The organism is Deltaproteobacteria bacterium (assembly GCA_026712905.1).
Classification (GTDB): domain Bacteria; phylum Desulfobacterota; class Binatia; order UBA9968; family JAJDTQ01; genus JAJDTQ01.
On sequence record JAPOPM010000248.1, the window covers coordinates 1 to 46116 of the forward strand.

Annotated in this window: 38 protein-coding genes; 9 read left to right on the forward strand and 29 right to left on the reverse strand. The window is 64.3% G+C overall.

Going from position 1 to position 46116, the window contains the following annotated elements:
• From OXF11_21015 to OXF11_21025, 3 genes are all read right to left on the reverse strand, one after another.
• Nucleotides 1–801 (reverse strand): branched-chain amino acid ABC transporter permease (locus OXF11_21015; GenBank protein ID MCY4489570.1); only part of this gene is annotated, 801 nt, incomplete at its 3' end.
• Nucleotides 798–1700 (reverse strand): branched-chain amino acid ABC transporter permease, encoded by a 903-nt coding sequence (locus OXF11_21020; GenBank protein MCY4489571.1) that lies wholly within the window; start codon nt 1698–1700, stop codon nt 798–800. The genes OXF11_21015 and OXF11_21020, both read right to left, overlap by 4 nt.
• A 113-nt stretch (nt 1701–1813) precedes the next feature.
• A complete protein-coding gene (locus OXF11_21025) occupies nt 1814–3100 on the reverse strand; it encodes an ABC transporter substrate-binding protein (GenBank protein ID MCY4489572.1) in 1287 nt (428 codons plus the stop codon).
• 249 nt (nt 3101–3349) lie between these two features.
• Here OXF11_21025 and OXF11_21030 point away from each other — a divergent pair, with 249 nt between their 5' ends.
• Entirely contained in the window at nt 3350–3970 is a 621-nt protein-coding gene (locus OXF11_21030; protein MCY4489573.1) for a VOC family protein, read from the forward strand.
• 44 nt (nt 3971–4014) lie between these two features.
• Here OXF11_21030 and OXF11_21035 read toward each other — a convergent pair whose 3' ends face one another.
• Both OXF11_21035 and OXF11_21040 read right to left on the reverse strand, forming a co-directional pair.
• Complete coding sequence (locus tag OXF11_21035) at nt 4015–6594, reverse strand: autotransporter domain-containing protein (GenBank protein ID MCY4489574.1); 2580 nt, start codon at nt 6592–6594, stop codon at nt 4015–4017.
• 32 nt (nt 6595–6626) lie between these two features.
• On the reverse strand, nt 6627–6902 hold the full coding sequence (locus OXF11_21040; GenBank protein MCY4489575.1) for an alpha/beta hydrolase: 276 nt from the start codon (nt 6900–6902) through the stop codon (nt 6627–6629).
• Between the two features lie 305 nt (nt 6903–7207).
• Between OXF11_21040 and OXF11_21045 the strand changes: the two genes are divergently transcribed.
• A complete protein-coding gene (locus OXF11_21045; protein MCY4489576.1) occupies nt 7208–8560 on the forward strand; it encodes an ATP-binding protein in 1353 nt (450 codons plus the stop codon).
• A gap of 16 nt (nt 8561–8576) precedes the next feature.
• On the opposite strand, the gene serS is transcribed toward OXF11_21045, so the two are convergent.
• From serS to OXF11_21060, 3 genes are read right to left on the reverse strand one after another with little or no spacing between them, the layout of a single operon-like run.
• Complete coding sequence (gene serS, locus OXF11_21050; GenBank protein ID MCY4489577.1) at nt 8577–9848, reverse strand: serine--tRNA ligase; 1272 nt, start codon at nt 9846–9848, stop codon at nt 8577–8579.
• 39 nt (nt 9849–9887) lie between these two features.
• The gene (locus tag OXF11_21055) at nt 9888–10259 is read right to left on the reverse strand and encodes a YraN family protein (GenBank protein MCY4489578.1); all 372 of its coding nucleotides are present in this window, start codon (nt 10257–10259) and stop codon (nt 9888–9890) included.
• 3 nt (nt 10260–10262) lie between these two features.
• Complete coding sequence (locus OXF11_21060) at nt 10263–11036, reverse strand: ribonuclease HII (protein MCY4489579.1); 774 nt, start codon at nt 11034–11036, stop codon at nt 10263–10265.
• Between the two features lie 25 nt (nt 11037–11061).
• On the opposite strand from OXF11_21060, the gene gatC reads away from it, so the two are divergent.
• Together gatC and gatA are read left to right on the forward strand one after the other, a co-directional pair.
• Nucleotides 11062–11349 (forward strand): Asp-tRNA(Asn)/Glu-tRNA(Gln) amidotransferase subunit GatC, encoded by a 288-nt coding sequence (gene gatC / locus OXF11_21065; protein MCY4489580.1) that lies wholly within the window; start codon nt 11062–11064, stop codon nt 11347–11349.
• Nucleotides 11350–11539: 190 nt separating this feature from the next.
• On the forward strand, nt 11540–13003 hold the full coding sequence (gene gatA / locus OXF11_21070; protein MCY4489581.1) for an Asp-tRNA(Asn)/Glu-tRNA(Gln) amidotransferase subunit GatA: 1464 nt from the start codon (nt 11540–11542) through the stop codon (nt 13001–13003).
• Between the two features lie 8 nt (nt 13004–13011).
• Here the strand turns inward: gatA and OXF11_21075 are convergent, their stop codons facing one another.
• Nucleotides 13012–14739, reverse strand: a complete 1728-nt coding sequence (locus OXF11_21075; protein MCY4489582.1) for a DUF262 domain-containing protein — start codon at nt 14737–14739, stop codon at nt 13012–13014.
• Nucleotides 14740–14800: 61 nt separating this feature from the next.
• On the reverse strand, nt 14801–15955 hold the full coding sequence (locus OXF11_21080; GenBank protein ID MCY4489583.1) for a thiolase family protein: 1155 nt from the start codon (nt 15953–15955) through the stop codon (nt 14801–14803).
• Between the two features lie 122 nt (nt 15956–16077).
• Here OXF11_21080 and gatB point away from each other — a divergent pair, with 122 nt between their 5' ends.
• Entirely contained in the window at nt 16078–17520 is a 1443-nt protein-coding gene (gatB, locus tag OXF11_21085; protein MCY4489584.1) for an Asp-tRNA(Asn)/Glu-tRNA(Gln) amidotransferase subunit GatB, read from the forward strand.
• Nucleotides 17521–17639: 119 nt separating this feature from the next.
• On the opposite strand, the gene argJ is transcribed toward gatB, so the two are convergent.
• The 17 genes from argJ to OXF11_21170 form a co-directional block, all read right to left on the reverse strand.
• Nucleotides 17640–18842 (reverse strand): bifunctional glutamate N-acetyltransferase/amino-acid acetyltransferase ArgJ, encoded by a 1203-nt coding sequence (gene argJ, locus OXF11_21090; GenBank protein MCY4489585.1) that lies wholly within the window; start codon nt 18840–18842, stop codon nt 17640–17642.
• The gene (gene secA / locus OXF11_21095; GenBank protein ID MCY4489586.1) at nt 18827–22306 is read right to left on the reverse strand and encodes a preprotein translocase subunit SecA; all 3480 of its coding nucleotides are present in this window, start codon (nt 22304–22306) and stop codon (nt 18827–18829) included. Before secA ends, argJ begins: the two co-directional genes overlap by 16 nt.
• Nucleotides 22307–22411: 105 nt before the next feature.
• A complete protein-coding gene (locus OXF11_21100; GenBank protein MCY4489587.1) occupies nt 22412–23887 on the reverse strand; it encodes an ATP-binding protein in 1476 nt (491 codons plus the stop codon).
• 37 nt (nt 23888–23924) lie between these two features.
• Nucleotides 23925–25538: a radical SAM protein gene (locus OXF11_21105; GenBank protein ID MCY4489588.1), complete on the reverse strand. Its 1614-nt coding sequence runs from the start codon at nt 25536–25538 to the stop codon at nt 23925–23927.
• Nucleotides 25510–25983: a hypothetical protein gene (locus OXF11_21110; protein MCY4489589.1), complete on the reverse strand. Its 474-nt coding sequence runs from the start codon at nt 25981–25983 to the stop codon at nt 25510–25512. The genes OXF11_21105 and OXF11_21110 overlap by 29 nt, the downstream gene beginning before the upstream one ends.
• 126 nt (nt 25984–26109) lie before the next feature.
• A complete protein-coding gene (locus OXF11_21115; GenBank protein MCY4489590.1) occupies nt 26110–26544 on the reverse strand; it encodes a hypothetical protein in 435 nt (144 codons plus the stop codon).
• A 1-nt stretch (nt 26545) separates the two neighbouring features.
• Entirely contained in the window at nt 26546–28000 is a 1455-nt protein-coding gene (locus tag OXF11_21120; GenBank protein ID MCY4489591.1) for a DEAD/DEAH box helicase, read from the reverse strand.
• 495 nt (nt 28001–28495) lie between these two features.
• Nucleotides 28496–29530: a hypothetical protein gene (locus OXF11_21125; GenBank protein MCY4489592.1), complete on the reverse strand. Its 1035-nt coding sequence runs from the start codon at nt 29528–29530 to the stop codon at nt 28496–28498.
• 78 nt (nt 29531–29608) lie between these two features.
• Nucleotides 29609–30727 carry a radical SAM protein gene (locus tag OXF11_21130; GenBank protein MCY4489593.1) on the reverse strand — a complete coding sequence of 373 codons (1119 nt, stop codon included), beginning with the start codon at nt 30725–30727 and terminating at the stop codon, nt 29609–29611.
• Nucleotides 30708–31259, reverse strand: a complete 552-nt coding sequence (locus OXF11_21135) for a hypothetical protein (GenBank protein ID MCY4489594.1) — start codon at nt 31257–31259, stop codon at nt 30708–30710. Before OXF11_21135 ends, OXF11_21130 begins: the two co-directional genes overlap by 20 nt.
• A 206-nt stretch (nt 31260–31465) precedes the next feature.
• Complete coding sequence (locus OXF11_21140) at nt 31466–32323, reverse strand: glycosyltransferase family A protein (protein MCY4489595.1); 858 nt, start codon at nt 32321–32323, stop codon at nt 31466–31468.
• 15 nt (nt 32324–32338) lie between these two features.
• Nucleotides 32339–33613 (reverse strand): TRAP transporter large permease, encoded by a 1275-nt coding sequence (locus OXF11_21145; protein MCY4489596.1) that lies wholly within the window; start codon nt 33611–33613, stop codon nt 32339–32341.
• Nucleotides 33614–33730: 117 nt separating this feature from the next.
• Nucleotides 33731–34273 (reverse strand): TRAP transporter small permease, encoded by a 543-nt coding sequence (locus tag OXF11_21150; GenBank protein ID MCY4489597.1) that lies wholly within the window; start codon nt 34271–34273, stop codon nt 33731–33733.
• The gene (locus OXF11_21155) at nt 34263–35282 is read right to left on the reverse strand and encodes a TRAP transporter substrate-binding protein (protein MCY4489598.1); all 1020 of its coding nucleotides are present in this window, start codon (nt 35280–35282) and stop codon (nt 34263–34265) included. The genes OXF11_21150 and OXF11_21155 overlap by 11 nt, the downstream gene beginning before the upstream one ends.
• A gap of 75 nt (nt 35283–35357) precedes the next feature.
• Nucleotides 35358–35792, reverse strand: coding sequence for a carbon monoxide dehydrogenase subunit G (locus OXF11_21160; protein ID MCY4489599.1), 435 nt, complete (start codon nt 35790–35792; stop codon nt 35358–35360).
• Nucleotides 35793–35956: 164 nt separating this feature from the next.
• On the reverse strand, nt 35957–36934 hold the full coding sequence (locus OXF11_21165) for a tripartite tricarboxylate transporter substrate binding protein (protein ID MCY4489600.1): 978 nt from the start codon (nt 36932–36934) through the stop codon (nt 35957–35959).
• 44 nt (nt 36935–36978) lie between these two features.
• Nucleotides 36979–37953 (reverse strand): tripartite tricarboxylate transporter substrate binding protein, encoded by a 975-nt coding sequence (locus tag OXF11_21170; protein ID MCY4489601.1) that lies wholly within the window; start codon nt 37951–37953, stop codon nt 36979–36981.
• 216 nt (nt 37954–38169) lie between these two features.
• Here OXF11_21170 and OXF11_21175 point away from each other — a divergent pair, with 216 nt between their 5' ends.
• The 4 genes from OXF11_21175 to OXF11_21190 all read left to right on the forward strand — a co-directional run bounded on the left by OXF11_21175 (nt 38170) and on the right by OXF11_21190 (nt 44474).
• Nucleotides 38170–39159 (forward strand): lysophospholipid acyltransferase family protein, encoded by a 990-nt coding sequence (locus OXF11_21175; protein ID MCY4489602.1) that lies wholly within the window; start codon nt 38170–38172, stop codon nt 39157–39159.
• 131 nt (nt 39160–39290) lie between these two features.
• On the forward strand, nt 39291–40328 hold the full coding sequence (gene hflK, locus OXF11_21180; GenBank protein ID MCY4489603.1) for an FtsH protease activity modulator HflK: 1038 nt from the start codon (nt 39291–39293) through the stop codon (nt 40326–40328).
• Entirely contained in the window at nt 40325–41329 is a 1005-nt protein-coding gene (gene hflC, locus OXF11_21185; protein ID MCY4489604.1) for a protease modulator HflC, read from the forward strand. The genes hflK and hflC overlap by 4 nt, the downstream gene beginning before the upstream one ends.
• Nucleotides 41330–41495: 166 nt before the next feature.
• A complete protein-coding gene (locus tag OXF11_21190) occupies nt 41496–44474 on the forward strand; it encodes a glycosyltransferase (protein ID MCY4489605.1) in 2979 nt (992 codons plus the stop codon).
• Between the two features lie 112 nt (nt 44475–44586).
• Here OXF11_21190 and OXF11_21195 read toward each other — a convergent pair whose 3' ends face one another.
• The gene (locus OXF11_21195) at nt 44587–45531 is read right to left on the reverse strand and encodes a sulfotransferase family 2 domain-containing protein (protein ID MCY4489606.1); all 945 of its coding nucleotides are present in this window, start codon (nt 45529–45531) and stop codon (nt 44587–44589) included.
• Nucleotides 45528–45845 (reverse strand): hypothetical protein, encoded by a 318-nt coding sequence (locus OXF11_21200; GenBank protein MCY4489607.1) that lies wholly within the window; start codon nt 45843–45845, stop codon nt 45528–45530. Before OXF11_21200 ends, OXF11_21195 begins: the two co-directional genes overlap by 4 nt.
• Nucleotides 45846–46116: the final 271 nt, after the last annotated feature.

Here is a 46116-nt window from a genome sequence, read left to right on the forward strand (position 1 = left end):
CGCGCCGATGAAGGGCGCGACGACGTTGCCGGTGCCGCTCAGGATGGCGATGAAGACGAAGTCCCCGGACACCGGCCAGTACACCATGGAGTCCGGGTCCACGTGGCCGATGGTGAGCACGGCGATGGCGCCGCCGAAACCGCCAAGCAGTCCGGAGATCACGTATTTCGCATGGACCGCCCGCTCCCCGGAGTAGCCCAGGTAACCCAGCCGGATCTCGTTCTCCCGCACCGCGGTGGTCATGTGGCCCAGGGTGGAGCGCAGGTAGAGGTGCACCAGCACCGCCACGCCCCAGGTCAGGATAGCCGCGAAAACGAACAGCGCGGTCTTGTTCTCGGCGCCCAGGGGCGCGTACCAGAGGTAGGTCGTCGCCTCCAGGCTGATGCCGTCGGTGGACCCCAGCTCCTCCAGCTTGGCCAGGACGCCGTAGAGGATCATGGAGAACGCCATGTTGAGCAACGCGAAGAAGATGCCCCGGTACTGCCGCAGCAGGAACCCCAGGCCGTATGCCAGCAGGCCCGCGGTCACCACCCCGCAGGCGATGGTCAGGAAGGCGTCGGTGATGCCCAGGTACCGGCTCATGAGCCCCACGGTGTAGGCGCCGAAGCCGAAGTAGAGCGCGTGGCCGAAGGAGATCAGCCCGCAGCGCCAGAGCACCAGCAGACCCAACGCCACCGACCCCCGGGCCAGTGAGAGCGTCAGGATGTTGCGGAACCAGTCGGCCACCACGAAGTTGAGGAGCAACAGCGCGGCGAGGCCGAGGGTCAGGCCCCAGAGGGTCTTGTCCTGGCGCCAGCTCATATGGTCCTCGGCTTGGCGGGCGCGAACAGGCCCTGCGGCCGGACGATGAGCACCGCGGCCATGATCAGGTAGATGACGAACAACTCCAGGGCCGGTTCCTGGTGCACCGCGAACGCCCGGGCCACGCCCACGATAACCGAGCCGATGAGGGCGCCGGGAATGCTGCCCATGCCGCCGATGACCACCACGGCGAAGGCCAGGACGATCACCTCCACGCCGATGCCGGGCTGCACCGAGATCGCCGGCGCCTGGTAGGCGCCGCCCAGGGCCCCCAGGAACGAGCCCAGCATGAAGGTCAGCAGAAAGATCCGGTTGACGTTGATCCCCATGGCCTGGGCCAGCTCCCGGTCATAGATCACCGCCAGCAGAAGCTTGCCGAACTGGGTCCGGTTGAGCCCGTACCAGAGCACCGAGGCCACCACGGCCGACAGCAGCACCATGGACAGGCTGTAGTTGTCGAAGGGAAGCCCGGCGATCTCCGTCGAGCCCAGCAGCCCGAGGGGCTCCGGTGCAAGATAGGGGTCGGTGCCCCAGATCAGCAACAGGACGTCCTCGAGCACCAGGAAAGCCGCGAAGGTCGCCAGCACGATGATGTGCTCGTCCTCGTGATAGAGATGGCGCAGCAGGCCGCGCTCGATGATGAGGCCGAAGACCACGCCGAGGAAGAGCGCCGCCAACAGCATGACCACGAAGGCGCCGTACTCGGGCCAGTCCACCCGGAAATAGAGGATCAGCAGCGTTGCCGCGAGATAGGCGCCGAACGCGTAGAGCGCCCCGTGGGTAACGTTGAGGAGCTTCTGGACGCCGCAGATGACCGTCAGGCCCACCGCCACCATGAACAGATAGGAACCGTAGACGAGTCCGTCGACGAGGATGATGAGTAGCAGCTCGGGATCCAACGGTTCCCCCGTGCGCGGGAATGAAAGAAAATGGCGTCCTTCGACAAGCTCAGGACAGGCGAAGTCGAAGGACGCCGTCTAGTAGCCCATGTCGGCCTAGGCCGGGACGCCGATCAGTCGCACTTGGCGCCCTTCATGCCGCCCTTGACCCAGTCCGCCGCATTGACCCCTTCCGGCGGGTTCACGCACTCGGCCTTGAACTCCACCACGTCCTTGACGACGATCTCGCCCTTGGCATCGTCCCACTCGGCATAGCCCCAGCGGTCCGAGGTGACCGCCTGATGCCCCTTGCCGAGGGACATCTTGACCTTGGCGGCGATGATGTCGAAGGTGGCGTGCTCAAGCGCCTTGATCACCTGGTCCGTGGACGGGAACTTGCCGCCGTTGGCCTTCATGGCCGTGTCATAGGCGTACTTGGCCGCCACAATACCGTCGGCGTAGTGATAGGCCGGCGACGAGGGCGGCTGCTTGTACGCCTTCCGGTATTCGCTCCGGAACCACTTGTTGATCGGGGTGTCGATACCCGCCGCGTACAATCCATAGGGACCGCGCGCGAGCTGTCCCGGCGGGAACTTCTTGCCGATCCGGTGGGCCGTTATCTCGCCCACCGTGAAAACGAACGTCTTGCGCTTGAACAGTCCCCTGGCTTTGCCCTGGGCGATCAAGGCCTCGATGTCGCCGCCCCAGAAGCTCGAGTGCACCACCTTCTGCTTGGCCCTGAGCAGAACCGAGATCTCGGTGCCGTACTGGCCGGAGAACAGCTTGGGGAACTGCTGCTTCTTGGCCGGCTTGAGCTCCGGCGCCAGGGTCTGCACGCCCAGGTTGAAGTCGCGCCAGGCATCCTGGCCCCAGGCGTAGTTCTGGTTGATGCCCATGTAGCCGTCCTTGGCCTCGTTCCGGAGCTTCTTGACGACGTAGTGCGCGGCACCCACGTTGCCGGCGGTGCTGTGGTTGATGATGCGGAAGAGGTACTTCGGCTCCTTCACCAGTTCCTCGAAGATGCGCGGCGTGCCGCATACCGTCAGCAGGGTCAGGACCCGAAGCTCCTCGGCCACCCGGGCGATGGCCGCGCAGCTCCCGGAGGAGACGTAGCCGACCACGACGTCCACGCCCTCCTTCTGCACCTTGTTGCGCAACTCCGTGACCTGCTTGGTGCCGCCGCCCGACTCGTCGTAGACCACGAGATCGATCTTGCGGCCGGCAAGCCCGACGCTGTTGTAGGGTGCCGGCAGGGCGCCCTCGTTGATGGCGCGGACCACCAGCTCCACGCCGTTCTTGGACGCGGTGCCGTAAGTTGGCGCTCCGCCCCCGGTAAGGAACGTCGGAACCGCCAGCTTGAGGGTCTGCGCCGAAGCGGCGCCCGCCGCCAGCAACACCGCCAAAGCCGCGGTCAACGCCATGAATCTCGTACGAGGAATTGGGGTCATATCAGCCTCCCATGTTTCTCGATCGCCGCCACCCATGCGGCCGCGGCACGCCGAACACGAAGTATAGCCGAATCGTCTCACAATCGCGTCGGCCGGGCAACCAGACTACCCGTTCCGCGTCACGTGTTCGCCCGTGGCGGGCTCATTAGGCTATAGTTATGGCGCAGATCAAGCCCAAGGCACCGGCGTGGAACGCGGTTGCCGTCACGGAGGGAATCGCACATGGCCAAAAACATGACCCAACGAGGCAAGGTCGACCTGGAGGGGCTCCGCGGCCCCGACGTCCAGGCGATGAAAGACCTTCAGCCGCCGGCCGACATGCCCTTCCGCATCGGCAACATGGGACACGCGGTGCTGGTGGTGCGGGACATCGACGCGTCGGTCCGGTTCTACACCCAGGTGCTCGGCTTCAAGGTCTCCGACGTCTATCCGGAGAGCATGGTGCCGGGCCGGATGGTCTTCATGCGCTTCAATGAGGACCACCACGGCCTCGGCCTCATCGGCCAGGCCAAGGAGGCTTCCGCGGGCCGGGAACTGCATCACCTGGCCTTCGAGGTGCCCACGCTGGACGATGTCTTCCGCGCCCGGGACCACCTCGAGAAGCACGATGTGCCCATCGACTTCCACGGCCGCAGGCGCGCCGGCTGCCAGGTGTCGGTGGAGTTCCGGGATCCGGACGGCCACAGCCTGGAGATCTTCTGGGGACTCGACCAGGTGGACTGGAACGGTGAAGCGCGGCCGCCCGAGGAGTGGGCGCCGAGACCGGCCCTCGAAGAGGCGCTGGACGAGGCCCCGCCGGGACAGGACACCACCCTCGCGGATCCGGGTCTGCGGCGGAAGTAGTCGGTGGCCGGCGGCGATGGGAGAAAGGCGGAATACCGGGACGACTACCAGATCATGTTGGCGCTCAGCATGACACCCTGGCTGTCCGCGCCGTGGGGCTGATCGTTGTGCACGCCTTCCAGGCTCAACGTGACCCACGACCCTGCCTTGAACTGCCCGCCCAGGCTCAGCCGCCGCGACCCCGCCCCGGAAAGCGACACGTCCGTGTAGGGCGTCAGCACCCCCCGGCCGCCCCACGTGGTGCCGAACCCATACGCGACCCGCGCATGGACACGCCCCGTTTGGTCGTCCGCCACCGGGCCGGCGACCCCGGTGTTCCACAACCGCTTCACACCCCCGCCCGTCCGACCCCAGGCCGGCCGCAGGCTCGCCGCGAACCCCAGGCCCGCCTCGCCCGGATCGAGCCGCAACAGCCCGCTCACGCCCCACTCCTCGTAATCCTCGCTGTGGGCGAACAGCGTCCGCGCCCGGCCTTCCACCGTCAGTCCCGACGCCGCGTCCGTAAAGCGCAGCCCGCCCCCCGTCTCCACACTGCTGCCCGTGTCCCCGTCCCCGCCGTCGTAGCGCATACCCACCTCGATGGACGGCGTGAACGTCGCCCCGGAGGCCAGTTTGCGCTCGTGCACCCCTTCCAGCATCAGCCGCTGCCGGCTGGCGCTCAACGTCGTTTGCTCAAGACTCCCCGAGCCTTCGATATCGGCCCACGAAAACATCGTTTCGCCTTTCAGTCGCAGGCTCGTGGTCCCGCCGCCGATCAACTCATCGCTCGACACCAGAGGCCCGCTCACCCCCGCCGCCACCATCCGCTGCGTCAGGTCGCTCGCCTGCGTGTCCCCCGACTCGTCGATCTCCACCTCGCCCCAGCCATAGCCCCCCGTGGCCCACAGGTTCATGCCTGCCGAGGACTGCCAGCCCACGTACGGGTTGACGCTCGTCAACGTCGTCTCGGAATCGCCCGTCACCCCGGAGGCCGTGTATTCCACGGCTCCCCGCGCCCACGCCAACGACACCCCCGCCAGAAAGTCCTCGCTCAACCTCGTGTCCACCCCGAGGTTGGCGCTCGCCACGTTGCCGTCGTAGTCCACGGTCGCCGCGCTGCCGCCGGAGAAGTTGCGGTAGTCGCCGCCTCCCCAGAACGTCAGGTTCCCGAACAAACCACCCCTGCCCGTGCCCGCCGCGTAGAGCGGCACGGTAAAGGACGAGCCCGCGAGCAGCCGGCCGAGGTTGAACGTGCCGCCTTCCAGCGCCCGCGCGTTCGTCAGAAGAACATCGGAGAACTTCGACGCGCCGCCGAGACGGAACCCCTTGGCGGGCGGGATGTCGGAGGTGGCCCGCCGGATGCGCCCGGAGACGGCATCGACGGTGCTGGCGGTCATGGCCCGCATGACCTGCGGCACCACCGACTTGACGGCCGTGTTCCGGCGCGCGGCCACCACGTTGGGTGAGCTCTGATAAAAACCCGACCCGACGATGATGTTGATCGGGCGTCTTCCCCGCGCCGTCACCACTTCATCGTTGAACGCGCGGGCGTAGCCCACCTTGGGGGTATCGGCGCTGTCGGTGTCGTCCGAGGGATCGTCGAAGTAATACTCGACGAAGCCGCCTTCCGGGTTGTTCTTCGCCGCGTCGAAAACCTGCGGCAGAATCAACTCTCCGGTCACGGCGTCCCGGACGGTCGGGGTCAAGGGTCGAAGCTCGAATCGGTTCGGAAACGCTCCGTGAAACAGAATCGCGTCGATGGTGCGATCCAGGATGTAGAGGTACACCGAACCGTGTCTCCAGGGCCCGTTCGGATCCCGCAAGGCGATGAATGCTTTCGCACTGGCGGACGGATCTCCACTCTTCAGGTGCCCCGTAACATAATTCCCCGCTTCCGTGACGAAGGCTTTCAATGTTTCCCGGTCCACCACGTCCCTGGCGGTAACGGCCGGGTCGCCATAATCGATTTGTTCCACGGCCAAGGGAGCCAGGTGAGACGAGTCGAGTTCGAATCCGGCAAGGGCCACGAACGGCAAACCCCCATAGGGGGCCGACACATAGGCGCTGGCATGACCGGAGGCGCCCGGCACCACGGAGGTCGCGTCGAACGGGGCCTCCGGTCCTCGCGACAGTATGCCGACCAGGACGGCTCGAGCGCGGACGGCCATCACAAGATCGGCGGAAGCCAAGTCCGCCAGGACTTCTTGCGGGACCCCCAACGCGGAAAGAATCGCGCCATAAATCAAGGGGTTGAGTTGCCGGCCCGTGAGGGCCGTGTCTTTCGCGTGCAAGAACAGCCTGCCGTCCAGCGACAGTGTCACGACGTAGGTGGAACCCGAACGCCAAGGACCCCCTTCTTGCCTCATGAGACACGCAAAGTGCAGGAATCGTCCCAGATCCGCCGAATCATTCTGGTTCCCTAATTCCGCGGTCACGGCCAGCGCGAACTCCATCAGACCACCGCTGCCGTCTTCCACCTGTTGTGCCGTCACGGGCGGGTCCGCGGGAGCAGTCACACCGGCGGGAAGCGGACACGCCTCACGCGTCTGCGCCAGGGCGGGGTTTATATCGGAAAAGACCGCGAGCACGAACAGGCCGGCACAAGAAACCATTATAGTCGCGGCGGACAGTGTCCCGGTTTTCATGCGAATGGTTCTCCTGCTCGGACCGTTGGCCATCACGCGGGAGGTTGGCGCGACGCCGCCGTCACGCCCGCTCGTTCATCCCCTGGATTGACGATGAAGGCTTCGCCGCGCGTGAAGAAGTCACGCACCAGGGCGACGAACCGCTCGGGCTGGTCCACCTCGACGTTGTGACCCGCGTCGTAGACGTAGAGCAGCTTGGCATGGGGAATCTCCCGCGCCAGGAGCTGGCCGCTCTCGGGCGGCATCATGCCGTCCTTGGTGCCCTGCAGCACGAGGGTCTGTTGCTCGATCTCGGGCAACAGGGCCACGAGCGCCTCATCGAGTCCGATGGAGTCGTGGTAGTAGTTGGCCCATCCCCGGAAGCCCCGACATGGTGTCGAGCCCCTCGTGGGGCGGAGTCCCGTCGAAACCGGGCGCGCACGCGCACTGCGCCGGCTCTTTGGATGTGCGAGTATATCCTTGCCCGTGTTGCATCGTCAACTACGAACCGTCGGGGTTGATGTACGAAAGTTTCAGCCCCGCCGAGCCCTTGCCGGCTCTACCGACGGCACTGTTGTTCCCACGCGGTTCGGGCTTTTCGTGACCGGGGCCGACCCATGACATTCCCATTCGGATGGTGTTCTATTCCGATTTGGACGGTGGTATATTCCGAAATGGACGCAACTTGATTCCGAATTGGACGGAAGGGATTCCACTTCGCGAGGCCATCATGCCAAATCCGACCACACGCGGGAAGTATGTGCCACGGCATTCGGAGGCACGAGTCCGCGAGGCGCTTACGGACACCCGCATCGTCGCCATCGTGGGTCCGCGGCAATCCGGCAAGACGACCCTCGCCCGGCGTATCGCCGCTGACGACGGCCGCCCCTTCATCTCCCTGGACGACGATCAAAACCGACGTTTCGCCGCGGACGATCCCATAGGCTTCGTCCGTGGCAACCCGACGGCGGTTATCGACGAGATTCAGCGTGCGCCGGCGCTGATCCTGGCCATCAAGCAGGCCGTCGACGAAGATGCGCGGCCCGGGCGCTATCTGATTACCGGATCGGTGGACCTCTTCAGGGCCGCCATCTCCCCCGATTCGCTTGCAGGCCGCATCGAAACCATCGAACTGCTCCCCTTTTCCCAAGCCGAAATAACCCGGAGCGGCGTGCCGGGTTTCCTGGATCGGGCATTCTCCGGAGACTTCCCGAACCTCGCGGCAGCGGACGCCACGACGGATCTGACTCAGTGCGTCCTTGCCGGCGGCTTCCCCGAAGCCCTTTCACGGCCGCTGCCGTCACGCCGCGCGAACTGGCTGCGAGCCTACGCGGGTTCGCTGGCCGAGCGCGACGTCTCGGATATCGCAAGCGTTGGGAACCGCGACGCAATGGCCCGGCTGCTCGATCACGCGGCAGCCGCGGCCGGTCAGTTACTCAACATGAGTGGGATAGGGGCACGCCTGGGAGTGGACGGAAAGACCGTCGACCGCTGGCTGGCCCTGTTCGAGCACATGTTCCTTGTCCGACGGGTCTACGCCTGGCATCGCAACGACCTGAAGCGCTTGGTCAAGCGGCCCAAGCTCCAGTTCCTCGACTCGGGCCTGCTTGCCGCGCTTCGGCGGATCGACAGCGCCGCCATCGCCGCAGACCGGCAGCAACTCGGTCCGTTGCTGGAATGCTTCGTGTACTCCGAGCTTGCGAAAGCCGCTACCCTGGTGGATCATCCGACATTCTTCTCCCACTACCGGGACAAGGACCGGGTCGAGGTGGATCTGGTGCTGGAGCGGTTGCCGAACGCCATTGTCGGCATCGAGGTCAAGGCAGGCGCCACCGCCCACCCCGGCGATTTCAAGGGTTTGGCCCGCCTCCGGGAAGCGACGGGCTCGCGCTTTGCCTGCGGCATCGTCCTCCACGACGGGGACCGTATTCAGCAGGCGGGGCCGAAGCTGTTCGCCATGCCGGTGAGCGCGCTGTGGAAGGCGTGACGGCGATCAGAGTCCTCTATCCGATCCTCTCCAACCCGCCCATGTACGGCCGTAGCGCCTCGGGAACGATGACGCTGCCGTCCTCCTGCTGACAGTTCTCCAGGATGGCCACCAAGGTGCGGCCGACGGCGAGGCCCGAGCCGTTGAGGGTGTGGACGAACTGGGGGCGTTGCTTGGGGGCGGGGCGGTAGCGGATGGCGGCGCGGCGGGCCTGGAAGTCGGTACAGTTGGAGCAGGAGCTGATCTCGCGGTAGGTGCCCTGGCCGGGCAGCCACACCTCGATGTCGTAGGTCTTGGCCGCGGAGAAGCCCAGGTCCGCGGTGCACAGTTCCACCACGCGGTAGTGCAGGCCCAGGCGCTGAAGCACGGTCTCGGCGTCGCGGGTGAGCTTTTCCAACTCGTCGAATGAGCCTTCCGGCTCGACGATCTTCACCAGCTCCACCTTGTTGAACTGGTGCTGCCGGATCAGCCCGCGCATGTCCTTGCCGTAGGAGCCCGCCTCCCGGCGGAAACAGGGGGTGTAGGCGCAGTAGTAGCGGGGCAGGTCGGACGCGTCGAGGACCTCTTCCCGGTGGATGTTGGTGAGCGGCACCTCGGCGGTGGGGATGAGGAAGTAGTCCGGATCCGCCGTGCGGAACATGTCCTCCTCGAACTTGGGAAGCTGGCCGGTGCCGGTCATGGTGTCGCGGTTCACCAGGAACGGGGGCAGGATCTCCTCGTAGCCGTGCTCCCGGGTCTGGAGGTCGAGCATGAAGGCGATGAGAGCCCGTTCCAGCAGCGCGCCCTGCCCCCGGTAGAGGGTGAAGCGCGCGCCCGCGAGCTTGGCGCCGCGGGCGAAGTCGAGGATGCCCAGGGTCTCGCCGACTTCCCAGTGGTTCCTGGGAGTGAAGCCGAATTCCGGCGCCTCGCCCCACTGCCGCAGCACCGGATTGTCGGCCTCGGATTCGCCCACGGGCACGCCGCGATCCGGCAGGTTCGGAATGTCGAGCATGGACGCGCTGAAGCGCTGCTCGGTCTCGCTCAGCGGCCCGTCCAGCGCGTCGAGCTCCTTGCTGACGGTACCGATCTCTTCCATGAGCGCCGAGGCGTCATCCCCCGACTTCTTGAGGCGGCCGATCTCGCCCGAGAGCTTGTTCTTCTGCTCCTTGAGCCGCTCCCAGCGGGCGAGGGTCTCCCGCCGCTCCCGGTCCGCGGCCAGCACCGCCTCCCAGTCGATGTCCCCGCCTCTGGCCGCCATGCGCTCGCGCACCCCGTCCGGGTCCTCGCGCAAGATCCTGACGTCAATCATCCTTCGTCCCTTCCGATGGCGTGTTCGCCGCCGACACCCCTATGGCTCCGAGAAATCGAACGCACGCCGGACGTGGCGCACCGCCGGCGGGTCCGAACGCAACGAAATGCCGACCACGTCGAACTGCACGTCCCGGTCATGCAAGTGATGTCTGTTGAGATAGTGCATCGCGGCGCGCTTCAAGCGCTGCTGCTTGGCGCCGTTGACCGATTCCAGCGGCGCGCCCGCCGTGTCCACCCTGCGAGTCTTCACCTCGACGAACACCACGGCGCGTTTGTCGAGTGCGATCAGATCGATCTCGCCCAACGGGCACCGGTAGTTGCGTTCGACGATGGCGTAGCCCTGGCGCTTGAGGTAGCGTTCGGCGAGTTCTTCGCCCGCCTTGCCCAGGGACTGCCGCGGATCACTCATTCCTCATTTTGTGGCACCTGAGAGCGGCACCGGCAAGCCTTCCCGCAACAGCGACGTTGGAGCGCGTTGTTCCACCCAATCCCGCACGGGCTTGAAGCTCCGCCGGTGGACGGGACAGGGACCGTAGCGGTCCAAAGCCTCGGAGTGGCGGCGGCTGCGGTAGCCCTTGTGGCTGGCGAACCCGTACTCCGGATACGCGGCGTCCAACTCCACCATCATGCGGTCCCGGGCCACCTTGGCGATGATCGATGCGGCCGCGATGGAGAAGCACACCCGGTCCCCGCCCTTGATCGTGCGCTGCGCCGGCGGCGCGGTAGGGTAACCGTCATCCTCCAGCAGGCTGGCGGTGGGAATGCCGTAGGGACCGTCGATCATGAGGAAGTCCGGCGCGACTTCCAGGCCCCGGACCGCCCGCGCCATGGCCAGCAGGCTCGCGCGCAGGATGTTGAGGCGGTCGATCTCGCCTGGATCGGCAACCCCCACGGCCCAGGCAACCGCGTGGCCCTGTATCCACCCGACAAGACGCTCGCGCTTCTTGGGCGTCAGCAGCTTGGAATCCTTGACGTCGGGATTGAAGACGCCGGACTCGAACACCACCGCCGCGGCCACCACCGGCCCCGCCAGGGGACCGCGCCCGACCTCGTCCACCCCGGCGATGCGCCGGAAGCCGCGCGCGAGCGCATCCATTTCAAAGACGGTGCCGTCGGGTCCGCGGCGCTCCGGAGCGAGCAACCGGCCGGGACGGGAGGGTTCGGGGAGGGTTCGTTTGCCGGGCATTCGACCCGCATGATAAGAAATCGGCGTGAAAATCACCAGCGAAGAGGTCCGGCACGTCGCCACCCTCGCGCGCCTGGATCTCGCTCAGGACGAGCAGGAAAGGCTTGCCGGCGAACTCGACCGCATCCTCGAATACATGGACAAGCTGAGCGAGCTCGACACCGACGGCGTCGAGCCCCAGTCCCACGCGGTGGACGTGGTCAACGTCCTGCGCCCGGACCGGGTCGTCAACCAGCCGCGGACCGAGGACATGCTGCGCAACGCCCCCGCACGGGACGACGACTTCCTGAGCGTCCCGAAAATCATTGAATGACGGTTCACGACCTCAGCGTTCCTTTGACCGGTCGCCTTGGTGCGGGATGGCGTTTCTCTTCGTGCGGAATGGCATCCTTGAAGATGGCGTCCTTCGACTTCGCTACGCTACGCTCAGGACGAACGGTTGGTGTATCCTCCGTTCGTCCTGAGCGTAGCGCAACGCGGGCGGAGCGAAGTCGAAGGGCGCCATGACCACCGATCCGTGTCTTCTCAGCATCCATGAACTGCATGACCGCCTGCGCCGCCGGGAGTTGAGCGCCGTCGAGTTGGCGGAAGCGCTGTTCGCGCGCATCGACGCCACGGACCACGCCATCGGCGCCTATCTCACGGTGTGCCGCGAGCAAGGCATGGAAGCCGCGCGCCAGGCGGACGCACGCTTCGCCGCGGGCGACACGCCGTCGAAGCTGCTCGGCATCCCCGTGGCCCTCAAGGACGTCCTCCTCACCGACGGTGTGGCCACCACCTGCGCGTCCAGGATCCTGGACGGGTTCACGCCGCCCTACGACGGCACCGCGGTGCGCCGCCTCAAGGACGCGGGGGCGGTGCCCGTGGGCAAGACCAACATGGACGAGTTCGCCATGGGCTCCTCCACCGAGAACTCCGGCTACGCCGTCACGCGCAACCCCTGGAACCTCGACCACGTGCCGGGCGGCTCCTCCGGCGGTTCCGCCGCCGCCGTGGCCGCCGGCCAGTGCATTGCCGCGCTGGGAACGGACACCGGCGGCTCCATCCGCCAGCCGGCGGCCTTCTGCGGCATCGTCGGCCTCAAGCCCACCTACGGACGGGTGAGCCGGTACGGCGTGGTGGCTTATGCGTCGTCGCTCGACCAGGTGGGGCCGATGACGCGTGACGTCACCGACTGCGCGCTGGTGCTCCAGGCCATCGCCGGCCACGACCCCGCCGACTCGACCTCGGTGGACGTGCCGGTGCCCGACTACACCGCCGCGCTGACCGGCGACGTCAAGGGGATGCGTATCGGCGTTCCCAAGGAATTCTTCGCGGCGGGGCTACAGCCCGAGGTGGAGCAGGCGGTGCGGCAGGGCATCCTGGAACTGGAGAAGGCCGGCGCCGTGGTGACCGAGGTATCGCTCCCGCGGAACGACTACGCCGTGGCCGCCTACTACGTCATCGCCGCCGCCGAGGCCAGCTCCAACCTGGCGCGCTACGACGGCATGCGCTACGGCCCCCGGGCCGAAGCCGCGGACCTCACCGCCACCTACATGAAGAGCCGCGCCCAGGGGTTCGGGAAGGAAGTGAAACGGCGCATCATGCTCGGCACCTACGTGCTGTCCGCCGGCTACTACGACGCCTACTACATCAAGGCACAGAAGGTACGAACGCTGCTGAAGCAGGACATGGAATCGGCCCTGAGCCGCTGCGACGCCATCGTCGCCCCCACCTGCCCCACCACCGCCTTCAAGCTCGACGAGATGACCCACGACCCCCTGCAAATGTACCTCTCGGACATCCTCACCATCTCGGTAAACCTGGCGGGGCTCCCCGCGCTGTCAGTGCCGTGCGGTTTCGACGACAACGGCCTCCCCATAGGCCTGCAGATCATAGGGAAGCACTTCGACGAGGCCACGCTGCTACGGCTGGGGTACGCCTACGAGCAGGCGACGGAGTGGCACACGTTACGACCCAACCTATAGGGGCAGCCCTACCGTTGCCAGATCAGCGCAGCTTCCGCCGCAAGTCCTTCGCCCCTACGCTGAATTTCTACTTCACCCCAAGCTCGTTGATCGCGCATGGCCGTGTTCAGCGCGAAATGAGAATCTGCAAGAATAAGCTGTTTCTCCGCGAATGGTTTGTTACTCAGAGTTGGATTGTACCCGGAGAGAGTAAGATTCCCAATCGTATCAAGCCACTGCTCGTGAACCTCCGCTGCACTTGCACCAAGGTCACGCTCCCATTCTGCTGACAGAGTTTGAGGCATGACATGCTCTATGGTTATGTCGTCAGTCAACGCCGGGGTTTCATTATGGCCACGGCAACACTCTATTGTCCATAGCACTAGTCGCGTCCGGCTCAGACGCTGCTTATTGTAAAGCCTGTACTGCCGCATCCTCGAGCGGAACTCTTCGTCCGTCGGCCAACTATTATTTAACAGATGTCCCCTCACGCTCCCAACGACATCCTCCCAGTCAATTTGCTCGATCATCTGTGCAAATATCCGCCGCACCGAGTTCGTAGGGACGCCGCAAATGGTTCGCCGCACCACAAATGATTCGATCAACTTCACTACTTCGACCACATCGCGGAGTACGATTTCTCCTTTTGCCGCTCGGTCCATAGCCCTCATTAGAAAAGGGTCCGCTACGACAACGTCCCATTGCTTCAACCGCCAGTACCGCATCGCCAGTCCTAGTTCGGCGTCCAACGACCCCGGCGTCAAGAGTAGCTTCTGTATTGCCTTCGGATCCGCGGAGTCATGCGACTTTGTTTCTGAGATCTTCGCGTAATGGCGCGCAAATTGATAGAAATCTCTCAACCTTTCGACCGACGCGTCTGGGGTCAGCGACTGAAACCTATCCTTTATCTCGTCATAAGTGTCATCTTGGCGTGGCAAGCTGCCATCCATCATCAAATAGTTCCAAAAGAAAGCTGTCGGAATCTGCTCACCCGGAAACAACTGCTCCATGGGTCGCCAACAATTCTCGTATTCTCTTTGTTGAGTATCCACGTCAGAAATACTCATCAGGAGGTAATTGCGGATCAGATCGGCGACGCTGAGAGGTAGACCTGTATTGTTCAAACTCTCGAAGATCCTGTTGGGGCTGTCTTGCGCATCTAGGTGGATACTTACCATGTCAAGATGGGTTACTATACAGCGGTACAAGTTCCGCAAATCGAAAGCGCCTCCGCCGTTTCGTTCGCCGAACACCTGGTCACTGAAGTACTTACGAGCGTCGTCTATTGCGGTTCGGCGAACACAACCGGCAGGTTCCCTATTGGGCTCTGTTTCTACTATCAGTGCCTGAAAAGCGTCCCGATCTCCTTGTGTAGGGACAAATTTCGTGTGGTCAGGCCCCGTAGCGTACTGGTTAACCAAGCAACTGTTGTGTATCTCCGCCGCCAAACTGGGGTAATCTTCTTGTCCGGCATGGTCACGAATGATACTGAGCAAGATGAATAGAGTAGTCATGCGTTGCTGGCCGTCAATCAGCAAGTACTTGGATGCGCCCTCAGGTGATGTCGTAACCTGTTGTGTGACGACGGAGCCGATAAAATGGTTTCGCGGTTCTTGTAATCGGTAGATTTCGACAATGTCGCTCCAGAGCTGTTCCCATTGTTTTTCGCCCCAACTGTAGGGACGTTGGTACAACGGGACCACATACTGAATCTTACCATCGAGCAACCTCTGAAAAACCACTTCGCCAGCTTTCACCTGTGACCTCCTATACGATTGGATATGTTGGGCGTCGCTTGTGCGTCGCAGGCGCCGCGCCTTACGCCGTCCCGAGTATCAACGACGCATGCATGGCCAGGCTGCCGCCGTGTCCGCTGATGATGCCGACCTTGGCGTCGGCCACTTGCCGCTCGGGCTCGACGTCGTTGCCGCGGAGCTGGCGGGCGCCTTCGGTGAGGTGGAGCATTCCCTCCAGGTGGGCCTGGGACAGGAGGCCGCCGTGGGTGTTGAGGGGGATCTCGCCGCCGAGGCCGATGCGGCCGTCCTTGACGAAGTCCTTGCCCTCGCCCTTCTCGCAGAAGCCGTAGTCCTCCAGGGTGATCATCGCGGTGATGGTGAAGCAGTCGTAGAGCTCGGCGAAGTCCATGTCCCTGGGCTCCAGGCCGGCCATGTCGTAGGCCATGCGCGAGGACTTGCGGCCGCCCAGGGTGGTGAGGGTGGGCGCGTCCAGCAGGCTGAAATGGGGGTGGTGCTGGCCCATGCCGAGGATCACCACCGGCGGCCTGGGGAAGTCCTTGGCGCGTTCCAGGCTGGTGACCAGCACGGCGCCGCCGCCGTCGGACTCCAGCGAGCAGTCCAGCAGGTGCAGCGGTTCGACGATCATGCGGGACTGCTGGTGGTCCTCCAGCGTGATGGGTTTCCGCATGGTGGCGTTGGCGTTCAGCGACGCGTGCCGGCGCGTAGAGATGGCGATCTCCGCCAGGTCCTCGCTGCGGGTGCCGAACTCGTACATGTGGCGCTGGGCCGCCAGGGCGTGCCCGGCCGCCGCGGCGAAGTGCCCCCAGGGCCGCTCCCAGTGCTCGTCTCCCCGGCGGATGGGGTAGCCGGGAGTGGCGTCGCCGGTGGAGCGCTTGCGCGCGTGCACGCACACCACCGTGTGGCACATGCCCGCGTCGATGGCCATGACCGCGTGCTGCACCATGGCGATGGGCGTGGCGCCGCCCAGGGCCAGGTCGGTGGCGTACACCGGGGTGATGCCGGCCATGTGCGCCAGCCGCACGGCGTAGCTCCGGTGAGCGTCGTTGAGCGGCTGGTTGGTGACGAAACCGTCCACCGCGTCGCCGCGGATGCCCGCGTCGTCGAGACACGCACGGATCGCTTCCAGATGCAGCGAGTGCGTGGTTCCGTCCGGACGCTTGCCTACTTGCGTTTCGCCCACGCCGACGATGGCGTATTTTCCCCCGAGATTGGCCATGCTTCCTCCTTGGCGGGGCCGTGCCCCTACGCGGCAGAAATGACTGAGAGATCCGTAACAGCAAAGGGTTGAAGGCGTCAAGAATTGCGACGTCCCGGCCTTTCTGTTACCCCAGCGGAACCATGAGCTACGAAACGGTCATCGGTCTGGAGGTGCACGCGCAGATCCTGACCGAATCGAAGATCTTCTGTGGTTGCTCCACCCGCTTCGGCGAGGGGCCGAACCGGAATACCTGCCCGGTGTGCATGGGCTTTCCGGGGGTGTTGCCGGTGCTGAACCGAAAGGTGGTGGAGCACACCATCCGCACCGGGCTGGCCACCCACTGTGCCATCGCCCGGCACAGCCGCTGGGCGCGCAAGAACTACTTCTACCCGGACCTGCCCAAGGGCTACCAGATCAGCCAGTACGAGCTGCCGTTGTGCACGGGCGGCCACGTGGACGTGAGCGTGGACGGCGCCGCGAAGCGGGTGCGGCTCACCCGCATCCACATGGAGGAGGACGCGGGCAAGAACATTCACGACGCCCGCGGCGACCACAGCCTGGTGGACCTCAACCGCGCGGGGGTGCCGCTCATGGAGATCGTGAGCGAACCCGATATGCGCAACCCCGGCGAGGCCGGCGAGTACCTGAGGACCCTGCGCTCGATCCTGGAGTACCTCGAGGTGTGCGACGGCAACATGGAGGAAGGGAGCTTTCGCTGCGACGCCAATGTGTCACTGCGAGAGGCGGGGGACGAGGAGCTGGGCGTCAAGGTGGAAATCAAGAACCTCAACTCCTTCAAGGCGGTGGAGAAGGCGCTGGAACACGAGATCCGGCGCCAGGGACAGGTGCTTTCCGACGGCGGCACGGTGGTGCAGGAGACGCGGCTGTGGGACCCGGATGCGGAAGTCACCCGGTCCATGCGCTCCAAGGAGCACGCCCACGACTACCGCTACTTCCCCGATCCGGACCTGCTGCCGCTGGAGATCGACGAGGCCTGGATCGACGAGATCCGCGCCACCCTGCCCGAATTGGCGCAGGAGCGGCAGAGCCGTTTCGTGGAGCAGTACGGCCTGCCTGCCTACGACGCGGACATCCTCACGCAGCGGCGCGACGTGGCCGACTACTTCGAGTCCGCGGTCAAGGCCCACGCCAATCCCAAGGCCATCGCCAACTGGCTCATGGGCGACCTCTTCCGGGTGCTCAAGGAGCGCAAGCTGGACGCCGCGCTGCGCATCGAGAGCTGGCCCGTGGAGGCTGACGATCTGGCGCGGATGGTGCGGTTGGTGGACGAGGGCACGATCAGCGGAAAGCTCGCCAAGACCGTCTTCAACGACATGCTGGAGACCGGCAAGGGGCCGGACGCCATCGTCAAGGAGAAGGGCCTGGAGCAGGTGTCCGACACCGGCGCCCTGGACGCGGCGGTGGACGAGGTGCTGGCGGCGTGCGCGGCGCAGGTGGAGGAGTTCCGCGCCGGCAAGGAGAAGGTCTTCGGCTTCCTGGTGGGTCAGGTGATGAAGGCGACGCGGGGGAAGGCGAATCCGCAGATGGTGAACGAGATTCTGCGGGGCAAACTTCAGGGCTGACGGCCTCGTCGGCCAACCCCTCCCCGCCTGGATTCCCGCTTTCGCGGGAATGACGATTCGGGGCGTTGGTGCCTGACGTGTTCCGACACGGCCCCTTTCTCGGGAATCGCGGATCGGCGTCAGGTCCGGTAGTCCGAATTGATGCGCACGTACTCGTGGCCGAGGTCGGAGGTCCATACGGACGTGCCGGCGGCGCCCATGCCGAGGTTGATGCGGACGGTGAAGGACGGGCGCTGCATGACCTTGGCGGCGGCGGACTCGCGGGTGCCGACGGCCAAGCCCCGGCGCACGACCTTGACGGTGCCCAGGGCCACGTCGATGGTCTCTTCCACCACGGGCACGCCGGCGTTGCCGATGGCCATCATGAAGCGGCCGATGTTGGGGTCCTCGCCGAAAAAGGCGGTCTTGACGAGCTTGGAGTTGGCCACGGTGAAGGCCACCTTGCGCGCCTCGGCCACCGTGCGAGCGCCGTCCACGCGGATCTCCACGAGCTTCTTGCTGCCCTCGCCGTCGGCCACGATCTTGAGCGCCAGCTCCTTCATCACTCGAGTCAACTCCCGCTCCAACACGTCCTCGCCCTCGCCGCCGGGGGTGATGCGGGGGTTTCCGGCGACGCCGTTGGCCAGGCACAGCACGGTGTCGTTGGTGCTGGTGTCGCCGTCCACGGTGATGGCGTGGAAGGTCGAGTCGGTGGCCCGCCGCACCATGGGGCGCAGAGCGGCCGGAGCGACGGCGGCGTCGGTGAGCACGTAGCACAGCATCGTGGCCATGTTGGGGGCGATCATGCCCGCGCCCTTGGCGATGCCGGCGATGTGCACGGGGCGGCCGCCGACGCGGCACGTGGCCGCCGCGATCTTGGCGCCGTTGTCCGTGGTCATGATGGCCTGGGCGGCGTCCTGCAGGGCGTCGGGCGCGAGCGCCGCCGCGGCATCGGCGATGCCGCGGTTGATCTTGTCCATGGGCAGGCGCACGCCGATGATGCCGGTGGAGGACGGCAGCACCCGCCGCGCGTCGATACCCAGGTGCCGCGCGGTCTCGGCGCACATGGCTTCGGCGTCCCGCAGCCCGCCCGGACCGGTGCAGGCGTTGGCGTTGCCGCTGTTGACCACCACCGCCTGGAGCTGCCCCGAGCGCGCGTGCTGCGCGCCCGCGGTGACGCTGGGGCTCTTGACGCGGTTCTTCGTGAACACGGCGGCCGCGGCGGCCGGGCCCTCGGAGGCGATGAGAGCCAAGTCCTTGCGCCCGCTCTGCTTGAGGCCGCACGCCACGCCCGCGAAGCGGAAACCGGGTACCCCGGTGGGGGTCTTCACTTGCCGTGGCATCGTTTGTATTTCTTGCCGCTGCCGCACGGACAGGGTGAGTTGCGCCCCACCTTGTCGCCGTCCCGCCGCACCGTGGACACGCGCTCCGGCCCCTCGCCGTCGCCGTGGCTCAGCATCATCTGGCGCGGCGCCTGCCGGGTTTCCAACTCTTCCAGCTCGGTGGCCGAGCGCTCCTGGTCCACCTCCACGGTGAAGAGCTTCCCGACCACGTCTTCAGGGATGCGGTCGGACATCTCCTGGAACAGCTCGTACCCTTCCCGCTGGTACTCGTGCAGCGGGTTCTTCTGGCCGTAGCCACGCAGGCCGATGCCCTCCTTGAGGTGGTCCATGTTGAGGAGGTGGTCCTTCCACAGGACGTCAATGGTCTGGAGCATGATGATCCGCTCGAGCTGCCGCATTAGCTCCGGACCCAGCCGCTCCTCCTTGTCCGCGTAGCTCTCCGTGACCAGGTCGACGACCTTTTCCTCGATGTCATCGGCGTTGAGGCTCTCCATCTCCTCGGGGGTGAGCTCCAGCCGCACGTTGAAGCGGCCCCGGAGACTCTCGGCCAGACCCACAACGTCCCACTCCGACGCCATGGCCTGCTTGTCCACGAAGCGTTGCGCCGTTTCCTCGGCAAGCTGGGTGGCCATCTCCAGCACGTCGTCCCTGAGCTTGTCGCCCGCGAGCGCGTCCCGGCGCTGGCCGTAGACCACCTCGCGCTGCTTGTTCATGACGTCGTCGTATTCCAGCAGGTGTTTGCGGATGTCGAAGTTGTGCGCCTCCACCTTCTTCTGGGCGTTCTCGATGGCCCGGCTCACGAGCCCGTGCTCGATGGGAACCCCCTCCTCCATGCCCAGACGGTTCATGATCCCCTGCATGCGGTCGGCGCCGAAGATGCGCATGAGGTCGTCTTCCAGCGACAGGAAGAACCGCGACGCGCCCGGGTCGCCCTGGCGTCCGGCGCGGCCGCGCAACTGGTTGTCGATGCGGCGGCTCTCGTGGCGCTCGGTGCCGATGATCTGGAGTCCGCCGGCGCCCACCACCTTCTCGCGCTCCGTGGAGGAGTTGCCCTGGTAGCCGGCGAGGATTTCGTCGTAGCGGTTGCTGTAGGCTTCGGGGGCCTTCTCCAATTCCTCGCGCACTTCCTCCACCGCCTGTACGTATTCCTGGCGCTTGGACTCGTAGGCCTCGTGGGCCGCTCGGCTGTCCTTCTCGTAGGGGATGCGCAGCGCCTCGCAGTGGGCCTCGGCCTCCTCGAAGGCGGTGCGGTTGGCCTCGAACTCCCGCACCAGCGCGGCCTCCTCGCCCTGGGAAACCACCGAGCGGGTGACCACGAACTCGTACTCCTCGAGCCGCTGTTCGTACATCCGCCGGCTGTCGTCGACGGCCTCCAGCAGTTGCGGCCGCTGGCCGTCGGCGCTCTGCCAGCGCTCGACGAAGGAGCCGAACGCCTTGCTGGCCTCGCTGAACTCGCGCCGGGCGGACTCGTCCACCCCACTATGGGCCAGCACCGCCTCGTCGAGGCTCTCCTTCATCTCGACGTAGGACTCCGGGATGTTGCGGTAGCTGTGCAAGGCGTCGATAAGCTGGGACGAGGAGACCCGTTCGTACTCCTCCCGCAGGTCCCGGAAGGGCGACAGCGCCATGAGCCGGTTCTGGATCTCGGTGAAGCTGCGCAACGCGTCGCCACGCTGATTCTCGTGTACTTCCGACTCCGCCTTGTAGCGCTCGGTGACATGGCGCATCTGCTCGTCGTATCGTTCCTTCAACTCACGCAGTGCGTCCTCGTAGCGCTGCTGTCCCTGGAGCGGCAGCTTGGCGGCGCGGGTGATCCACTCGTTTTCCATGTCCGAACGCGCCAGGAACTCGGGGTTCCCCCCAAGCAGGATGTCGGTGCCGCGGCCGGCCATGTTGGTGGCGATGGTGACCGCGCCGAAACGGCCCGCCTGGGCGATGATGGACGCTTCCGCCTCGTGGTTCACGGCGTTGAGCACGTTGTGCTTGACCTTGCGTTTCTTGAGCATCGACGAAAGCAGCTCCGACTTCTCCACCGACACCGTGCCCACCAGCACCGGCTGCCCCTTGGCGTGGGACTCGGCGATCTCCTCCACCACGGCCTCGTACTTCTCCTTCTCCGTGCGATACACCACGTCGGCGTGGTCCATGCGCACCATGGGCCGGTGGGTGGGCACCACCAGCACGTCGAGGTCGTAGATTTTCTTGAACTCGGGGGCTTCGGTGTCGGCCGTGCCGGTCATGCCCGCGAGCTTGGCGTACATGCGGAAGTAGTTCTGGATGGTGATGGTGGCGAGGGTCTGGTTCTCCTCGCGGATGTGCACCCCCTCCTTGGCTTCCACCGCCTGGTGCAGCCCGTCGGACCAGCGCCGCCCCGGCATGAGCCGCCCGGTGAACTCGTCGACGATGATGATCTCGCCGTCCTTGATGACGTAGTCCACGTCGCGCCTGAAGATGTTGTGGGCCTTCAGGCCCTGGTTCACGTGGTGCAGCGTATCGATGTGGCGCGGGTCGTAGAGGTTGTGCACCCCCAGCAGCCGCTCCACCTTGGCCACGCCGCCATCGGTGAGGGCAACCGTCTTGGCCTTCTCGTCGATGGTGTAGTCCCCCTGGGCCAAGATGGCCTCCCGGTCTTCCTGGGAGGGATCGCCCTGGGTCACCGCGCCCCGCTGGAGCTTGGGGATGATGCGGTTGAGCGTGTAGTACTTGTCGGTGGACTCCTCCGCCGGCCCGGAGATGATCAGCGGCGTGCGCGCCTCGTCGATGAGGATGTTGTCCACCTCGTCCACCACCGCGAAATTGAGCTCCCGCTGGACGTACTCTTCCAGCGCGAACTTCATGTTGTCGCGCAGGTAGTCGAAGCCGAACTCGTTGTTGGTGCCGTAGGTGATGTCCGCCCGGTAGGCCTCCTGGCGCGACACCGGCCGCAGGTTCAGGTAGCGGTAGTCCTTGGTGATGTAGGTGGGGTCGAACCGGTAGCTCGCGTCGTGGACGATGGAGCTCACGGACAGCCCCAACGCATGGTAGATGGGGCCCATCCACTGAACGTCGCGCCGGGCCAGGTAGTCGTTGACCGTGATCAGGTGCACGCCCTTGCCGGTGAGCGCGTTCAGGTAGAACGCCAGCGTCGCCACCAAGGTCTTGCCCTCGCCGGTCTTCATCTCGGCGATCTTGCCCTCGTGCAGCACCATGCCGCCGATGAGCTGGGCGTCGAAGTGGCGCAGCCCGATGGTGCGGCGCGAAGCCTCCCGGGTGGCGGCGAACGCCTCCGGCAGGAGGTCGTCCAGGCCCTCGCCGTCCGCCAACCGCCGCCGGAACTCGTCGGTCTTCTCCCGCAGCTCCGCGTCCGTCAGCTTTTCGAACTCCGGCTCCAGCCCGTTGATGTGCTCCACCACCGGCCTGAGCCGCTTGACCTCCCGGTCGTTCTTGGTGCCGAAGATCTTCTTGACGTAGTTGCTGCCGAACATTGGTTCAGGATAGCGATTCCGGGGACGAGTTGCAATTTCCCGTATTCCTCAGAACAACTCATCAAAAGACCGAGACCGCACCACGGTTGCCACCGTCTCCACCACTTAGACCCTCGCCAACACTGCCGCAATCATCTCCCTTGCAACACGCGGCGAGGGGCAAATTTCCGTCAAGATGCTGAACACCCGCTGATATACCAACGCATCCGACACCGCCACGTCTCGAAATCGCTCCGATTCGCATGGTGCGTCGAAACTCCGCAGTCTCATCTCCAACGCATTGAGTCTCCCCAGACTGTTCTTGCCGTCTCCGCCGCTCTCTCTCAACTCCACCCGAAGTTCCGCGAGCCGTTCCGACGCTAGATCAGCCAACCGGCCAGCGTCTCGTCGAGCCAAGTAACCAGAACATACAAGTTCGTACGTCTCTTCCAATTGTGCTATCATGGATTGAAACCGACGATCCTCGTGGCGCACCGTTGACGCCTTCCGACACCGCGAAGCAATCTCCCGCGCGATCCTTCCCAAGTGGTTCTCCAGGTTCCTAACATGGGGCCCGGGCTCAAAGTAATCACGCCGCGCGTTAGGAACGATTCTTGAGTCCACGATATGAACCTCACCCACACACCACCTATTAAAACGCTCCTCTGGAAAGACGCTGTCGAACACAGACTCGTCACCGACTTGAATATTTCCTACGCGGGCACGCAACCCTCTGATCCCAATCTCCTTCGGTAGCGCCCCCAGATACGACGAATGTGCGACCCATCCTATAGCCGCCGTGTCCTCAGTATCCACCGACGGGACCCGAAACCCTTGGAACTCCCTGAACTCGTCTTGGCGCGCGGAAGAGAATCGAATGGTGGCGCCGTCCAGCCGCCTGACGTCGCTGCCTTCCTTGTCAACCGCCACGTCTAACACCAGCGGCTTCCTGGTTTCCTGAAAGAGGTTACGAATCTTAGCAGCGTAAGGGAACGATGAGGACATCGGCACGGGGCATACTTCACTAATGTACTTCCTGACCGCGTTTCGATTTAATATCAACCCCGCGGCGTGACGCCCAATACCCGCTATCTGCACCTCGAAAAAGTTCGGTGGATAATCTTGCCCGGAACACACGTCGACTGCCGTGCAGTTCCGGATAACATCTTCCGAACCGCCTGCCGCGCCGCGTTGAGCACGCAGTTTTGTTCCATCCCACACGACCCGCGTAGGTGGTCGTCCACCGCCTTCGCGCGTCACAAATGTAACCGTTTCAGCAAATGCCAAACCACACAAGCGTCCGATCCCACGGAAACCTCGGTCGGTAGCCCGCCGTTTTTCACTGTCCCCAATCGGGAGTAATGCATTGACCGCCATGTCATGCGACAATCCTGGCCCGTTGTCCCGAACGGTCACGCGTAGGCCCTCAACATCGATGTCAATTTCCACCCGCCCGTCAGCGACGTTGCCCGCTTCTACTGAATCGGCCGCGTTTTGAACATATTCCCTATAAATCGCCAAGGGATTACCATACATCCCGAACGTAACTAAATCCAGGATCCCGGTACCAACCAACACCTCCCTGCCTCTCGGGTCTATCATGTTTTTCTTCCCACCATCGGGCTATGCGTTCCTCGCTCTACCGTGAATCCCTTCCATCCCCGTGATCAAAGAGGCCGGCGTCCTCTACCAGCTCGTCGTCCTTCGGTATGACAAAATCAGCATCAGATGGGAGTCGGCTCAGGATTCGAGCGCCATCAAGCTTAGCGTCCTCCCTCGCCGCTAGCGCATGGAACTCGACGACGTCCCGAATGCGGCGGTCGACGGAAGGATCTTTCGCAAGATCTCGGTAGTAGCCCGATCGCCCCCCCACCGTTCCGGACGGTCCCGCCAGTAGCCCGTATAGTTCTTCTTCTTGGCGGTGGGAGAGGCGCTTCCGGAGACGCCGGTACTCCTCGAAAACCGGTCGCCCGTCCCCTCGCTCATAGTAGTCCCTGTGGAAAATGAACGCGTGCGGAAGAGCTAACAGCCTTTCAAACGCTTCGGCATTCTCCCCGTACGCTTTAGCAAAAAAGGACGGATTGCCGCTGACAATGCCCCCGGTCGCTTGGAGCATGATCTGAAATGACCGCAGGTAATACCGATTCCAGTGTTCACCGACGTGCGATCGGTCCTTTAGGGTAACTGGTTGATAACGCATGGGGAAGGACCAAATACGGATCCCGAGCTCTTCATTGAGGGCTATGTTGAGTCGCATTCTGTCGTAGAGGTCTCGGGGCGTATCCTTGAAGTTGTAGAGCATGTAATTTGACAACGAGGTGATTCCATTGTCCGCCGCCATTCGGATAGAGGTTTCATAGACTTTCCGAACACCAAGATGATCGAAGGCAATACGTAACGGGCTGATTGCGATCGTTGATATCTCCCGCAGGAACATCGGGGATTTCGCCAGAATCCGGGCATCCACACCCTGATTGAAATCGACGCGCCGTTTCACGGGACGACCCCCGTCGCGCCGGATCGTAGCGCCCGGAGTGAAACCCAAGTCACGAATTTCCGCGATGATCTCCTTGAACCGGCCGGACGCGGTGAGGTTGTTGTCCATGAGGACCAAGTCTTTCCGCGGCCCGTACAGCCTATCCACTTCCCCTACGAGTCTCGACAGCGGTGGCATCTCACGCTGTCCTCCTTCGAGTTTGGGCACACCGCAGAAGGCGCATCGCCGGACACAGCCTCGCGAGGCGTAACCGAAGTACGCGTCAACCACCGGATATTTGTACGCAACGTGTCCCAAGATATCGTAATCCGGAACCCGTTCCTCGATCGGTTCGCTCTCCACATCGCCAAACCCGAAATCGTGATTCTCCTCCGACAACCTCAACGCCGTTGAGGGCGCTCCGTCGAGCAAGCCCTTTATAAACCGCACCCCCGCCCAGCGTGGCTCCTTCAGAAATTCCTCGTACATCAACGAGGCCGCGATCCCACCCACAAACACCCGTTCGGGTTGACTTCCGGCCGCCCTCAGCGCGAAGTCAATCGCACTCGCCGTTCTCTCCCATTCAAAACTGAAAAGCGTACCGACATAAACGCGGTCCCACACGTCTTCCAACACGGCCGGCGATGGCCCCTTGATGAAGCGCACTACGTCTCCGCGGCCCCGCGGACCGTGGTACGCCGCCAACTTCATCAGGCCCAACGGCGGATACTTATTCGGGTAAGCCGGTTCAACCAGCAGCACGTTTTTCTTCGCCATCAGTCTCAGCTTGTTTGATGATGTTTGCGACACGGTCGACCTGTTTCGCTAATTTCCGGAACGCTTGTCTCACCGCGTTGAAGCGGCCTACGTCAAGCTCACTAACGTCCCTACCGGAAACGTCGTCTAGGACAGTGCACGCCTGTTTGAGCCTCTCTTCTACTTCACTGATCTTCGCCGCGCGGTACGCGTCGTCCAAATCGACCTTCCCGGCGACAAAACGTCTGAGCACTTTCGGCTTCCGTACCACCACGGGCAGTTTCGCACGAAGTTCCTGTGCCGTGAAGTCGTTGTTCTCCTCCTTCGAACCGAACTCCCTTATGGTGCGCAACAAACACGCTCGCAGCCCTTTGTCCTTCTTCATCACCTCGTCGATCGTTCCTTTTCGAACCAAGACGTCGTAATAACTGAAATGGTCGCGTTGGTTGTCCAAATTCTCCTTCATCAGCTCAATGACTCGCGTCCGGGTCCGAATCGTCCCCACCGACTCTCCAAACACGGTCGCTATCTTGTCAAGCTTCCATCCTCGCTCCCGCCGGACGTATGCGAAATTCGCCTTCTCGTAAGCGGACTACTTTGTCTTCCCCTTGACGTGAACCTGGTTGAGAAAAGCCGCTTGCTGATCCTCTGTCAGACTACTCACTAGTTCGCATTGGACTCGCCCCCACTCCCCCTCTTCGTTCCGTTGGTCCAGAAGTCGGTAGACCGCCAAGCGCGAATTGCCCTCAATTACCTCCATGGTGTCGTTGCGAACAAAAATCGGTTCAATTAGTCCGCCGTGTCGCTTTACATCGGGCACCAGGTTCCTCACACTAGGTTCTTCGCGCAAGCGTTCAAGAATCAACTCCTGTTGTTCCTCCTCCGTTCGGTCCTCGAACCCTGGCTCTCCGTGGGTACACGCGTATACCCTAGGATTGTCGCGAAGAAATTTCAGCTTATAGATGTCCACCTCCCCACTCGCGACAGGGACCGCTTCCCCCAGGATCGTGACGTGTTTCTGGTCCATACTATACAACCTCTCGTTTGGAGTCGTTTTCACTAGGTGCGGGTGACAGAACCTTAAGCAATTGATCGGGCAGGTCAAAGATGATCGACGTATCAAACTCCTCCGATGATATGTCTCCCTGCGTCACCCGCGCGGCCTCATATTTGGCGTGCAACAGCTGATCGATCCACTCATCAATTGTGTTTCGCGCAATCAAGTTATGCACAAAACAGTCAACCCTTTGCGAGATTCGGTGGATGCGATCCTGAGCCTGCAGGTAATCATCCAAACTGAACCCTCGATCGTAGAAGACCGCGTGATTCGCCGCGGTCAACGTCAACCCCTCTTTCGCCGCGCCGGGCGTCGCGACCAAGACCCGGCAGGTATTGTCCGCGGAGAATCGATCAATTGATCTATTTCTCTCATCGACAGTCATTCCCCCGTGCACCTTGGCTGGCCGCAGTTCCAACAATTGCGCGCTCAGCCATTCGACGTTCTCTACGAAACACGTCCAGACAATCGCCTTGTGAACCCGGAGGTCTACTTCCTCGGCCAACTGCAAGAGACGTGACAACTTAGCCGGCTCTTCCTCGTACCCGTCGTCCACCAGTCCCGGGTTGGATGCACACTGTACCAAGCGCAACAGTCGCTTGAGAAGGTTCTCCGCGTCGTCCGTAGTTAACCCGTCTCTCCCCCGGATTTCATACATCAAGGCATCGCGATACGACGCGTAAATGACCGATTGGTGCGGCGCTAGGTCGACAGACACGGTTCGTATGGTCTTGTCCGGAAGGGCGAGGCCGGCTGTCTCCTTTGTTTCCCGTACCGTGAAGTTTCGTATCCTCTCCATCACCCTCGACAGTCTGCCGCCATAAGACTCCGCTCCCCCGCCGTCACCTCGATCGCGCTCCGACATAGTTCCGCGTTGATGAGCACCTCGACTCGGTAGGTCCAACTCTGCTCTGAAGGTTTCGAACGAGCTGCCAAGCGCCCTACCTGCATCCAAAAAGCGTACCTGCGACCAGATATCGAAAGGCCGGTTTGCCACTGGCGTCCCGGTCATGATCACCCGACGCACGAACCGCTCCGCGATTGAGTGAAGGCACACCGAAATGCGGGCCTCGGGGTTTTTGATCTTTTGACTTTCATCCAATATCCCCGCCACCCGACACGTCCCTAGAAACTCGCGAATCAAATCGACATTCGCGGAAATCACTTCATAGTTGAGAAGGTAGATCAGGACCGGGGAGTTCAGAGCAATACTGTTCTCCCGTCGATTTCCGGTCAAGGCTCGTGGCGTAACGTACGTGTGATTGCTGATTTCATTGGCCCAGTTACGAACCAGTGTTTTCTTGGTAATTACGAATACCGTATCCACCACATCGTCCGACAACCAACGCAACATCAAATCGACCGCAATCTTTGTCTTTCCAAGACCCTGTTCGTGAAAAATTGCAGCATAGGGCAGGTTCTCCACCGCCCTCACCGCGTCCAATTGGTACGGATAGGCTTGATGTTTTCCTACCAGCTTTGGGGGTCTTCTTAACCTAAACGCCACCGGACATTCCCTTTCGAATCAAGGGTCCAAAAGTCGCAACCATCAAAAACTTCAAAGTTTGTACGCAACGGCCCTGCGCGACGATGTGTAAACCACAACACCGTCTTAGCAAGGTCCGCCGTACAGCCCGTCACTGCCAAAACGACTACTCCCCTGAGACTTCCCTCCAAGTAGTCAACAAACGCCTCCAATTGGTCGTGTGTGTGCTTTCTGTCCACGTCTCTATCAGTCTTAGCATCCGCAATCACCTCCAATTCGGGAATGGTCTTCGTGCCATACACGTCCGGTCGATACCCGCCAATCAGTGGCGGTATTGGGTCTCCCGGCCGATTCTGGAGATCCGTCACTATAGATATTTCGGGATACCGCACCTCCAGCGCCTCCGTGACCCGGACGACCAGATTTCGATGAAGTTCACTCTGAGACATCTTCGATCAAGGCTCGTACGCGTTCCGCTAGGTCTTCGAGACACCGGACCTGGTCTTCCGCTTCTTCGCGTTCTTTGTTCCGTAGCGCCCTCACTTCCGAATACGGCATATCGTTGATGCGCCGCGTCAGGACCTCTGCCAACTGGAATACGGACGCGGCGTCCAGGGTGGTCGCGCCGGTGGCTCCTTTGTCGGCTTGCTCTGACTGTCGATCGATCGCAGCCATCGCAGCCTCGATAGACCTGGGCCCGCCGGACAGGAATATCTCTCGCGCCTCATCGTTTCGAAGGACCTTAGGCAACGAACGGACATCAGCCAAGCGGTATATTTTCCCGTCCCGAATCCATTCTCCAAAATCCTTTAGGTCCAAGTTAGCGGCGTAGATTGCTTCCTTGACCCCGCGTTTTTGGAGCTCCACGAATCCGCTAAACCGGTCGATGTGGAAAGCTGTGTCGTCGACTACGTCCCGGTAGTACTCGTTCATGTCCTGGTATGCGTACATCTGTCGCTCGATATCGACCTTGTTGCCTCCACAGAGGGCGATCATCTCGCTGTAGTCCATGAACTTCTGATTGCGCAAATAATGGAGATAGCGGGCCTTTTCGTAGGCGGGCCACTCTCGGGCTCCCACCAAATGAGCGGAGACGCGCACAGTTTCGACATCACGCTGATCCGCGTTTTCCAACACTATTGCCTTAATCGTCGCCCAAGGACCGTCTACTCCCTCTTTCTGAAGCTGCTTGTAGATGGCTAGTCGAGTGTTCCCGTCGATACATACAAAGTCGCCACCGGTCATTGTGACGGTGACGGGCACGGTTATTCCGGGTTTAGCAAGGATCGAATCCCTGAGGTGTGTGTAAGAGGAGGCGCCCCTGTCGCCGTCCGTAGCGGATCGCAGGGCGAAATGAATGCGCTCAGCGTTCAACTGGTGTCCGTATTTTTGCAATGCCATCCGTATTCGAGGATTCTCCGTGTCGAATGAAATTTTATCGATCGGCAACAACTGATAGTTCTCTTCCATTTTCTCTCCAAGAGACGGCCGGCATACCCCAACCGAGTAATGATTGACAACAGCCACTCTCGCCTATGACTCCCGCAATTAGCCTCTGGCATCACCATTTACGGTTTCCGCCCCCACCAACTCGTTTCCCAACTCCTTGCCGCAGCTCGGGAAGTAGCCGAACACCTGGTCCCACACTTCGCGTGTCTCCATGCAGAGGTAGATGGGCACCAGCGGGGCGGCCTCGCGGATCCATTGGCGCATCTTGCGGTACATGGCGACGCGCAGGGGCTGGAAGTAGCGCATCTTGCCGTCGGGGCACGGGACCTGCTCGCCGGAGAGGATGCGGGTGGCGGGGAAGCGCTGGCGCATGACGCGCTTGAGCGACGGGGTGGTGCGCAGGACGCCCATGCTGGTCCAGGCCATGCGCCGGTGGTCCAGGCGGGTGAAGATTTGGTGCAGCAGGTCGCGGTAGTCTTCTTCCCATCCGGGGTATTCCACCATGGGGTCGAAGTGGAAGCCGAGCTTGTAGCCGGCCTGCTGGCAGCGGTAGGCGGCGTCCAGGCGTTCTTCGAGCGAGGCGGTGAGGTCCTCGTCGGCGTCGATGACGGCCTGGGGGTTCATGGACCAGGAGACCACCACCCGCTCCTTCGGGTCGAGACCGAGCAGGCTGTCGACGTGGCTGCTCTTGGTCTTGAGCTCCAGCAGCGCGTTGGGCTGCTCGGCGAAGAACGGCACGGTGGCGGCGGCGAAGCCGATGAGGGGCTCCAGCGCCAGGCTGTCGGTGATCTCGCCTGTGCCGATGCGGAAGAGGAAGCCCCGGTGCTTCGCCAGCAGGTCCCGGGTCTCCGTGAGGAGGTCGTCGACGTTGCTGAACACCTTGAGGGCCGGGTTCTCGGCGAGGTAGTCCTGCAGGTAGCAGTAGCTGCAGTCCATGGGGCAGTTGCTGGCGAAATTGATGATGAAGTAGTTGCAGCACACTTGGCCGTCGCTGCCCGGACAGGCCTTGAGGAACCTGCCCTTGTGGCGCATGAGCAGCAGGTCGCGCTTGCCCCGGGAGATGGGGTCGGCGGCGCCGTCGCGCTCGGCCCAGTAGCGCTGGGGGTCCGGCACGGTCACGAAGGGCACGTCGGGCAGGGCGCTCCGCAGGTTGTCGAAGATCGCCGACCCTTCGGCGCCGCTCTCCACGATGACCCTGTCAGGCCGATACGGCTGCAACTTCTTTCCCTTCCATGAGCGCGAATACCTCTCTGGTGGAATCGTTATCGGCCAGGGACTCCACTTCACGGGCCAAACGGCCCAGCGCCTCCGCGCTGCCGGCCTGCAGCTCCACCGTGAGGCCTCCTTCGAGTCCCTGCGCCACGGTGATGCGGATGCGCGGGTCGAGCTTGAGGCCGCGGAGCCGGGCGCGGACCTCGTCCTCGATGCGGGTGAGGCGCGGATAGCGCAGCCGCCGGAGCGCTTCCTTGGCGTGCTTGAGCCTGTCGTTGCGGCCCATGCGGCCGTCGGACAGGGTCGGCGCGAGTTCCTTGCGGTCCATGATGGCGGCGATGGAACAGCCGTCGCGCAACGATATTTCCACGCACCAGTCCAGGAAATCGTTGAAGTGGTTGCCGCCGAGCCGTAGGCCGCGCGCGAGCTCGAGGAGCGCCCGCTGGTCTTCCTCGCCCAGCGCCAGCCAGCGCTCGACGCCCTGGGCGTGGATACCGCGCTCACGGGCGTAGCTCGTGACTTCTTCGGGCAGTGCCATCTCGCTCATTTCTCCAACCCCGGATACGTCATTCGCGCGGAAGCGGGAATCCAGGCGGGGCGCGGCGGGGAAACACGGCCTATTGACCCCTCCCCACCCCTGGATTCCCGCTTCCGCGGGAATGACGTTCCGTTACGTAGTTGCCTCATGAGTATCGACACAGCCAGCTCCGCGGGAATGACGGTTCGGGGCGTTGGTGTCGATCCTTAGCCAAGTAGTGTCTTGACGCGGCCTGATGCCTGGCGCAGCCGCTCCTCATATTCGCGCGCCATGGCTTCGTGGCCACGCTTGCGGAACCCCCGAGCGAGAATCGTAACCTTTTTCGCCATGGCCTCCAAGGCCCATTCGGTCTTCTCCTCGTCCAGACACGCCTCGACGAGTTTGGCAATGGACTGGACGCGGAAGCGGTCGAGTCCCCAGGTGGAGCGGGAGAGCTGATCCGCGTGTCCTCCCCGCTTGGTCACCAGCGCCTCGGGGATCAGCGGAATCTCGATGTCCTTGGCGATGCGCAGCCACAGGTCGTAGTCCTCGCACACCGGAAGCGACTCGTCGAAGCCCTCCACCCGCTCGAACAGGTCCCGCCGCATCATCACCGCCGAAGGGCTCACCAGGCAGAGTTCGAGGCTGGCGCGGAAGATGTCGCCGGAGGGCTTGCGGTGCTTGTTCCTCGGGTTCACGCGCACGCCGTTGCGTATCCAGATCTCTTCGGTCTGGCAGATCTCCACCTCCGGGCTGGATTCCATGAAGGCGACTTGGCGCTCAAGCTTCCGAGGGTGCCAGATATCGTCGGAGTCCAGGAAGGCGAGATACCGGCCGGAGGCGTGGGTGGCTCCCAGGTTCCGGGCGGCGGCCACGCCGCGGCGGCTCTGGCTTAGCACGGTGAGCTTTTCGCCGTAGCCCCGCAGCCGGCCGGGGGTCTCGTCCGTGGACCCGTCGTCCACCACGATCAGCTCGTACTCGCTCGTGGTCTGCGCCAGCACCGAGTCGATGGCCTCGCCGACCAGGGGCCAACGGTTGTAGGTGGGGATGATGACGCTGACCGGCAAACCGGAATCCTTGGCCATGGGGTATCGGGAAATTCAGCCCAGGTAACGGGTCAGGAACAGCGACAGCTCGGGAATGTAGGTGATGATCAACAGCGCCGCCACGTTGATGACGATGAACGGCACGAGCCCCGGGTAGAGGCTCTTCAGCGGCGCCTTGAACAGTGCCTGGGTGACGAAGATGTTGAGTCCGAAGGGCGGCGTGAACATGCCGACGGCCAGGTTCACGGTCATGATGATACCGAAGTGGACCAGGTCCACGCCGATGGCGACGGCGATGGGCGCGAGCAGCGGCGTGAGCACCAGGATCGCGGAGGCGGGATCGAGCAGGCAGCCCACGAACAACAGGAAGACGTTGATGGCCAGGAGCGCCATCCACGGCGGAAGATCCATGTCCCGGATCATCGCGACCATGCTCTGCGGCGCCCCGCTGATGGTCAGAAGCTGCGAAAAGACCCCGGCCGCGGCCACGATGATCAGCACCTGGGCCGTCAGGTACATGGAGTTGACCGATACGTCCCAGATCCCCTTCCAGCCGATGTCGCCGTAGACGAAACGCGTCACCACGATGGCGTAGACGCAGGCGATGCCGGCCGCCTCGGTGGGAGAGAAGACGCCCGCGTAGATGCCGCCGAGGATGATGACGGGCATGCCCAGGGCCCACACGCCATCTCTGGTGGCCGACAGGAACTCCCGGAAGGAAAACCCCGAGGCTTCGCGGATGCCGTGCCTCACGGCGAACGCGTAGATGTAGGCGGCCATCAGCAGCGCCATGATCAGGCCGGGAACGATGCCGGCCACGAACAGCAGCACCACCGACTCCTGCGCCGACACGCCGTAGAGGATCATGCCGATGGACGGCGGTATGACGATGGCGATGGAGCCTGATGACGTCAGCAGGCCGGTGGAGAACTTCTCGTCGTAGCCGGCGTCCCGCAGCGGCCGGTAGAGCAGCCGCCCGACCGCGGCCACGGTGGCGGGGCTGGAACCGGAAATGGCGCCGAACACGGTGCAGGTGCCCACCGCGGTCAGCGCCAGGCTGCCGCGGACGCCGCCGATGGCGGCGAGGACCCAGGCGACGATGCGCCGGGAGATGCCGCCCCGGCCCATCAGGTCGCCGGCGAAGATGAAGAACGGCACCGCCATGAGAGCGAACTTGTCGACGCTGCCGAACATGTTGATGTGCACCGCCATGGGCGGAACCGGCGCGAACAGCAGCAGCACGATGGCGGAAGTGGCCAGCAGGATGACGAAGATCGGGAATCCCAGCAGCAGCAGGACCACCGGCACGACGGCCATCACCCATTCCACGAGAACATCCCCTCGCCGAGTCTCCGGTCGGACCCTTTCACACGATGGGGCCTTGCCGGCCGCTGCGTCGCGCGTCCTCGCGTGGTGCCGGCCCCGAGGGGCGACCGCCGGTCGCCCCTACAGGTCATCGGTCTCGCTGCCGCCGTATCGCTCCACGACCTCGCCGGCAAACTGTCCCTTCACGTACGAACGGAAGCGCACCACCACCGCCAGGAACATGAGCACGAAGCCCAAGAGCAGGGCGGAGTGCGGTATCACCATGGGAATCTCGGCGACGACGCTGCGCTGGCCGAAGTTCCACACGAGCTTCACCACGGTCCAGGTCTGGGGAATGACGAAGACACACACGGCGAGGAACGAAACCGCGGCGATGCCGTTGATGATCTCCTTCCAGGGCGAGGGCAGCAGGATGGAGAAGAAGTCCATCTTCAGGTGCGTTCCATCGAGGGAGACGAGAACGGCGCCCATGAACACCGTCCAGACCATGATGTAGACCATGGCCTCGTCGGCCCAGATGATGGGCTGGAGGAAGACGTACCGCCCGATGACGTTGCCGAAGTTGACGGCGATACCGGCGAGGATCAGCGTGCCGACGATCGCCTTGGGCACCGTCACGATGACGAAGCGCAGGGGCCCCGTCACCGATTGGTCAACCGCCACGCGTCCGCTCGGCCGCCTCCTTCATGACGCGGTAGGCCTCCAGCACCGCCGGGCGGTCCTTGAGCACGTCGTCACCCACGGTGGAAAGCCGCCGCCGCAACTCCGCCTGGTCCTCGGGTGACAACTCCGCCAACTCGCCGCCGGCCTTGACCCAGATCTTGTACATCCGGTCGACGAACCCGAGGGTCCACTCCTGGTTGAGCGGATCCGTGGCCAGCGCCTGATCCAGGATCGCCTTCTGGAGGTCGGAAGCCAGTTTGTCGAACCACACCTTGCTCACGAAGCGGCCGCTGCAGATCAGCCCCTCCCCCGGCTTCAGCACGTACTTGGCGATGCGCTGGTACTTGAAGGGCACGAAGATGGTGATGCCCGCCTTGTTGCCGTCGATGGTCTTCTGCTGTATCGCGGGCACCACCTCGGAGAGCGGCATGGGCACGCCCGCGCCACCGAGACGGCGCAGGGTTTCGATCTCAAGCTTGCTGCCGAAAACCCGGAGCTTGCGGCCCTTGAAGTCCGAGAGCTTGCGGATCGGCGTGGAGGTGGCGTAGTCCGTGGGCGCGTCGCAGGTCATGCTGACGAGCTTGAGGCCCTTGGCATCGCCGATGGGCCAGAACGCCTTCTTGAACGCCGGATCGTGCACGGTGCGGAAGCCATGCATGAGATCGCGGAATATGCCGGGCGCCGACAGCACCGCGAAGCGCGGTTCCACCCCGGACAGGAACGCCGGCGGCGTCATCACCATCTCGATGGTGCCGAGCTGGACGCCCTGCACCATGGCCGGTATCGCCCCGAGTTGGCTCAGCGGATAGACCTCGACCTTGATGCGGTCCCCGACCCGCTTGGCGAGGCCGGCCTTGAAGGTGTCGGCCCAGTTGTCGTACGCGCCCTTGGTGGTCGCGTGCCCGATCTTCATGGTGACCGGTTGCGCGGCGATGGGCGCGGAAACCAGCAGGCAAGCCGTGAATATCACGACCAGGCAAGAGAGACTCAGACGCAGGTTCAACATCATCGACCTCCCTGTGAGCGGCCTTCCGAAATGGGTCGCGATTACATCACAGTTCCCGGCGAGCGACAAGCCGCGGCCCTAGACGAAACCCTCCATCTTCTTGAAGAACTGGTTCACCATCATCTTGCCCACGCCCCCGAGCATGCGCTGGCCCACCCCGGCGATGAGGCCGCCAATCTTGGCATCCGTGCTGTAACGCAACGTGGTGCCCGCGTCGCCGTTCTCCTCCAGGTCGATGACCAGGTCCCCCTGCATGAAACCCGGGCCACCGGAGCCCGAGCCGCTCAACACGTAATGGCTCGGAGCCTGCCGGTCCTTGATGGCCACCTTGGCCTTGTAGGTACCCTTCACCGCGGCGATGCCGACCTTGACCGTAGCCTCGTACTCGTCCGGGGCGACCTCCTCCATGCCCTCACAGCCGGGCATGCACTGAGCCATGACCTTGGGGTCCTGCAAAATCTCCCAGATGCGCGCGCGCGGCGCGTTGAATTGATAGCTGCCTTCGATCTTCATGCACTCCTCCTTGATAAACTTGAACCGGCCATCATAACAGCATTTGCATGAAGGCGAAAAAGGGGCGAGCCTCCAAAAGACTCGCCCCTTTCCGCTTCAAGAGCCCGGACGGCCGCGCAGGACGGCGAGACCGGAGCGGGCGCACGTGCCTGAGGGTCCACGCGCTATTTGAGAGCCTTCTTGAAGACCTCCGCGTTGGCTTGGATCAATTCGAACTGGGTCTGCATCACGGGCAGCCAGTCGTCGCCGTAGACGGGCAGCGTCTTGGCTTTCATGCCCTTGAACGCCGCCTGGGTTTCGGGGTCCTCGATAGACTCACGGAACGCCTTGATGAGGACCGCCATACGGTCCTTGGGCATTTTCGGCGGCGCGGCCACCACCCGGCTGGCCGCCAGCACGCTCAGTTGGGGGAACCCGAGTTCGCCCACGGTGGGCACGTCCGGGTGCCGGGGGTCGCGCTTTTCGAGATAAACCCAGGTGGGGACCAGCGATCCGTCCGTGACGAAGGCCATCTGGCCCGGAGAGTCCAGCCCCAGGCCGCGGGCGTTCCCCTCGCCGCGAACGATCGCCATGTTCGAGGCCGGAGCGCCGCCGTAGCCCATGATGAATTTGGGCTTGAACTTCATGGTCGCGGCCGTCAGCGCGGCAGTGACCCAGCCGGTGGTGCCGTAACCCGACTCGGTAATCAGCACTTCCTTGGCTTTCTGAAAATCCTCGAGCGTTCGGAGATTGTATTGTTTTCCCGCCGCCCACACGTACTGGCCCGCGGAAATACGGCCGATCCAACTGAACTCCCTGAGCTTGTAATGCGTCTCTTTGAACAACTGGCTGACGATAGCGCCCGGCAGGTTGACGATGCCGATGGTGTACCCGTCCGGCTTGGAATTCGCCAGCAGGTTCCACGAAATGATTCCCCCCGCCCCCGGCACGTTTCTGATGATAATGTTGACCCCGAGCTTCTTCCTCATCACACGGGCCACCGCCCGGCTGTGCAGGTCGAACCCGCCTCCTGGAAGAGCATTGATCAGCCAGGTGATGGTCTTGTTGGGATACTTGTCACCATCGGCCGCCAAGGAGCCCTGCACGGCCGCCAAGACGAGCAAAACCGCCGCGAAAACCGCCAAACAGTATCGGCGCATCATCGTTTACCTCCTGCATCTCCGGAACATACGGATTGTCTACAAATTTACTTGAGAGCCTTCTTGAAAATCTCCGCGTTGGCCTGGATCAACTCGAACATGGTCTCCATTTCGGGCAGCCATTTGTCGCCGTAAATGGGCGCGGTCTTGGCCTTCATGCTCTTGAACGCCTTTTCGGTCTCGGGATCCTCGAGAGCGGCGCGAAAAGCCTTGATCAGCACCGCCATACGGTCCTTGGGCATTTTCGGCGGCGCGGCCACCACGCGGTTAGCCGCCAGCACGCTCAACTGGGGGAACCCGATCTCGCCCACGGTGGGCACGTCCGGGTAGTTGGGGTCGCGCTTCTTCAGGTAGACCCAGGTCGGCACCAGCGAACCGTCCTTCACGTAAGCCATCTGGCCCGGCGAATCCAGACCCAAGGGCCGGGCGTGCCCCTCGCCCTTGACCACGCCCAGGGTAGCAGCGGGCGCTCCGCCGTAACCGGATATGAGGCGCGACTTGAACTTCATGGTGGCCGAGGTCAAGACCGCGTTGACCCAGGCCGTGGAGCCCACCCCGGAGTTCGGAATCAGCACCTCGTCCGCCTGTTGAAAGTCCTTGAGCTTACGGAACGGGTACTGCTTGCCCACGGCCCACACGTACGGTGCCGCGGAAATGCGGCCGACCCAACTGAACTCCCGCAGGCGGTATTGGGTTTCACGGAACAACTGGCTGATGACCGCGCCGGGAAGGTTGACGATGCCGATGGTGTAGCCGTCCGGCTTGGCCGCCGACAGCAGGTTCCACGAAATCACCCCGCCCGCTCCAGGGACGTTCCGGACGATGATGTTGACCCCGAGCTTCTTCCTCATGACCCTGGCGACCGCCCGGCTGTGGAGGTCGAACCCGCCGCCCGGTAGAGCATTGATCAGCCAAGTGATCGTCTTCTTGGGATACTCATCGGCCGCCGCCATCGAACCCTGCGCAGTGGCCACAACGAGAAACGCCGCCGCGAAAACGGCCAAACAGTATCGGCGCATCATGTAACCTCCTTACAATTGGTGAATGTGCTGGAAAATCGCCAGCTTCCCCGATTTTGGAAGCCCGCGACGCTAGCATACGGCCGCGTGACGTGTCAACGGCGATCGGTCGGTCTGCCTTGGTTTGACATTCCCGGCGTTTACTGGTGCTGTATCAAGAACAGCCCCGCGCCGGGAAAGCGACCCGGGGAGGACGGCTCCAGCCCTTCGGAGAACGGTTTGCCACCATCGGCCAACATTGCCAGCCAACCCGCGGACCGATCCGAGGCGAAACCGGTCGCCCGCCACGTCTCGACCACCCGCTGGCTGGTCTACAGCGTGTGGGCGGGACTGTGGCGCTTGCTCGTACAGATCATGCGGGTGACGCCGCCGCACCGTTTCATGCGCCTGTTCGCTCCAGTGCTCAGGTGTTTGACCCTGTGCGCGGTCTCGCGCCGGCGCATCGTGGCCCTGATGGACGCGGCCTTCGGCGACGCCTACACCCTGGCGGCCAAACGCGGTCTGGCGCGGGGCGTGCAGCAGCGAATCGCGGAGAACGTCCTCGATTGCCTCGTGCAGATGGGCTACCCCGAGCGGCTGCGCGGCGTCCTCGACGTGCAGGGCCAGGAACACCTGGAAGCAGCCCTCGCCAAGGGGCGCGGCGCCATCGCGTTGAGTTTCCATCTGGGCAACTTCGTGCTCCTCACCGCCGCCATGGGAGTGGCCGGGTATCCGGTCCACATCCTCCTGCGCGTCCTCGACGACGAAAGGCTATGGAATCTGGTGCTGCACCACAGCCGCTCGTTTTTCACCGAACTCATCCCGTCCTTTCCACGCCGCGAGGCGGTCAAGCGTCTCCTGGGCGTGCTGCGGGACAACGGCACCGTCGTGATGCTGGCGGACAACCTCAAGCGCGGCGAGCTGGAAACCACCCTGTTCGGCCAGCCCGTGCGCACGGCCCGAGGCGTCGTGAGCCTTGCGCTGCGCACGCGCGCCCCGGTGTTGCCGGTCTTCCTCGTACGCAGCTATTCCGGGAGACTGCGGCTGGTCATCGAACCGGAAATGGAAATGGAACGGACCGGAGATCTGAGCGCCGACCTCGCCGCCAACACCGGCCGCATCATGCGGCTTCTGGAGGATCTCGTCCGACGCTACCCGGACCAGTGGTACTGGCTCACGGCGAAACTGCCGCGGCGCAGCCGGCCGCGGGCGCCGAAGGACGTTGCCTGACCCCACGGCGCAATGATAGATTCACACTAGTGTCCTGTCCGGCTAATTCGCAGCATGATCTGCGGAGGAGTTTTCGTTGTCGGCAAGGCGCCATGACGAGCAGTGGCGGGCACACAGAAAAGGAGTAATACATGCAAGGCGGATCCGAGGGCCCTTGGGGCCGGCGGCGGCAGAGCGGACCTGACTGGGAAGACCTGCTGTCACGGCTGCCGAACTTGCCCGGCTTCCTGAAGTCGGGAGTGCCCTTCCTTATCGCGGCGGCCATTGCCGTCATCTGGCTGGCCAGCGGCGTCTACACCATTCAGCCCGGCGAGGAAGGAGTGGTGACTCGCTTCGGCAAGGTGACGCGCATCGCCACCGCCGGTCTGAACTACCACATCCCTTGGCCCATCGAGGAGTTGCGCAAAGTCAACGTGGCGGAGATCCGCCGCCTCGAGGTGGGCTTTCGCAGCAACGCGGTACGCCCCAACCTGGTGCGTCTCATCCCGGCCGAATCCTTGATGCTGACGGGCGACGAGAACATCGTCAGCGCGCAGCTCACCGTCCAGTACCGCATCAAGGAACCCGAGAAGTTCCTGTTCAACCTGCGGGATCCGGTGGACACGCTGCAGGCGGCCACCGAGGTGGCGCTGCGCAGCCGCGTGGGCAACACCACCATCGAAGAGGTCCTGACGGTGGGCCGTGACCGGGTGCAGACCGAGACGCAGGTATTCCTGCAAGAGCTGATGGACACCTACCAGTCCGGCGTTCAGATCACCGAGGTCAAGCTCCAGACCGTCGAGGCCCCGCGCGAGGTCAAGGACGCCTTCGACGAAGTGGTGCGGGCGCGCGAGGACCGAGAGAAGCTCATCAACCAGGCCCGTGGCTACCGCGAGGACCTCATCCCCAAGGCCCGAGGCGAAGTCCAGGAAATCCTCCAGGCGGCCGAGGCCTACAAGCAGGAGCGGACGCTGAAGGCCACGGGTGACGGAGCGCGCTTCACCTCGGTGCTAACCGAGTATCGCAAGGCCCCCCAGGTGACCCGTGAACGCATGTACCTGGAGGCCATCGAGCGCGTGCTCCCCAACGTCGACAAGATCATCCTGGACGCCCAGGGGGCCAAGAACGTCGTGCCCCTGTTGCCCCTCAGGGGCATGCCGGGCTTTCCCGGAACGGGAGGCAACCAATGAACCGGTCCTACATCACCGGCATCCTCGTCGGCGCGGTCGTGGTCGTGCTGCTGTTCCCGCCCGTGCGCCCGTTCTTCGTGGTGGGCGAGTGGGAGCAGTCCATCATCACCCAGTTCGGAAAGTTCAAGCGTGCGGTGCGGGAGCCCGGGCTTCACTGGAAGACCCCGCTGGTGGAAGACGTCACCATGTACGAACGGCGCATCCTGGCCAGCGACGCGCAGCCCAGGGACTACCTGACCCTGGACAAGAAACGCGTGGTGGTGGACCACGTGACGCGGTGGCGGATCAGCGATCCTTTCCAGTTCTTCAAGACCGCCCTGACCGAGCAACGGGGACGGTTGCTGCTGGACGACATCGTGTTCTCCGAGTTGCGGCAGGAGCTGGCGTCGCGAAACTTCGCCGACATCATCGCGGGCCAGCGGGAAGCCGCCATGGAGGCGGTGGCCGAACGCTCCGCCGAGAAGGCCAAGAGTGAATATGGCGTCACCGTGGTGGACGTCCGGGTGAAACGAGCGGACCTCCCCTCGGAGGTCCAACAGAGCGTGTTCGAGCGCATGCGCGCGGAGCGCGAGCGCATCGCCAAGCGCTACCGCTCCGAGGGCGAGGAGGAGGCCAAGAAGATCCGCGCCCAGACCGACAAGGAAAAGACCATCCTGCTGGCGGAAGCCTACCGGGAGAGCCAGACGCTTCGCGGCGAGGGCGACGGCACCGCCACGGCCATCTACGCCGATTCCTACGGACAGGACCCCGAGTTCTACAGCTTCACCCGGAGCCTGGAAGCCTACGAGAAGTTCCTGCCGGAGAAGAGCACGGCCATCCTGTCCCAGGATTCGCAGCTCTTTCGGCACCTGGTGAGCGCGCAGCTCGGCGCGTTGCCGGCGCCGACGTCTGCCGCGCCCGCCCCGGACGCCGGCATGAAGGCCACGGAAGCAACAGCCACGGACGCCGAGGCTATGAAGGCCGGGGCCATGGAGGCCGGGGCTATGGAGGCCAAGCCCTAACACCCCGCTCATGCCAAGAGCGAACAGCAGCTCACGCAGTGGCTGACCGGCCGTCCCCGCGGCCGCCCAGTATCCGGCGAACACGGCAAGCCCGCCGATCCTCGGGGTGAGCGTCTGGTGAAATTTTGCTATTGTCCGCCCGTCATCAATAACAGCGAGGAAGCGGATGAAGCGGCAAGGGATCACACAGGATCTCCACGCCCGCGGCCCGCGACCGGCGACGGTGCGCGGCAACGACTGGCGCCAAGTGGATCTGCCGGACGCCGGGACCTTCAGGCCCACCCTTCCGATCAGCGTCATCGTCCCCTGTTACGAAGCGCCCGAGGTCCTGGCGCTGACCCTGGCCGGGCTCGAAGGGCAGAGCTACCCCAGGGACCTCGTCGAAGTCGTCATCGTCGACGACGGCTCGCGCACGCCACTGGCGCCGCCGGCGTCAACACCCCTCGACGTCAAGGTGGTGCGTCAGGAGAGACGCGGTTTCGGGCTCGCGCGGGCCCGGAACACCGGCGCACGCGTCGCGGCGCACGACGTCCTCGTGTTTCTCGATGCCGACGTGATCGCGGAAGCGGGGCTGCTCGCGGCCCATGCGCGCTGGCACCACGCCGTCTCCGACGCGCTGACGCTCGGCTTCTGCGCGTACGTGTCGGCAGCGGGCATCGACGCGGAGACGATCCGTCACCGGCCCGGGTCGCTCCGAGACCTGTTCGCGGACCGGCCCTTCGACCCGCCCTGGTCGGAGCGCCACATGGCCCGCACCGGCGACCTGACCTCGAAACACGACGACCTGTTCCGGGCGGTGATCGGCAACAACTTCGGCATCGGCAAGGCCTTCTACCACGAGGTGGGCGGCTGCGACGAATCCTTCACCCGCTACGGAGGGGAGGACACCGAGTTCGGCTACCGGGTACAAACCAGGGGCGGGCTGCTGGTGCCGGTGCGCGAGGCCTTCGCCTGGCACCAGGGACGCTGGGCGGAGAACCGGGAGAGAAAGGACCGGGACCAAGACCTCCAGGGCGCGAAGATCGCCCATCTGATCGCGAATCCCGGCTTTCGCCACGTCTCGCCGGGCCGGACCTTCGCGGTGCCCGGGCACGTGGTCACGGTCGAAGCCGGGGAGTCGCCGGCCGGCCGCGTGATCGAGGTCGCCGAGGCGCTGCTCGCCGATCCGGCCGGCGACCTGGTGGTCCGGATCGAGATGCCGCCGGGCCGGAGCCACGAAGATCTCGCCCGGCTCGAAGAGCACTTCGGACCGGACCCGCGGGTATGCGTCGCACCCGAGCGCACGGCTCTCGATGAATTCCCGAACTCGCCGTTGCACGTCACCGTCCCCGCCGCCGCGGTCTTCCGCGGCGGCCTGGTCCAGGCACTGTGCGTTGCACTCGGCGACGCGGTGACCGCAACCGCCCTCCTGAAGGACGGCGCGCGCGTGTCCATCGCCCGGGCGTGGGCCCTCCATCGCGCCCGGCGCACGGGCCGGGCCGCGGCGGACTACGGTGACGCACGGACCGTGAAGGCGACCGCGCTGGAGCCGGGCTTGGCCCGCGCCCTCCGCATCGGCCGCCGGGGTATGCTTCCGTGGAAGCGCCGGAGCATGCGCGCCGCCGCGGCCCGGGTATGGGCCGAGGCGCGGCACGTGCGAGGGCTTCGCACCGGGTGGCGGTTCCTCGCGTGGCTGGCCGGGGCGTTGCGCTGGCAACTGCGCCACGCACGCGACAGTCTGCCGGTGCCGTCCGCCCCGGCCACGCCGGCGCGGGCGCACGGGGATCCGGCCCTCGGCGCCGGGATCGCCGTATTGGGCGGGCGCGCCCGGGCCGTGTTCCGGGCATCGTCGCGGGTGACGCATGGCCTGGACGGCCGGCACGTGGACGTCGCGCTGGCCGAGACGCCGGCCGAAGCGGCGGCGGCGGTAAGCCTCGACGTGCCGGTGGTCCTGCTGTCCGAGGCGCGCGCGCTGTCGGTTCCCGCCTTCGACCCGGCCGAGCACAATCCAATGGACTGGGTGCGGGAGGTGGAGCACCGCGTCGCGGCCCTGGGGCCGCGGCACCTGCTCCCGCCCGGGATCGGGGCGCATGGCGTGGTCACGGCCACGGACCGAAACGCGCTCCGGCACTGCCACCACCTCGAAGACGTGCGCGCCTTCCACCCCGACGCGGTCGAACGCGCCGGCACCCTGGCTCGCCTGGCGGCGTGCGGCGTGCCCGTCCACCTGGCGGACCGCGACCCGGCGCTCGAGGAACTGCTGGGCGCGGAACTCCACGAACTCATGACCGCCGGGATCGACCATGCCGGCCCCGCGGCGCGCGAATCGCTCAGCATCCGCATGCGGCGCGCGGCGTTGCGCGACCATTCCCTACGCGCCCGCGCCCGTCAGGTCTGCGAAGCCGCGCTCACCGATCCGCCGGAGGCGCCCCTGGTGTCGATCCTGCTCGCGACCCGTCGTCCGGCGCTCCTGACGCGGGCGATGGCGAACGTCGCCCGGCAACGCTATCCGCGTCTGGAACTGGTGCTGGCCCTGCACGGCCCCGGCTTCGAACCGGGCGCGGTGGAACGCAACCTCACCGGGCTGGCGCATCCGGTGAAGGTGGTCCGTCTCGACGAACGTCACGCCCTCGGCTCGGTGTTGAACGCGGCAACGGCCGAAGCGAGCGGAAGCCTGCTGGCCAAGATGGACGACGACGACGTGTACGGCGCCGAGCACGTCTGGGACCTCGTGCTCGCGCACGAGTACTCCGGCGCGGCGCTCGTCGGCAAGTTCCCCGCGACCGTCTATCTGCCAAGCTCGGACCGGACGGTCCGTCAGCGCCCGGTGCGGAGCGAGACCTGGTCCCGCTCCATCACCGGCGGCGCCATGCTCATCGCCAGGGCGGACCTCGAGCGCGCGGGCGGCTGGCGCCGGGTGCGGCGCCACGTGGACCAGGCGCTCATCGACGACGTGCTGCGCACCGGCGGCGGCGTCTACCGCACCCACGACGCCGGCTACGTGCTGGTCCGGCACGGCGACCGGCACACCTGGAAAACGGACGACGATGACTTCCTGTCCCAGGCGGAAGCCGTGCGTCCGGGCTGGCATCCGGCACTCGCCGGGATCGAGGGCGCACCTCACCCGTCGTTGCCCGAGCCGGCCGGCGAAGGACGGCTGCCATGATCTCGCACCGCCACCGCTGCATCTACGTCAAGATGCCCAAGTGCGCGAGCAGCGCCGCCGGGGAGGGAAAGGCCTTTGGGCCGACAAGGCGTCCTGCGGAAGAATCACCGGCTCATCGGCCCCGTCCCGGAGGTTCGTCCGTATAGCCGCCGAGTTCGAAATCTTCGACATACCGTTGTCGCAGCAAGGCGACCGTGTCGTCGTTCAGAGCCGCTTCGGGGTTCATGCCGGCCGGGCGGGCGTTCAACCGGGGCAGCTCTTGGAACGGCATGCGCAGGCGTTCGGTAATCGTGCGCCAATCGGCGTCGAGACGTTCATAGGAGCCGACGAAGTCCGGCAGGCGGCCGTCCGCGAACCGGATCTGCCGGTGCTGGGAGAGCCAATGACGATTCGCGAAGGCATCGGACCCGCAGGGCGTGTTCAGCCACCGGCACAGCTCGCCGAAGCTCATGGACACCCGCACGCCGTAGTAGGGCGCGATGAGCCATTGGAACCAGCGGACCGATTGGAACCATCGGTGGTCCCGGAGCGCCCGCATATACTTGTCCGCGTAGAAGGAGTACGTGCGCCGGCAGGGGTGGCGAAGAAAAGCAAAGCTGGTGTAGGCCTCGATCTCGGGACGCGCGGTCAGGATCTCGTCCAGGGTCCGGCCCCGGATCAGCTCGGCTTCGGGATCGACGACCCGCAGGGCGGAGATGATGCTTCGCGACGCCACCTTGGGGTTGCAGATCCACAGGAACCCGTACCGGCGCGACACCATCTTCTCCGCACGGAGGTCGGGCCGGCATCCGGCCGTATACACAAGGGCCAGCGCGGCCGCGTCATCCTCCGCCTCGATGGCGGCAGCCAGCGTCGTCGCGATGTCCCGGTGTTCGGCCGTCGGCGACGCCGCCAGCCGGCGCACCATGGGGCGTAGCGCCTGGTCCCGGATGACGGCGCGAATCCCATCAGCCGGCCGGAAGCGGCCACCGTCACGGCTCGACAGCAGCCTGCCTGCGCCGGTGAGCGCGAGCACCCTGCTCAAGAACCGTGCGGCGTCGTACGCGTCGACCGTCATCGTGGGCGTTCCCGGTTCGCACCGTCCGTCACGGTGAGCGGCGGCCAGTCGGCATCGGCGCTGCACTGTCCCGGAAACCGGCACGCCTTGATGCGGTAGCGGTAGGTGCCGGGGCTTTTCCCACCGGGCGTGATGAACGACGTCTGACCCGGGTCATAGGAGTAGAGGATGCCGCGCCGGCCGCCGTCTTTCCTCAATTCCGCCACTTGGTGGTAGCCCGCGCCCTCGGACGGTTGCCAGCGCAGCTCGTGGCGGCCGTCGTCGAGTTGACGAACTTCGAGGGGCTCCGGCGGCAGCAACGGGCGGGGAAACACGGGCCGGTTGGGCGCCAGCGCGCGCGTTCGTTCCAGATAGTGCCGGGCTTTCGCCGCCTGTCCGCGGTCAGATCCACGTCATAGTCGAGCACCGAGACCCGGCCCCGGAAGTAGTAGCCCCTCGGACCCAACCACCCGACGCCGAGAGCCCCGCCCAAGCCCCGCGCGCTAATCTCCCCGCCCCCGGTCGGGGACGACACGTCGCCGGAGCCCTGGACGTGAAGCACCGACAGCGTCCCCGTAAGCCCCGGCCCCAACTCCACGTCCAGCC

Bases quoted from the DNA above. Each gene is read 5' to 3' on its own strand.
- OXF11_21035 (MCY4489574.1), bottom strand. From the start codon at position 6,594: ATGAAAACCGGGACACTGTCCGCCGCGACTATAATGGTTTCTTGTGCC.
- argJ (MCY4489585.1), bottom strand. From the start codon at position 18,842: ATGCCACGGCAAGTGAAGACCCCCACCGGGGTACCCGGTTTCCGCTTC.
- secA (MCY4489586.1), bottom strand. From the start codon at position 22,306: ATGTTCGGCAGCAACTACGTCAAGAAGATCTTCGGCACCAAGAACGAC.
- hflC (MCY4489604.1), top strand. From the start codon at position 40,325: ATGAACCGGTCCTACATCACCGGCATCCTCGTCGGCGCGGTCGTGGTC.
- OXF11_21080 (MCY4489583.1), bottom strand. From the start codon at position 15,955: ATGGCCAATCTCGGGGGAAAATACGCCATCGTCGGCGTGGGCGAAACG.
- OXF11_21030 (MCY4489573.1), top strand. From the start codon at position 3,350: ATGGCCAAAAACATGACCCAACGAGGCAAGGTCGACCTGGAGGGGCTC.
- hflK (MCY4489603.1), top strand. From the start codon at position 39,291: ATGCAAGGCGGATCCGAGGGCCCTTGGGGCCGGCGGCGGCAGAGCGGA.
- OXF11_21025 (MCY4489572.1), bottom strand. From the start codon at position 3,100: ATGGCGTTGACCGCGGCTTTGGCGGTGTTGCTGGCGGCGGGCGCCGCT.
- OXF11_21060 (MCY4489579.1), bottom strand. From the start codon at position 11,036: ATGCCCGGCAAACGAACCCTCCCCGAACCCTCCCGTCCCGGCCGGTTG.
- OXF11_21125 (MCY4489592.1), bottom strand. From the start codon at position 29,530: ATGGAAGAGAACTATCAGTTGTTGCCGATCGATAAAATTTCATTCGAC.
- serS (MCY4489577.1), bottom strand. From the start codon at position 9,848: ATGATTGACGTCAGGATCTTGCGCGAGGACCCGGACGGGGTGCGCGAG.
- OXF11_21195 (MCY4489606.1), bottom strand. From the start codon at position 45,531: ATGACGGTCGACGCGTACGACGCCGCACGGTTCTTGAGCAGGGTGCTC.
- OXF11_21155 (MCY4489598.1), bottom strand. From the start codon at position 35,282: ATGATGTTGAACCTGCGTCTGAGTCTCTCTTGCCTGGTCGTGATATTC.
- OXF11_21105 (MCY4489588.1), bottom strand. From the start codon at position 25,538: ATGGCGAAGAAAAACGTGCTGCTGGTTGAACCGGCTTACCCGAATAAG.
- OXF11_21190 (MCY4489605.1), top strand. From the start codon at position 41,496: ATGAAGCGGCAAGGGATCACACAGGATCTCCACGCCCGCGGCCCGCGA.
- OXF11_21045 (MCY4489576.1), top strand. From the start codon at position 7,208: ATGGTGTTCTATTCCGATTTGGACGGTGGTATATTCCGAAATGGACGC.
- OXF11_21100 (MCY4489587.1), bottom strand. From the start codon at position 23,887: ATGATAGACCCGAGAGGCAGGGAGGTGTTGGTTGGTACCGGGATCCTG.
- OXF11_21055 (MCY4489578.1), bottom strand. From the start codon at position 10,259: ATGAGTGATCCGCGGCAGTCCCTGGGCAAGGCGGGCGAAGAACTCGCC.
- OXF11_21115 (MCY4489590.1), bottom strand. From the start codon at position 26,544: ATGGACCAGAAACACGTCACGATCCTGGGGGAAGCGGTCCCTGTCGCG.
- OXF11_21110 (MCY4489589.1), bottom strand. From the start codon at position 25,983: ATGAAGGAGAATTTGGACAACCAACGCGACCATTTCAGTTATTACGAC.
- OXF11_21135 (MCY4489594.1), bottom strand. From the start codon at position 31,259: ATGGCACTGCCCGAAGAAGTCACGAGCTACGCCCGTGAGCGCGGTATC.
- gatB (MCY4489584.1), top strand. From the start codon at position 16,078: ATGAGCTACGAAACGGTCATCGGTCTGGAGGTGCACGCGCAGATCCTG.
- gatA (MCY4489581.1), top strand. From the start codon at position 11,540: ATGACCACCGATCCGTGTCTTCTCAGCATCCATGAACTGCATGACCGC.
- OXF11_21170 (MCY4489601.1), bottom strand. From the start codon at position 37,953: ATGATGCGCCGATACTGTTTGGCCGTTTTCGCGGCGGCGTTTCTCGTT.
- OXF11_21160 (MCY4489599.1), bottom strand. From the start codon at position 35,792: ATGAAGATCGAAGGCAGCTATCAATTCAACGCGCCGCGCGCGCGCATC.
- OXF11_21140 (MCY4489595.1), bottom strand. From the start codon at position 32,323: ATGGCCAAGGATTCCGGTTTGCCGGTCAGCGTCATCATCCCCACCTAC.
- OXF11_21165 (MCY4489600.1), bottom strand. From the start codon at position 36,934: ATGATGCGCCGATACTGTTTGGCGGTTTTCGCGGCGGTTTTGCTCGTC.